This window comes from Cellulomonas sp. (genome assembly GCF_017744555.1).
Classification (GTDB): Bacteria; Actinomycetota; Actinomycetes; order Actinomycetales; family Cellulomonadaceae; genus Cellulomonas.
The window spans coordinates 1-56,146 of sequence record NZ_JAGIBD010000004.1 but is presented as its reverse complement, the minus strand read 5'-3'; the positions used below and the strand labels follow the sequence as shown (position 1 = coordinate 56,146).

At 73.2% G+C, this 56,146-nt stretch carries 56 protein-coding genes (1 of these 56 cut by a window edge); 33 read left to right on the top strand and 23 right to left on the bottom strand.

All coding sequences use genetic code 11. The features are described 5' to 3' along the window. The 7 genes from J7523_RS04485 to J7523_RS04455 form a co-directional block, all read right to left on the bottom strand. Positions 1-1,594 carry the 5' portion of a TraM recognition domain-containing protein gene (locus J7523_RS04485; RefSeq protein ID WP_291882757.1) on the bottom strand. The gene continues 155 nt to the left of window position 1, outside the view, so 1,594 of the gene's 1,749 nt are visible here — the first part of the coding sequence; it begins with the start codon at positions 1,592-1,594; the stop codon falls past the left edge of the window. Next, positions 1,591-3,060 (bottom strand): ATP/GTP-binding protein, encoded by a 1,470-nt coding sequence (locus J7523_RS04480; RefSeq protein ID WP_291882954.1) that lies wholly within the window; start codon positions 3,058-3,060, stop codon positions 1,591-1,593. The genes J7523_RS04485 and J7523_RS04480 overlap by 4 nt, the downstream gene beginning before the upstream one ends. Positions 3,061-3,170: 110 nt before the next feature. Continuing rightward, positions 3,171-4,652: an SCO6880 family protein gene (locus J7523_RS04475; RefSeq protein ID WP_291882952.1), complete on the bottom strand. Its 1,482-nt coding sequence runs from the start codon at positions 4,650-4,652 to the stop codon at positions 3,171-3,173. Between the two features lie 16 nt (positions 4,653-4,668). Then, entirely contained in the window at positions 4,669-6,267 is a 1,599-nt protein-coding gene (locus tag J7523_RS04470) for a hypothetical protein (protein WP_291882754.1), read from the bottom strand. After that, entirely contained in the window at positions 6,267-7,022 is a 756-nt protein-coding gene (locus tag J7523_RS04465; RefSeq protein WP_291882751.1) for a hypothetical protein, read from the bottom strand. Before J7523_RS04465 ends, J7523_RS04470 begins: the two co-directional genes overlap by 1 nt. A gap of 4 nt (positions 7,023-7,026) precedes the next feature. After that, positions 7,027-7,320 carry a hypothetical protein gene (locus J7523_RS04460; protein WP_291882748.1) on the bottom strand — a complete coding sequence of 98 codons (294 nt, stop codon included), beginning with the start codon at positions 7,318-7,320 and terminating at the stop codon, positions 7,027-7,029. 10 nt (positions 7,321-7,330) lie between these two features. Then, the gene (locus J7523_RS04455) at positions 7,331-7,948 is read right to left on the bottom strand and encodes a DUF6668 family protein (protein ID WP_291882746.1); all 618 of its coding nucleotides are present in this window, start codon (positions 7,946-7,948) and stop codon (positions 7,331-7,333) included. A gap of 125 nt (positions 7,949-8,073) precedes the next feature. Here J7523_RS04455 and J7523_RS04450 point away from each other — a divergent pair, with 125 nt between their 5' ends. Genes J7523_RS04450 through J7523_RS04440 form a run of 3 tightly spaced genes read left to right on the top strand, consistent with a single transcriptional unit; the run spans position 8,074 to position 10,680 of the window. Continuing rightward, complete coding sequence (locus tag J7523_RS04450; RefSeq protein ID WP_291882743.1) at positions 8,074-8,733, top strand: hypothetical protein; 660 nt, start codon at positions 8,074-8,076, stop codon at positions 8,731-8,733. A 4-nt stretch (positions 8,734-8,737) separates the two neighbouring features. Continuing rightward, the gene (locus J7523_RS04445) at positions 8,738-9,784 is read left to right on the top strand and encodes a M23 family metallopeptidase (RefSeq protein WP_291882740.1); all 1,047 of its coding nucleotides are present in this window, start codon (positions 8,738-8,740) and stop codon (positions 9,782-9,784) included. A 23-nt stretch (positions 9,785-9,807) separates the two neighbouring features. Beyond that, positions 9,808-10,680 (top strand): FHA domain-containing protein, encoded by an 873-nt coding sequence (locus J7523_RS04440; RefSeq protein WP_291882737.1) that lies wholly within the window; start codon positions 9,808-9,810, stop codon positions 10,678-10,680. A 6-nt stretch (positions 10,681-10,686) separates the two neighbouring features. Here J7523_RS04440 and J7523_RS04435 read toward each other — a convergent pair whose 3' ends face one another. Together J7523_RS04435 and J7523_RS04430 are read right to left on the bottom strand one after the other, a co-directional pair. Further along, positions 10,687-11,727: a heparan-alpha-glucosaminide N-acetyltransferase domain-containing protein gene (locus tag J7523_RS04435; RefSeq protein WP_291882733.1), complete on the bottom strand. Its 1,041-nt coding sequence runs from the start codon at positions 11,725-11,727 to the stop codon at positions 10,687-10,689. Positions 11,728-11,792: 65 nt separating this feature from the next. Beyond that, the gene (locus J7523_RS04430; protein WP_291882730.1) at positions 11,793-12,683 is read right to left on the bottom strand and encodes a 3-methyladenine DNA glycosylase; all 891 of its coding nucleotides are present in this window, start codon (positions 12,681-12,683) and stop codon (positions 11,793-11,795) included. Between the two features lie 68 nt (positions 12,684-12,751). On the opposite strand from J7523_RS04430, the gene J7523_RS04425 reads away from it, so the two are divergent. The 5 genes from J7523_RS04425 to J7523_RS04405 all read left to right on the top strand — a co-directional run bounded on the left by J7523_RS04425 (position 12,752) and on the right by J7523_RS04405 (position 16,822). Then, positions 12,752-13,138 carry a DUF1304 domain-containing protein gene (locus J7523_RS04425; RefSeq protein ID WP_291882727.1) on the top strand — a complete coding sequence of 129 codons (387 nt, stop codon included), beginning with the start codon at positions 12,752-12,754 and terminating at the stop codon, positions 13,136-13,138. Positions 13,139-13,211: 73 nt separating this feature from the next. Beyond that, complete coding sequence (locus J7523_RS04420) at positions 13,212-14,033, top strand: methyltransferase domain-containing protein (protein WP_291882725.1); 822 nt, start codon at positions 13,212-13,214, stop codon at positions 14,031-14,033. A 128-nt stretch (positions 14,034-14,161) separates the two neighbouring features. Then, complete coding sequence (locus J7523_RS04415) at positions 14,162-15,391, top strand: methyl-accepting chemotaxis protein (RefSeq protein ID WP_363266473.1); 1,230 nt, start codon at positions 14,162-14,164, stop codon at positions 15,389-15,391. Between the two features lie 36 nt (positions 15,392-15,427). Further along, positions 15,428-16,027 (top strand): hypothetical protein, encoded by a 600-nt coding sequence (locus J7523_RS04410; protein WP_291882723.1) that lies wholly within the window; start codon positions 15,428-15,430, stop codon positions 16,025-16,027. 9 nt (positions 16,028-16,036) lie between these two features. Continuing rightward, on the top strand, positions 16,037-16,822 hold the full coding sequence (locus J7523_RS04405) for a fumarylacetoacetate hydrolase family protein (protein WP_291882720.1): 786 nt from the start codon (positions 16,037-16,039) through the stop codon (positions 16,820-16,822). A 3-nt stretch (positions 16,823-16,825) separates the two neighbouring features. On the opposite strand, the gene J7523_RS04400 is transcribed toward J7523_RS04405, so the two are convergent. Then, positions 16,826-17,020, bottom strand: a complete 195-nt coding sequence (locus J7523_RS04400) for a hypothetical protein (protein ID WP_291882717.1) — start codon at positions 17,018-17,020, stop codon at positions 16,826-16,828. Positions 17,021-17,137: 117 nt separating this feature from the next. Between J7523_RS04400 and gltX the strand changes: the two genes are divergently transcribed. Next, positions 17,138-18,646, top strand: coding sequence for a glutamate--tRNA ligase (gltX, locus tag J7523_RS04395; RefSeq protein WP_291882714.1), 1,509 nt, complete (start codon positions 17,138-17,140; stop codon positions 18,644-18,646). After that, the gene (locus J7523_RS04390; protein WP_291882712.1) at positions 18,643-19,383 is read left to right on the top strand and encodes an HAD family hydrolase; all 741 of its coding nucleotides are present in this window, start codon (positions 18,643-18,645) and stop codon (positions 19,381-19,383) included. The genes gltX and J7523_RS04390 overlap by 4 nt, the downstream gene beginning before the upstream one ends. A gap of 28 nt (positions 19,384-19,411) precedes the next feature. On the opposite strand, the gene J7523_RS04385 is transcribed toward J7523_RS04390, so the two are convergent. The 5 genes from J7523_RS04385 to J7523_RS04365 are packed head-to-tail and all read right to left on the bottom strand — an operon-like array spanning position 19,412 to position 24,006. Further along, positions 19,412-20,152, bottom strand: coding sequence for a class I SAM-dependent methyltransferase (locus tag J7523_RS04385; protein WP_291882709.1), 741 nt, complete (start codon positions 20,150-20,152; stop codon positions 19,412-19,414). A gap of 44 nt (positions 20,153-20,196) precedes the next feature. After that, positions 20,197-21,000: a histidinol-phosphatase gene (gene hisN, locus J7523_RS04380; RefSeq protein ID WP_291882706.1), complete on the bottom strand. Its 804-nt coding sequence runs from the start codon at positions 20,998-21,000 to the stop codon at positions 20,197-20,199. Positions 21,001-21,049: 49 nt separating this feature from the next. Continuing rightward, positions 21,050-22,123, bottom strand: a complete 1,074-nt coding sequence (rsgA, locus tag J7523_RS04375) for a ribosome small subunit-dependent GTPase A (protein WP_291882704.1) — start codon at positions 22,121-22,123, stop codon at positions 21,050-21,052. Then, positions 22,123-23,436, bottom strand: coding sequence for a 3-phosphoshikimate 1-carboxyvinyltransferase (gene aroA, locus J7523_RS04370; RefSeq protein WP_291882702.1), 1,314 nt, complete (start codon positions 23,434-23,436; stop codon positions 22,123-22,125). Before aroA ends, rsgA begins: the two co-directional genes overlap by 1 nt. Before the next feature lie 60 nt (positions 23,437-23,496). Continuing rightward, complete coding sequence (locus tag J7523_RS04365; protein ID WP_291882700.1) at positions 23,497-24,006, bottom strand: DoxX family protein; 510 nt, start codon at positions 24,004-24,006, stop codon at positions 23,497-23,499. 138 nt (positions 24,007-24,144) lie between these two features. Between J7523_RS04365 and J7523_RS04360 the strand changes: the two genes are divergently transcribed. The 5 genes from J7523_RS04360 to J7523_RS04340 all read left to right on the top strand — a co-directional run bounded on the left by J7523_RS04360 (position 24,145) and on the right by J7523_RS04340 (position 28,150). Continuing rightward, positions 24,145-24,912 carry a sigma-70 family RNA polymerase sigma factor gene (locus tag J7523_RS04360; RefSeq protein WP_291882698.1) on the top strand — a complete coding sequence of 256 codons (768 nt, stop codon included), beginning with the start codon at positions 24,145-24,147 and terminating at the stop codon, positions 24,910-24,912. After that, complete coding sequence (gene rsrA, locus J7523_RS04355) at positions 24,909-25,193, top strand: mycothiol system anti-sigma-R factor (RefSeq protein ID WP_291882695.1); 285 nt, start codon at positions 24,909-24,911, stop codon at positions 25,191-25,193. Before J7523_RS04360 ends, rsrA begins: the two co-directional genes overlap by 4 nt. Positions 25,194-25,475: 282 nt before the next feature. Continuing rightward, positions 25,476-26,579: a type IV pilus twitching motility protein PilT gene (locus J7523_RS04350; RefSeq protein WP_291882693.1), complete on the top strand. Its 1,104-nt coding sequence runs from the start codon at positions 25,476-25,478 to the stop codon at positions 26,577-26,579. 144 nt (positions 26,580-26,723) lie between these two features. After that, complete coding sequence (locus tag J7523_RS04345; RefSeq protein WP_291882691.1) at positions 26,724-27,539, top strand: DUF4097 family beta strand repeat-containing protein; 816 nt, start codon at positions 26,724-26,726, stop codon at positions 27,537-27,539. Between the two features lie 2 nt (positions 27,540-27,541). Further along, on the top strand, positions 27,542-28,150 hold the full coding sequence (locus J7523_RS04340) for a PadR family transcriptional regulator (RefSeq protein WP_291882949.1): 609 nt from the start codon (positions 27,542-27,544) through the stop codon (positions 28,148-28,150). Between the two features lie 130 nt (positions 28,151-28,280). On the opposite strand, the gene J7523_RS04335 is transcribed toward J7523_RS04340, so the two are convergent. Both J7523_RS04335 and J7523_RS04330 read right to left on the bottom strand, forming a co-directional pair. Continuing rightward, positions 28,281-28,880 (bottom strand): GDSL-type esterase/lipase family protein, encoded by a 600-nt coding sequence (locus tag J7523_RS04335; protein WP_291882689.1) that lies wholly within the window; start codon positions 28,878-28,880, stop codon positions 28,281-28,283. A gap of 153 nt (positions 28,881-29,033) precedes the next feature. Further along, on the bottom strand, positions 29,034-29,204 hold the full coding sequence (locus J7523_RS04330; RefSeq protein WP_291882688.1) for a hypothetical protein: 171 nt from the start codon (positions 29,202-29,204) through the stop codon (positions 29,034-29,036). Between the two features lie 93 nt (positions 29,205-29,297). Between J7523_RS04330 and J7523_RS04325 the strand changes: the two genes are divergently transcribed. Next, the gene (locus tag J7523_RS04325) at positions 29,298-30,257 is read left to right on the top strand and encodes a helix-turn-helix domain-containing protein (protein WP_291882686.1); all 960 of its coding nucleotides are present in this window, start codon (positions 29,298-29,300) and stop codon (positions 30,255-30,257) included. Between the two features lie 52 nt (positions 30,258-30,309). Here the strand turns inward: J7523_RS04325 and J7523_RS04320 are convergent, their stop codons facing one another. The 5 genes from J7523_RS04320 to J7523_RS04300 form a co-directional block, all read right to left on the bottom strand. Further along, the gene (locus J7523_RS04320) at positions 30,310-34,071 is read right to left on the bottom strand and encodes a multifunctional oxoglutarate decarboxylase/oxoglutarate dehydrogenase thiamine pyrophosphate-binding subunit/dihydrolipoyllysine-residue succinyltransferase subunit (RefSeq protein WP_291882684.1); all 3,762 of its coding nucleotides are present in this window, start codon (positions 34,069-34,071) and stop codon (positions 30,310-30,312) included. A gap of 284 nt (positions 34,072-34,355) precedes the next feature. Further along, positions 34,356-35,171, bottom strand: a complete 816-nt coding sequence (locus J7523_RS04315; RefSeq protein ID WP_291882682.1) for an ABC transporter permease — start codon at positions 35,169-35,171, stop codon at positions 34,356-34,358. Beyond that, on the bottom strand, positions 35,171-36,130 hold the full coding sequence (locus J7523_RS04310; protein ID WP_291882681.1) for an ABC transporter ATP-binding protein: 960 nt from the start codon (positions 36,128-36,130) through the stop codon (positions 35,171-35,173). The genes J7523_RS04315 and J7523_RS04310 overlap by 1 nt, the downstream gene beginning before the upstream one ends. 26 nt (positions 36,131-36,156) lie before the next feature. Then, entirely contained in the window at positions 36,157-37,260 is a 1,104-nt protein-coding gene (locus J7523_RS04305; protein ID WP_291882679.1) for a HAMP domain-containing sensor histidine kinase, read from the bottom strand. Then, positions 37,257-38,009: a response regulator transcription factor gene (locus tag J7523_RS04300; protein WP_291882677.1), complete on the bottom strand. Its 753-nt coding sequence runs from the start codon at positions 38,007-38,009 to the stop codon at positions 37,257-37,259. Before J7523_RS04300 ends, J7523_RS04305 begins: the two co-directional genes overlap by 4 nt. A gap of 247 nt (positions 38,010-38,256) precedes the next feature. Between J7523_RS04300 and J7523_RS04295 the strand changes: the two genes are divergently transcribed. The 3 genes from J7523_RS04295 (at position 38,257) to J7523_RS04285 (ending at position 42,359) form a co-directional block, all read left to right on the top strand. Further along, complete coding sequence (locus tag J7523_RS04295; RefSeq protein ID WP_291882675.1) at positions 38,257-39,561, top strand: hemolysin family protein; 1,305 nt, start codon at positions 38,257-38,259, stop codon at positions 39,559-39,561. Then, entirely contained in the window at positions 39,558-40,601 is a 1,044-nt protein-coding gene (locus J7523_RS04290) for a hemolysin family protein (RefSeq protein WP_291882673.1), read from the top strand. Before J7523_RS04295 ends, J7523_RS04290 begins: the two co-directional genes overlap by 4 nt. 366 nt (positions 40,602-40,967) lie before the next feature. Continuing rightward, complete coding sequence (locus J7523_RS04285; protein ID WP_291882672.1) at positions 40,968-42,359, top strand: D-alanyl-D-alanine carboxypeptidase family protein; 1,392 nt, start codon at positions 40,968-40,970, stop codon at positions 42,357-42,359. A gap of 70 nt (positions 42,360-42,429) precedes the next feature. Here J7523_RS04285 and J7523_RS04280 read toward each other — a convergent pair whose 3' ends face one another. After that, positions 42,430-43,365, bottom strand: a complete 936-nt coding sequence (locus J7523_RS04280) for an aldose 1-epimerase family protein (protein ID WP_291882670.1) — start codon at positions 43,363-43,365, stop codon at positions 42,430-42,432. A 158-nt stretch (positions 43,366-43,523) separates the two neighbouring features. Here J7523_RS04280 and J7523_RS04275 point away from each other — a divergent pair, with 158 nt between their 5' ends. The 14 genes from J7523_RS04275 to ftsX all read left to right on the top strand — a co-directional run. After that, positions 43,524-44,750: an ATPase, T2SS/T4P/T4SS family gene (locus tag J7523_RS04275; protein ID WP_291882669.1), complete on the top strand. Its 1,227-nt coding sequence runs from the start codon at positions 43,524-43,526 to the stop codon at positions 44,748-44,750. Between the two features lie 7 nt (positions 44,751-44,757). Beyond that, positions 44,758-45,618, top strand: coding sequence for a type II secretion system F family protein (locus J7523_RS04270; RefSeq protein WP_291882667.1), 861 nt, complete (start codon positions 44,758-44,760; stop codon positions 45,616-45,618). Beyond that, positions 45,615-46,547, top strand: coding sequence for a type II secretion system F family protein (locus J7523_RS04265; protein ID WP_291882666.1), 933 nt, complete (start codon positions 45,615-45,617; stop codon positions 46,545-46,547). Before J7523_RS04270 ends, J7523_RS04265 begins: the two co-directional genes overlap by 4 nt. Before the next feature lie 74 nt (positions 46,548-46,621). Further along, entirely contained in the window at positions 46,622-46,885 is a 264-nt protein-coding gene (locus J7523_RS04260; RefSeq protein ID WP_291882969.1) for a hypothetical protein, read from the top strand. After that, the gene (locus tag J7523_RS04255; protein WP_291882946.1) at positions 46,882-47,259 is read left to right on the top strand and encodes a TadE family protein; all 378 of its coding nucleotides are present in this window, start codon (positions 46,882-46,884) and stop codon (positions 47,257-47,259) included. Before J7523_RS04260 ends, J7523_RS04255 begins: the two co-directional genes overlap by 4 nt. Positions 47,260-47,288: 29 nt before the next feature. Then, positions 47,289-47,738, top strand: coding sequence for a pilus assembly protein (locus J7523_RS04250; RefSeq protein WP_291882664.1), 450 nt, complete (start codon positions 47,289-47,291; stop codon positions 47,736-47,738). After that, positions 47,735-48,214, top strand: coding sequence for a pilus assembly protein TadG-related protein (locus tag J7523_RS04245; RefSeq protein ID WP_291882662.1), 480 nt, complete (start codon positions 47,735-47,737; stop codon positions 48,212-48,214). Before J7523_RS04250 ends, J7523_RS04245 begins: the two co-directional genes overlap by 4 nt. Before the next feature lie 71 nt (positions 48,215-48,285). Next, entirely contained in the window at positions 48,286-49,401 is a 1,116-nt protein-coding gene (gene prfB, locus J7523_RS04240) for a peptide chain release factor 2 (RefSeq protein WP_291882661.1), read from the top strand. 438 nt (positions 49,402-49,839) lie between these two features. Further along, positions 49,840-50,958 carry a substrate-binding domain-containing protein gene (locus tag J7523_RS04235; RefSeq protein ID WP_291882659.1) on the top strand — a complete coding sequence of 373 codons (1,119 nt, stop codon included), beginning with the start codon at positions 49,840-49,842 and terminating at the stop codon, positions 50,956-50,958. A 282-nt stretch (positions 50,959-51,240) separates the two neighbouring features. Then, a complete protein-coding gene (locus J7523_RS04230; RefSeq protein ID WP_291882657.1) occupies positions 51,241-52,092 on the top strand; it encodes an ATP-binding cassette domain-containing protein in 852 nt (283 codons plus the stop codon). Then, complete coding sequence (locus J7523_RS04225) at positions 52,089-53,372, top strand: ABC transporter permease (protein WP_291882655.1); 1,284 nt, start codon at positions 52,089-52,091, stop codon at positions 53,370-53,372. The genes J7523_RS04230 and J7523_RS04225 overlap by 4 nt, the downstream gene beginning before the upstream one ends. 57 nt (positions 53,373-53,429) lie before the next feature. Then, entirely contained in the window at positions 53,430-54,692 is a 1,263-nt protein-coding gene (locus J7523_RS04220) for an ROK family transcriptional regulator (RefSeq protein WP_291882652.1), read from the top strand. Between the two features lie 144 nt (positions 54,693-54,836). Further along, positions 54,837-55,526, top strand: a complete 690-nt coding sequence (gene ftsE, locus J7523_RS04215; RefSeq protein ID WP_203757260.1) for a cell division ATP-binding protein FtsE — start codon at positions 54,837-54,839, stop codon at positions 55,524-55,526. Further along, positions 55,526-56,146, top strand: a 621-nt coding sequence (gene ftsX / locus J7523_RS04210) for a permease-like cell division protein FtsX (RefSeq protein ID WP_291882651.1), incomplete at its 3' end; no start/stop codon positions are given. The genes ftsE and ftsX, both read left to right, overlap by 1 nt.

The following is a 56,146-nucleotide window of genomic DNA, read 5'->3' as shown; positions in this document are numbered from 1 at the left end:
CCTTGGGCATCGCCGCGAGATCGGCGACGTCGAGGATCCGGTCGCGCTGGAGCTGCTGCGAGACGGTCCGCTGGCCCTTGGTGGTCGAGACGGACGACGCGCGCCGGTCGTAGTCGCCGACGAGCTTCGAGAGGTCCTCGAGGAACGCCGCGTCGCTGACGCCGCCGCCGTAGACCTTGACGTTGGCGGCCGACCACAGCTTCTTCATGCCGTGCTCGCCCCACACCTCCACGCCCTGCGACCACGACTGGAGGATCGTCATGAGCACGATCCCGCGCGAGCCGTAGTGGCTGTACAGGTTGGGCAGCTCGCGCCAGCGGCACACGTTCGCGGCCTCGTCGAGCACGCCGACCAGCGGGACGGAGAGCCGGCCGCCGGGGGAGCGTGCGGCGAGGTCCTCGGCCGCCTCGACGATCGCCACGGTGAGCGCCGTGACGAGCGGTCCCGCGGTGCCGCGGCCCTCCTTGGAGAGCGAGTACAGCGTGCCGCTGGCCTGGACCAGCTCGAGCGGGTCGAGCCTCGGACGCCGGTCGGACGGTCCGTCGGGGGAGATCCAGCGCGCGACCGCCCGGCTCGTGAGGCACGACGCCATCTGCTGGGCCGTGCCGTAGATGCCGCCGCGCTGCTTGTCGGGCGCGGTGATGACGCCCGCGACCTGGTCGGCGGTGAGCCGGTAGCCGTGGTCCCGCAGGATGTCGACGGGGGTCTCGTCCGTCGGGCGGGTCAGCCACGAGTAGGCGTCGGTGATCGCGCGGCCGTCGAGCGCCGCCGCGAGCAGCAGCCCCGCGAGCAGGTCCTGACCGGCAGGGTCGAAGAACGCGTCCGTGCGGGCGCCCGGGTCGCGCGAGCCCGCGGCGAAGTGCTCGGCGAGGCGGGCGGCGCGGACCTCGTCCGTCACGTAGCTCAGCGGGTCCCACCACCACGTCGGCTCCTCGAGGGCGATGCCCTGCGGGTCGAAGACCCACACCGGGCCGCGCTCGGTGCGCAGGTCGCGCGTCGCGTCCACGACGTCGCGCTTGTTCGACGTCACGAGCACTCCGCCCGGTGCGTCGAGGATCGCCGGGACCGCGCGGCTCGTCGTCTTGCCCGTGCGCGGGCCCCAGATGTCGACGTGCATGTCCTCCCACGAGCCGTACAGGGGCTCGTTGTTGCCGACCGCGCGCCCGACGAGCACGCCGGGGGAGCCGTCGACCCCCAGGCGCGTCGCGGTCGCGCCGGCGTTGCGCCGGCTCAGGGCCTCGACGTCCTTGCCGCGCCCGAGGAACCCGGCCGCGCGGTCCACGCGGCTGCGCGAACCCCGGACCGACCGCACGGACGCCCGTCCGACGAACGCCAGCAGCGCCACGACGACGACCAGCCCGACGAGCACCCAGGTCCCGGAGGACGGCCACGCGACGGTGCCCTTGAGCAGCCCGAAGAACACCTCGAACGGGCCGGTGGGGACGCCGGCCGAGGCCCCGTCGAGCGCGTGACCGACGCGCACGGCGACCCACGCACCGCCGACCACGACGACGGCGACGGCGACCGCGACGCACACGAGCAGCGTCTCGCCGGACAGGCCGCCCGGGTCGCGCCGGCGGTTGTTCGGGCTCACAGGGCGCCTTCCTGCGCGGGGACCGGCTGGGCGGCGGCCGAGCCGATGCGGGAGCGGTCGTGCCAGAGCTTGTTGGTGTCGTTGATCGACGCCTCGGCGGCCGTGAGCTGTACCGACACCGGGATGCCGGGGCGGCCGCCGACCTTGACGAGGAACTTGCCGCGCCCGGGCGGCTCCGCCTCACGACCCGTCGCGGGGTCCCAGGCGGGCGGGTCCTGCCACCCGACGAGCAGCTCCTGCTCGGCCCGCGAGAACGGCACCGCCGCGGTGAGCTGCGGCATCTCCGCGGACGGAAGACCGCCGCAGATCACCATGCCGGAGCGCTCGACGAAACCGCGCGCCTTCATCCGGTCCTCCTCGGTCGGCAGCGCGAGGAGGTCGCTCATGGTGTGCGAGATCATCGCCATGCCCACGCCGCGCTGCCGGTTGAGCCGCGTGAGCGCGTCGACGCGGTCGACCATGCCGCGGCCGGCCCGCAGGGCGCGCCACAGCTCGTCGAGGATCACGAAGTAGTGCCGTCGCGGCTCGAGCCCCGCGTCGGCCAGGGCGTTCGCGACGTTGACCGTGCCGAACCCCGCCGACCAGCACGCGAGCAGCGTCGCGGCCTGCAGGTCCATCTCGGAGTCGTCGATCGCGGACACGTCGTAGACCACGGGCGCGTCGCGCTTCATCGGGTTGGTCGTCGGCCGGGAGAACGTCTCGCCGAGCCGGCCGCCGCCGACGAGGCCGATGAGCGACGCCTCGAGGTTCTCGGTGATGGCCCGGTAGCGGGTGTCGTCGCCCCGGTCGAGCGCGACGGCGCGGACCTCGTCTGGCCCCTCCTGGACGACGCGCAGCAGGTCGCCGAGCACCGGGACGCCCGGATGCCGCTCATCGAGGACCTTGAGCGCCCGGTCGAGGATCGTCTCCTCGCGGTCCGTGGGCGGGGCGGACCGCATGATCGTGAGCAGCGCCGCGACCATCGTGTGCCGTCGTCCGTGCGCGTCCGCCAGGACCTGCTGGCGTGCGGTGCCGGACAGCCGCGCCGCCGCCGCCGTGGCCTCCCCGGGGTCGAGCACGTTGAGGTAGCCGCGTCCGCGGCCGAGCGTGATGACCTGGCCGCCGAGCGCCTCGATGAGGTCGACGTAGTCGGGCTTGAGGTCGCCGAGCACGAGCGGCATGACGCCGTACCCAGCCAGCCCGAGCGCCATCCGGCGGATGAGCGTCGACTTGCCGAGGCCCGGCTTGCCGAGCACGAACGCCGACGGGTTGCTGATGAGCTTCGCGCGCTGGAACCAGCTGATCGGGTCGCAGCACAACGTCGCGCCGGTGTGGATGTGGCGGCCGATGGGCACGCCGACCATCGGGGTGCCGGCGCCGATCGAGAACGGCCACAGGCCGCAGACCTGCACCGTCGTCCCGCGCCACTCGTCCGCGGCCTGCACGTACGACGACGTCCCGCGGCCCCGGCCCAGCCAGCCGCGCATCGGCGGACGCTGGGGACGGATCTCCTCGGGGGCGGCCGGCGCCTTCGTGGACTTCCTACGGCGCAGGTCCGGCCCGGTCGTGTCCTTGGTGGTCGCGGCCCGACGTCCGCTCACAGCTTGTCCCGCAGCTCGGCCGGCACCTTGATGTGCTTGGACAGCACGAGCCCGAGGGGGAGGGCCGCCGCGAAGGCCGAGTCCTGCGACCCGTACACCGGGCGGAGCCGGAGCCGGGCGGTGGCGGACAGGCTGTCGATCGCCGCGCGGGCGTCGGCCTCCTGCCGGCGGTCCATCACGGTCGCCGTCACGAGCAGGCCGAAGTTCACGAGCCCCGCGCCGGACGCCTCCTCCGCGGCCGTCGCGGCGGCGGCGCGCACCGCGAGCACGTCCCGCGCAGCGGGCTTGGTCGTCGACGTCTGCCGGAACTCCGCGGCGCGCAGGTCCGTCTCGACGAGCGCGGCGGCACGGGCGGCGTCGATGGGCCGGTACAGGAGCGTGACGCGCTTGCGGGCGATCTCGCGGTGCGGCGCCAGGAATCGCGCGAGCACGCCTGACTGGACGGTGCCGCGCGGTGCCGCGGTCATCGACCAGGTGACGCTGTACGCCGAGTCGTGCCGGTAGCCGTCCCACGCCGCCTCGTGCGCGGTGGGGCCGACGTCGGGCCACGAGAGCTCCGGGATCTCGCCCGCGGCGTGCGCCTCGTCGATGAGGCTTGCCGACGCCGGGTCGTACGCGATGCGGACCGTCTCGCACAGCTCCTGCGCGCTCAACGGGTGCGCGGCGCCCGCGCCCGTCGCCTGGAGCGTCTGGGTCATGGCGGGCAGCCGGGAGGCGAGCTCGCGGCCCATCTCCTCGACCGTCCTGCGCTTGCCGCCGACCCGGGCCGCGGCGGTGAACGTGACGGAGACGAACGCCTTCACGGTCGACGAGCCCAGCGGGTACCGCGCCACCGCCTCCTCCAGCATCGCGCGCGCGAACGGCGGTGCGTTCGGGTCAAGGTTCATCTCGACCTCGCGCCGCAGGCGCGTGCCCGAGTCGGGGGCGGTCTCGATCGTGACCGAGGCGGCCTCCAGGCCTGGCTCGTCACCCAGGTTGGCGAGCCAGTGGCCCCACCCGGCGACCCAGACGTCGATCTGCTCCTGGTCGACGAGCGACGCCCCGTCGGGCTCGGTGCCGAACACGACCGAGTAGCTGCCCGTCGCGGGTGTGTAGAGCAGGGCGAACGGCCGGCCGTACGAGTCGGTGTGCTCGCTCAGCCGCGTCGGCGCGGCCAGGCCCGGGAGCTGGTAGGTGCCCCACAGCGCACGGCCGAGCGGGCCCGAGCGGTACAGGTGCGTGCCCCGGGACCGCGACTGCCACCACGCGGCGCGGGCACCCGTGCGGCTGATGAGGTTCTTGCCGTGCTTGTCCTTGGTCAGCACCGCGAGCATGACGCCGCCGAGCACCGCCGCGGTGACGAACCCCTTGAGCGGGCCGCCGACCATCACGACCATGACGACCACGACGAGCCCGCCGAGCAGCATCGCCGTGCCGACCGAGCCGAGGCCCATGAGGCCGGGCGACGTCGGCTGGCGCCAGTTGCCGTAGGTCCGCATCTCCCGCGCGGTCGGGTCACTGACTGCCACTGGGGCCTCCCTCTCCTGTCGCGTGCTCGCCAATGCTGCGCGCGGCCGCTGCCCCCGCCTGTCCTGCCTTCTTCGCGACGTCCAGCGCAGCGCCTGCCGCGATGCCGACCGGTCCGGCTGCCGCACCAGCTGCGGCGGCACCGCCGCCGGCGGCGGCACCCGCGCCAGCACCCGCCCCGGCGCCCGCGCCCGCACCGCCGGCGGTCGCTGCCTGCGCACCTCCGCCCGACCCCGTGCCCCCCGCCATGCCCCCCGCCTGGGGTGAACCGTTCTGCGCGCCTGCGGTCGGGGTGTTCATGGCGGCCTGGCCGGTCGGGGTCCCGGTCGACCCGGACGGTGACCCGCCACCCGACCCGCCCCCGTCGCCCCCGGCGGACCGCCCGAGGTTCTGGGCGCCGGTCGGCAGCGACGCCAACCCCTCGGCGGCCATCGCGCCGCCACCCGCGCCGCTCGCGAGCGACCCGACCATCGGCGTCACGAACCGCATGAGCGCGGGCATCGCGAACAGGGCGAGCACCATGAGGATCAGGCCCATGAGGACGGCGAGCAGGCCCGTGCCGTCATCCGTGAACGCAGGGGTCCCGACGAGCTGGAACGCCGCGGCGTACACGATCGCCGCCGCCGGCTTGTAGAGGATGAAGGCGACGAGCCACGAGACGCACTTCTGGAACCAGGTCTTGCCCATCTCGGTGTTCGTGGCCGAGGCGGCCAGGGGCAGGATGCCCGTGAGGATGACGAGCATCCCGCCGCGCGCCACCATCAGGACGATCTGGACGGCGGTCGCGAGGATCGCGACGAGCCCCAGGATGATGACGAGCATCGATCCCAGCCCGCCCGACGACGCCGTCAGCGGGAGGATCAACGAGATGTTCTCGCCGAAGCACGAGGCGGTCGCACCGTCTCCGCAGTCGACTGAGCGGTTGATGATCCAGATCGAGAACGAGTCGGCCGCCGCGACGAGCAGACCGACGATGGTCACCCCGGCGCCCGCGACGACCACGAGAGTGAGCAGGCTGCGCAGGACGTCCTTGCCCGGCGACGCCCGCTGCTCCCACGCCATGCGCGCGCCGCCGATCATGATCGACAGGACCGCCCCTGCGCCCACGTACCACCACAGCGAGGACTGCAGGAATCCGACGGTCCCGGCGGCGTTCCGCGGTCCCGACGGCAGCAGGCCCGCGACCAGCGCGCTCGAGCCTGCGATCAGCACGACGCCGCCGAGGATCAGGCCCAGCTTGCCGATCGCCGCGATGCCTTCGCCGGCCCGCAGACGCGTCGCGATGACGGCGCCGAGCGCGAACAGGGCGAGGATGGCGGCGGTCAGGGCGATCCACTTGACGTAGCCCAGCGTCCGCGCGAAGTCGTCGGAGCCCGGCGGCGCTCCGGCCGCGGCGGTCGTCCCTCCCGAGGTGGTGAGGTTGACCGTGCCGATGTGCACCCACGCGGTCCCGAGCGCGGCCACCGTCTTGCCGAACGCCTCCATGACCGCGCCGGCGACGTTCGCGATCGCGTCGCCGACCGCGCCCTCGACGAGGCTCTCGCCCCAGCAGGCGGGCGTGTACCCGAGGACCCCGTCGCAGTTCATTACGGAGCCCAGGCGACGTAGCCCGCGAGGTCCGGGATCTTCGCGACGTTGAGCGAGCTGTCGGCGTCGGGGACGCTGACCTTCCAGTCCCCGTCCGCCCACACCATCGGGTAGACGGTCGACATGTAGCCGAGCTGGCCGGAGATGGAGTACCGCACGGCGAGGTCGACGGTCGCGCGCTCGCCGTCGTACGACAGGAGCCTGAAGCCGGCGATGTCCATGCGGGTACCGTTCGAGCCGGTCACGTTCGAGCCGGTGTCCTCAGCCAGCACGGCGTCCCGCCCGGGCCCGACCAGGAAGTACTCGGCCCACGGCCGGAGCGACGACTGGTCCGACGTCTGGGCGAGCGCGTTCGCCGCCGAGAACAGGGCGCCTTCGGGCGTCCGCGCAAAGCAGTAACGCACGCCGGCGTCCGACGTCTTGGCAGGCCCGAACTCGTCGGACGTCGGGTAGCCCGTGGTGCCCTGGTAGGCCCAGACCGCTTCCGGCGGCATCGACAGGCTGCCGTCGATCTCCTTGCCCCGCAGGCCGCACACGCTGTCCGCGTCGTCGTCGCCCGCCTCGTCGTCCTCCGGTGCGGCACTCGGCGCCACGGCGGTTCCCGAGGGAGCCACCGCGGCAGCGGTGTCGTCGTCTCCGAGGAACACCCGCCCGACGAGGACGCCGCCCACCACGAGGATCAGCGCGACGACGACCGCCGCCGCGACGAACCCCGGCCGGGAGAACGGGCTCTGCTCGGTGGAGTCGCTGCTCATCCGCTCAGGCCGACATCAGGAAGCCGACCAGGCTCCCCGCTGCCGAGATCACGATGACGCCGCCGAGCGCCATGCCGATCTTGCCGACGTGCTCGCCGCCCTCACCGCGGCGCGACTGCACGGCCATGAGCGCACCGGCGCCGATGAGGCCGAGGACGCACACGGCCAGGGCGATCCACTTGGCCCAGCCCATGATCGCGGTGAAGCCCTCGGTGCCGGGGGGCTGGACGGCGTCGGGGTCCGGGATCGCGGTGACGATGCGGGCAGCCGTGGCGGTCACGGTGGACAACAGGGCCATCGGGGTCCTCTCAGATGATGGTGCCGGTGGCACCGGGGTCGGCAAGCGATCGCAGGTCGCGGGCGAGGCGGGTGACCTCTCGCGGTGCGGAGTCGAGGGTCGGCGTCTCGCCGAGCCGCCACGACTCCGTCCACGGCACGGACCAGACGCGGGGGAAGCCGCCGCCGACGAGCTGGGCGAGCTCGCGCAGCGGCTTGGGGAGGCGGCCCGGCGCGTCGGCGACGAGGACGAGCCCGAGCAGGTCGAGGGGCTGGATGCGGCCGGACGCCCAGTGGGCGGCGGCCGCCTGGGCCGCGCGGAGGCCGCGGACGTGGGTCCGTGCGACGACGACGGCGCGGGGAGCGCTCCCGGCGGTCGGCACGACGGGCCAGGCGTGACCGGTGCCGCGCCAGCCGGGCACGAGCGAGCTGAGCGTCGTCTCACCGGCGCCACCGTGCGCGCCGACCCACCACACCGATGCGGGCGCTGCGAACCGCAGGAGCGGCAGCTGGTCGTCCGGATCGGGGAGCGGGACGCCCTGCTGGGGGCCGATCGGTCCCGTCGTCGGGACGACGACCCTGGTCACCGCCCTGGTCGCGGTGTCCGGTGCGCTGGCGCGGGAGACCCACGGGTTCGCGGTCTCGCTCATGTGCGGGACCTCCCCCAGGGTGTTCGATTCGGGCGGCACGCAACATAGCGGGCACCCGGTGGACAAGGCAACAAACCGGAACAAGCCACGTGAACCGCCCGATTGGTGCACTACCGTGGCCTGCCGTGCCCACTGGACGACGAGCGACGAACGACCTGACGTCCGCGAGAGACGCGGTCGACGAGCCGCCGTCCGGGCGCTCGAGCGGCCCTCGCAGCGTCGTCGTGCGGGCGACCCGCAGCGCCCTGCTGATCGGAGCCGGTGCGGTCCTTGCGCTGGTCACAGCCGCGTGCGGCTCCGGCTCCGGAGCCCCCGACACGGCCACGCCGACCGCCTCCGCGACCTCGTCCGCCTCTGCCGCGGTGATCCCCGACGGGGAGTTCACCGCCGCGCCGGACGGCGTCGTCAACGAGGACACGGGCGAGGTCGTCGGCGACCATGTGGTGCCCGAGTGGGACGCGCAGTCCCGGGAGGCGGTCACCCGGACGGCGGAGAAGGCGATGACGGCGTTCGCCCGACCGGGTATGGCTGCCGACCAGTGGTGGGACGAGCTCGAACCGCTGCTGAGCAGCGCGGCGCAGCTCGACTACTCGTACACGGACCCCGCGAACGTGCCGGCCAGCGCGGTCACCGGCCCCGGCACGCTCGTCGACGACTCGAGCGCGTACCTGGGCTACGTGGAGGTGCCGACGGACGCCGGGACGTACACCGTCGTCCTGTCCCGGCTCGACGGTGCCGCGCCCTGGCTCGTCGAGCGCCTGGCGCCGCCCGACGGGCAGGGCTGACCCGGTGCAGGGCCGTCCGTCGTGGCCGATCGTGCTGGTCGCTGCGGCTCCGTTGCTGCTGCTGGTCGTGGTGCTGAGCATCATGCTCGTCGGCAGCAGCGCGGACGCGGGGTGCGGCCCGGGCGGCGCGGGCGTGACGATCGACCCGTCGTCCGTGCCGGCCGGCTCGGTCTCCGGGTACAGCGGTGAGCAGCTCGTCAACGCGGCGTACGTGCTCAAGGCGGGCAAGGACCTCGGCCTGGACGTGCGGGACCAGACCATCGGCGTCATGACGGCGATGGGGGAGTCGAGCCTGCGCGTCATCGACTACGGCGACACCGCCGGCCCGGACTCGCGCGGGCTGTTCCAGCAGCGGGCGAACGGCGCGTGGGGCAGCTACGAGGACCGGATGGACCCGTACATCAGCTCGACGAACTTCTTCAAGGCGATGATGAAGATCCCGAACCGGGAGTCGCTCGAGCCGACGATCGTCGCGCACCGCACGCAGCGCAACGCGGACCCGTACCACTACACGAAGTTCTGGCAGCCCGCGGTCGACGTCGTCGAGTCGCTCAGCGGCGTGGACACCGGCCTCGGGTCGGGAGCCGGGACGGGGGCGTGCGGGGACCTGGTGCCCGGCGCGGTCAACGACCACGGCTGGGCGTCGCCGGGTGCCGGCCCCATCAACTCAGGTTTCGGCATGCGGCTCGACCCCGTGAGCGGTGCGTACACGCGCCTGCACGCGGGCGTCGACCTGCAGGCGGGCGGCTGCGACGGTCCGATCTGGGCCGCGCACGCGGGCAAGGTGACCTTCGCGGGGTTCTTCTCGGACGGCACGGGCGCGATCGTCGTCGACCACGGGGCCGACGTCGCGACCCGCTACCTGCACATGTACTCGTCGGGCATCCTGGTCCGCGTCGGTGACGAGGTGGCCGCCGGGCAGCAGATCGCCCGCGTCGGCAGCAGCGGGCACTCGACGGGCTGCCACCTGCACTTCGAGGTCCAGCTGCACGGCAAGAGCGTGGACCCCCAGCCGTTCATGTCGGCCGCGGGCATCACGCTGGGCAGCTGAGCCGACGACGAGAGGAGCGTGACGTGACGACCGAGACAGTGCCCCGCTGGCCGCGCATCGTGGCCGTCGTGAACCGCGACGCGACGGGTCGGCTGTCGGTCAACGGCACCGAGCGCGAGTGTGCGGCGGAGTCCGTCGACGCGCTTCGGGCGGGCGTGATCGCACGCTGCGTCGCGGTCGCGGTGACGATGGGCCGACCCGTGCAGCTCCTCGTCTCCGAGGACGGCGTGGAGTGGGCGCTCGCCGTCCGGCCCAACGGGGTCGTGCAGCCGCTCAACGACGACGGGACCGTCGACCCGCCCGGGGACGTGGTCGTCGCCGAGTCGCGCTGTCGGGCGTGCCGCCACCTGCAGCCCGTCACCGCCGCGGTGTGCTCGGCGTGCGGGGTCGACGAGCCCCTCGCGGTCGAGGTCGCCGCGGCTGAACCTGCTCCGTCCGGTGCCGAGCCGCAGGGGCCGCCGCCGGCGGAGCACCCGTCGGCACCGTCCGACGCGGCGCGCTCGTCCGTCGTGGACCCGCTCGGCAGGCGCGGCGAGCACCGGCCGACCGCGCCCGCGCCGACGACCCCGACAGCGCCCGCGCTGCGTCTCACCTTCCCGCCCCAGACGCCGATCGTCGTCGGCCGCGCGGCCGTGATCGGCCGCAAGCCCGACGCGGTCGGGGGCCGTCAGGCGGTGTCGGTCGAGAGCCCCCGGCGGATGCTGTCCCGCACCCACCTGCTGGTCGACCTCGACGACCAGGGCCGCATCCTCGTGACGGACCACCACTCGGGCAACGGCACGTACACGCAGGGCGAGGTGCCGCTGCAGCTCGCCGCGGGTCAGCCGTACGTCGTGGCGGCGGGCACCACGCTGCTGCTCGGCGACGTCCTCTGCACGCTCGACGTCACCGGGTAGCCGTCGTCACCCGACCCGCGTCGGCTCCTCCTTCTGCTCGTCCCGGGCCCCGACGTCGGCCGCGGCGGTCGAGACGCGGTGCAGCAGCCACTCGAACGGCCCGCGCCCCACGGTCGACGCCCAGAGCCAGCACAGCGCGACGGTCGTGCCGAGGAACGCGAGCCAGCCGGCGACGGTCGGCTGCCGGACGACGACGTCGCCGAGGACGGCGATCGCCAGGACGTGCACGGTGTACGCGGTCAGGGCGAGGGACCCGACGGCGGCGAGCGGTGCGAGCGCGCGCGGCCACCGGTCCCCGGCGGCCAGCGCACCGGCGAGGACGAGCAGTGCGACACCGGTGTTGCCGACGACCTCGAACGTCGTCGACGAGTGCGGTGCGGACGTCGCCAGGCGCTCGGGCCAGCCGAGCACCGCGCGGGCGACCCACGACCCGCCGTGGCCGAGCACCACGAGGCTGATCCCCGCGAGCGCGCCCGCCGCCCGCAGGTGCGGGGAGCGCAGGTCGCTGCGACCGACGGCCATGCCGACCAGCAGGTACGCCGTCCACACGAGCGCGGGGTAGTAGTGCCCGACGGCGAGGTCGACCACCTGGTTGAGCGGGCCACGCAGCAGGAGTGCGGCCAGCGCCTGGACGAGCGGCGGGCCGAGGAGCGCGAACGTCGCGGCGCCGAGGAGCAGCGCCGGCCGGGACCAGCGCAGCGCGATGCACCCGAACGTGAACATGAGGCCGTAGGTGGGAAGGATCACGGCGACCGGGGTCCCCAGGAGGACCAGCAGCTCGCCGAGACCGAGCAGCAGCAGCGCCCGGACGAGGACGCGCACGCGGGCCTGGACGAGCCGGGTGCCGGTCGCGACGTCGCGCCCGCCGGACAGCAGGGCGAGGGACACCCCGGCCAGCACGACGAAGAGGGACGCGGGCCGGCCGTCGGCGAGCTGCGCGAACCCTCCGGGTGGGAAGGGGACGTGGTCGTCGGGCCCCACGTGCGCCGTCATCATGCCGAGGACGGCGAGACCCCGGGCGACATCGACCCCCACGATGCGGCGCATGCCCGGATGCTATCCGCGGGCGTCATGACCGGTCGGCCACCACCGGCCCGCCGTCGGGCCAGCTGTCAGTGTGTGATCCCCACCGCGGCGCAGGCGTCGAGCAGCCTGGTCCGCAGCACGTCGGACCGGTCCGCGAAGTCCCTCTGCCGGCGCACGTACTCGGCCTTGCCCTGGGGCGTCTCGATCGCGACGGGCTCGAGCCCGTACGACGAGACGTCGTACGGGCTCGCCTGCATGTCGAGCGTGCGGATCTCCCGCGCGAGCTCGAAGGCGTCGAGCAGCACGTCGCCCGGCACGGCCGGGCCGAGCTTGGTCGCCCACTTGTAGACGTCCATCGCGGCGTGCAGGCACCCGGGCTGCTCGAGCGCGACCTGTTGCTCGCGGGTCGGCTGCAGCGCGTTGAGCGGGGTCGCCGCGGGTGTGAAGAAGCGGAACGCGTCGAAGTGCGAGCAGCGGATGCGGTGGGTCTCGACGACGTGGTCAGTCCCGGCGTCGCCGAGCCGCAGCGGCAAGGGGTGGCGGTGCTCGTCCTGCCGGTACACCATCGCCCACTCGTGCAGCCCGAAGCAGCCGGTGAACGCCGGGCGCGACGCGGTCGCGGACAGCAGAGCGACGACGAACCGGACGGTGTCGCCGCGGTCGGCGAGGAACGTCGCGACGTCGAGCGTCACGGCACCGTCGTCGTCCGTGCGGTACCAGCGCCACGCACCCTGCGGCGCGGGTCCGTCGCCGTCCGGCAGAAGCGTGACGCTCGCGCCGGGGTGCCAGCGCCGCAGGGCCGCGGGCTTGGTCGGGTAGTACTCGAAGAGGAAGTCCTCGACGGCGTGCTTCCGGCCGGCCGCGCGGCGCGCCCGATGGTCGGCGGTGAGACGGTCGGCCCGCTCGGCGTGCGCGGCGGCGAGGGGCACCCAGGCGCGGGCGTCGAGCGCGCGCGTGCCCAGGGCCGTCGAGGTCATGCCACCAGGGTAGGTCGGCCCCGCGGGCGGTCGTTGCCCGCGAGGTCCGCTGCCGGGAGACTGGCCGCGTGCTCGCCGCCGCCCTCGTCCTGGCCGCCCTCGCCGCGGCCCTCCACGTCGTGATCTTCGTGCTCGAGGCGGTGCTGTTCACGCGCCCCGACGTGCACGCCCGGTTCGGGACCAGGCCCGAGGACGTGGCTGCCGTCCGGCCGTGGGCGCTGAACCAGGGGTTCTACAACCTGTTCCTGGCCGTCGGTGCCACGGTCGGCGTGGTGCTGGCGGCGACCGGGGAGGAGCAGGTGGGGCTCGCGCTCGTGCTGCTCGCCTGCGGGTCGATGCTCGCGGCTGCCGGCGTGCTGGTCGCGACGGACCGTCGGATGGCGCGTGCGGCCGTGACCCAGGGCCTCGTGCCGTTGCTCGCCGTCGGCCTCTCGGTGGCCGCGCTCGCCGGCTAGGCGAGATCTCACGTATCGAAACAATCCGTTCCGTCCGTTGAAATCGAACCGTTTGAAATGGTTACAGTTCGTTGTGAACACGCCGGCGAACCCCGATGTCTACACGCACGGGCACCACGAGTCCGTGCTGCGCTCCCACCGGTGGCGCACCGCCGAGAACTCCGCCGGATACCTCCTGCCCGCCCTGGTTCCCGGCACACGGCTGCTCGACGTGGGCTGCGGTCCGGGCTCCGTGACGATCGACCTGGCCGCGCGGCTCGAGCCCGGTGAGGCCATCGGCGTCGACACGTCCGAGGCGGTCGTCGAGATCGCGCGCGAGGCCGCGAAGGAGGCCGGCTCGTCCAACGTGACGTTCGAGGTCGCCGACGCGTACGCGCTGCCGTTCGAGGACGACACGTTCGACGTGGTGCACGCCCACCAGGTGCTCCAGCACCTCACCGACCCGATCACGGCCCTGCGCGAGATGCGCCGCGTGACCCGGCCCGGCGGCCTCGTCGCCGTCCGCGACGCCGACTACTCCGGCATGACGTGGTACCCGCCGTCGCCCGGGCTCGACGAGTGGCTCGCGCTGTACCACGAGGTCACGCAGGCCAACCGCGCCGAGGCCAACGCCGGCCGGAAGCTGCTCTCGTGGGTGCGCGAGGCGGGCTTCGACCCGTCCGGGATCGTGCCGAGCGCAGGCGTGTGGTGCTACGCGACCCCCGAGGACCGCACGTGGTGGGCCGGGCTGTGGGCGGACCGCTCGGTGGCGTCCAACTTCGCCGCGCAGGCCATCGACCACGGTCTGGCCGACGAGGTCGGGCTCGAGCTCCTCGCCGACGCGTGGCGCGAGTGGGGCGAGCAGCCCGACGGCTGGTTCGCGGTGCTGCACGGCGAGGTGCTCGCCCGCGTCTGACCGGGTGCCCGCGCGGTGGTGTGACGTATCACCGTCGCCGAGCGGTCATCACCGGCCGGGTGCTGCCGATGGGACTCGCAACGAGGTGCATCCCGTCGCGCCTCCTCGCACCTGATCGGAAGCACCTCATGCGTGGTTGGCGCGGACTGTCCATCGGCAAGCGGATGTACGCGGTGTTCGGCGTGCTCACCGCCCTGACCTGCGCGGCGATCGGGCTCGGGGCCTGGACGGCCTTCGCCCAGCACGCGTACACGACCCGCATCGGGCGTCTCGCCGAGAGCGGCGGCGCGGGCGCTGCGGCCCTCGTGGCGGAGGCCGAGACCGTGCAGCGGCAGCAGCTCGGCGCGATGCTCGCGCTCGCCGTCGTCGCGATCGGGTTCGCGGTGTTCGCGGCCGGCAAGGTCACGCGCGACGTGAGCCGGCCCGCCGGCCGGATCCGCGACGTCGCCCTCGCGGTCGCGCGCGGCGACCTGTCGCAGCGCACGGGCCTCGACGGCGGCGGTGAGATCTCGCGTGCGGGCGCCGCGCTCGACGAGGCGATCGGGTCGATGTCGCAGCTCGTCGAGACGGTCACCCGCACCGCCTCGCAGACCACGGGCACCGCCGACACCGTGCGGGACGCGTCGCGTGCCGGTGCTCTCGCGGCCGGTGAGACGTCGGAGGCGGCCGAGGCCGTCGCCGCGTCCGCCCAGGAGGTGTCCCGCACCGTGCGGACCGTGGCCGCGGGCGCCGAGCAGATGGGCGCGTCGATCCGGGAGATCGCGCAGAACGCCTCCGAGGCCGCCAAGGTCGCCGCGCACGCCACAGAGGTGGCCGTCGCGACGAACGACCAGGTCGCGAAGCTCGGTCTGTCGTCGCAGGAGATCGGCAACGTCGTCAAGGTCATCACGTCGATCGCGGAGCAGACGAACCTGCTCGCGCTCAACGCGACCATCGAGGCGGCCCGCGCGGGTGAGGCCGGCAAGGGCTTCGCGGTCGTCGCCGGCGAGGTCAAGGAGCTCGCGTCCGAGACCGCCCGCGCCACCGAGGACATCGCGCAGCGCGTCGAGGCCATCCAGGAGGACACGACGGCCGCGGTCGCCGCGATCGCCGAGATCTCCCAGATCATCGAGCGGATCAACGACTACCAGCTGACCATCGCGTCGGCCGTCGAGGAGCAGACCGCGACGACCAACGAGATGTCGCGCGGTGCCGTCGACGCGGCCGGCCGGGCCGGGGACATCGCGGCGAGCATCACGTCCGTCGCCACGAGCGCCTCGACGAGCGCGCAGGCCCTCTCCGAGGTCGACGCGAGCATGGACGGCGTCGTCGCGCTCTCGCAGGAGATGGTGGGCACGATCGCGGCGTTCCGCGTCTAGCGCTCGACGGCGCGCCGCGGGTGCCACACTGCCGACGTGGTCACCGCCGCCGAGCTCGCGCGCCACGCCTACCTGCACGTCAGCGCGGCGCAGGACGTCGACGCGGGTCTGACCGCTGCGGAGGTCGCGCGCGTCGAACGGCACGGCGGTTTCCGCTTCGCCGCCGTGCACCGTGCGTTCCTGCGGCTCGGCGTCCCCGTCGGCCCGGGCTGGCCGCGCTGGCGTGCCTGGGACGGCCTCGAGCCGCTGCTCCGGATGCCCGTCGACGGTGTCGTGCGGGACGTCCACGAGCACGGGTTCTGGCTTCCCGGGTGGGGAGCCAGGCCGCGCGCCGCCGACGAGCGCGAGGCCGTGGCCCGGCGACGGCTCGCCGACGTGCCGCGACTCGTGCCCGTGCACGGCGTGCGATACCTGCCTGCGTCGCCGACGGGCGTCCACGCGCCGGTGCTGTCCGTGTGGCGAGGCGACGTCGTCGTGCTCGCCGACGACCTGCTCGCGTTCGTCGAGGCGGAGCTCGCGCCGGGCGGCGGACCGGACCGGTGGCCGCCGCGCGGACGGTCGGTGCACGTGCCGTTCTGGTCTGACCTGGCCGAGGGCCCGGACTCGCCGATGTGGATGCCCCGACGGACGCCCTAGGCTTCGAGCGTGCGCATCGCGAGATTCACCACCGGAGGAGACCCCCGCTACGCCCTCGTCGAGGGTGAGCCCGGCAGCGAGGAGCTCGTCGTCATCACGGGCGACCCGCTCTACACGCCGGTGCAGCCGACGGGCGAGAGCATCCCGCTCGACGACGACGCCGTGCGGCTGCTCGCGCCGGTGATCCCGCGCTCGAAGATCGTCGGCGTCGGCCGCAACTACGCCGACCACGCCAAGGAGATGGGCAACGAGCTCCCGACGGCGCCGCTGCTGTTCCTCAAGCCCAACACCTCGGTGATCGGGCCGGACGACCCGATCGTGCTGCCGGACTGGACCGAGCACGTCGAGCACGAGGCCGAGCTCGCCGTCGTCATCGGCAAGGTCACGAAGGACGTCAGTCCCGAGCGCGCGCTCGACCACGTGTTCGGCTTCACCGTCGCCAACGACGTCACCGCGCGCGACATCCAGCGCGCCGACCTGCAGTGGACCCGCGCCAAGGGGTTCGACGGCTCGTGCCCCATCGGCCCGTGGATCGTGCCCGGGCTCGACGTGGACGACCTCGCGGTGAGCGCGCGCGTCAACGGCGAGACGAAGCAGGACGGCCGGACGTCGCAGATGGTGTTCGACACCGCCTACCTGGTGTCGTACGTGTCCGAGGTGTTCACGCTGCTCCCGGGCGACGTCATCCTCACCGGCACGCCTGCCGGGGTCAGCCCGATCGTGGACCGCGACGTCGTGGAGGTCGAGGTCGAGTCGATCGGGATCCTGCGGAACCCGGTGCTGCGCCGCAGCTAGCAGTCAGGCCCGGCTCGTCGCGAGCACGGGAACCGACGCGCGGAGCAGCCGGAGGTCCGGCGGGTCCCACGGGTCGATCGCGTCGTCGTCCGGCACGGCCGGCGCGGGCAGGGCAGCGAGGTCGGAGGGCAGGAGGACCTCGCGGAGCCACGGCGTCACGTGCGCCGTCGCGCGGGTCGTGCCCGGGTGGCTGGACATGGTGCAAGGCCTCTCGTCGTCGAGCGGGGCGCCTGTGCGCCCGTGTGGAGAAGGACACCCTCGGGCCTCCGGTGATACGTCGACGGGGTCCTGCGTCGACGCAACTACCCTGGTCCCGTGACCACCCCCGCTCCTGCCGGCTCCGCCGTGCGCGTCCGCTTCTGCCCGTCGCCCACCGGGACGCCGCACGTCGGCCTCATCCGCACGGCGCTGTTCAACTGGGCGTACGCCCGCCACACGGGCGGCACGTTCGTGTTCCGCATCGAGGACACCGACGCGGCGCGCGACTCGGAGGAGAGCTACCTGCAGCTGCTCGACGCGCTGCGCTGGCTCGGCCTGGACTGGGACGAGGGTGTCGAGGTCGGCGGCCCGCACGAGCCGTACCGGCAGTCGCAGCGCTACGACCTGTACGCGGACGTGGCGCGCCGGCTCGTCGAGGGGGGGTACGCGTACGAGTCGTACTCGACGCCCGAGGAGATCGAGGCGCGTCACCGTGCCGCCGGTCGCGACCCGAAGCTCGGGTACGACGGCTTCGACCGTGACCTCACGGACGAGCAGGTCGCGGCGTTCCGCGCCGAGGGCCGTGAGCCGGTGCTGCGCCTGCGGATGCCGGACGACGACCTCACGTTCACGGACCTGGTCCGCGGGGACATCACGTTCAAGGCCGGCTCGGTGCCGGACTACGTGATCGTCCGGGCGAACGGGCACCCGCTGTACACGCTGGTCAACCCGGTGGACGACGCGTTCATGGGCATCACGCACGTGCTGCGCGGCGAGGACCTGCTGTCGTCGACGCCGCGGCAGATCGCGCTGTACCGCGCACTGCTCGACCTCGGCGTCGCGAGCGTCGTCCCGCAGTTCGGCCACATGCCGTACGTCATGGGGGAGGGCAACAGGAAGCTGTCGAAGCGCGACCCCGAATCGAACCTGTTCCTGCACCGCGACCGCGGCTTCACCCCCGAGGGCCTGCTCAACTACCTCGCGCTGCTGGGCTGGGGCATCTCGCCCGACCACGACGTGTTCACGCTGCCGGAGATGGTCGCGGCGTTCGACATCGCCGACGTCAACCCGAACCCGGCGCGCTTCGACCTCAAGAAGGCCGAGGCGATCAACTCGGCGCACGTACGCCTGCTCGAGCCCGACGACTTCCGCGACCGGCTCGTCCCGTACCTGCACCGCGGCGGCCTCGTGCCGACCGACTCGTACGCGGACCTCGAGGCGTCGCACCGGGCGCTCCTCGACGCGGGCGCCCCACTCATCCAGGAGCGCATCACGCTCCTCGGCGAGGCCGTCCCGATGCTCGGCTTCCTGTTCGTCGCGGACGACGCGCTCGTGATCGAGGACGACGCTCGCGGCGCGCTGCGCGACGACTCCGCCTCCGCGCTCGACGCCGCGACGGCCGCGCTGTCGGCGCTCCCGGACGACGGCTTCACGACGGCCGCGACGCAGGAGGCGCTGCAGGCCGCGCTCGTCGACGGGCTCGGACTCAAGCCGCGGTTCGCGTTCACCCCGCTCCGCGTCGCCCTGAGCGGCCGCCGGGTCTCGCCGCCGCTGTTCGAGTCCATGGAGATCCTCGGCAAGGCCTCGACGCTGGCGCGTCTCGCGGCGCTGCGCGCGACCCTGTGACGCGCGAGCCGCTCGTCGACGGTGTCCTGTTCGACATCGACGACACGCTCGTCGACACGCGCGGCGCGTTCGCGTCGGCCCTGGGCGTCGTCGCCCGACGTTTCCTGCCGGCGTTGCCCGCGGAGCGCGACGCCGAGCTGGTCGCCGTGTGGCGCGCCGACGTCAACGGTCACTACGCGGCGTACACGCGCGGCGAGGTCGGGTACACCGAGCAACGGATGGCGCGGGCCAACGAGCTGCACGCGCAGTTCGGCGGCCCGGCGCTGGACGGCGACGGCTACGCGCGCTGGAACGCCGTGTTCGAGGAGGGCTTCTCGTCGGCCTGGCGGGCGCACGAGGACGTGGTCGCGGTCGTCGACAGGCTGCTCGAGGCGGGCGTCGCCGTCGGGGCGTTGTCGAACGCGTCGGTCGCGTACCAGACCTCGAAGCTCGAGCGCGTCGGGCTCGTCGGGCGCGTGCCGATGCTCGTCGGCGTCGACACCCTCGGCTACGGCAAGCCCCACCCCGACGTCTTCGCGGAGGCGTGCCGCCGGCTCGGCACCGACCCGGCGCGGACCGCGTACGTCGGAGACGAGCTGGACGTCGACGCACAGGCCGCCCGGGCCGCCGGGCTGCTCGGCGTGTGGCTGGACCGGCCCGGCACCCGGCGGCACCCGATCACGGACGAGCAGATCGCGGCGGCCCACGTCACGGTGCTGCACGCCCTCGACGAGCTGCCGGCTGCGCTGGGGCTCTGACTCCGCCGGTCCACCGGCCGGGTCCGGGTCAGACCAGCCGGGCCCGCCAGCACTCGGTGCGGTACGGCAGGTCGACCTGGTCCCGGCCCCGCAGGTCGGGGTGGGTCGCGGCGAGCTCGTCGATCGCGTCGAGCAGCGCCTCGCGCTCGTCGTCCGGCAGCAGGAGCAGGTGGCTGCGGCTCGCGGCGAGGGTGCGCAGGTCGGCCGGTCGCATGGGTGCCACCCACCGGAACGTCGCGTGCTCGGGTGCCGTGAACGCCTCGCCGAGGGCGGGCTCCTCGTAGCGCGTGGTGAGCGTGTCGCCCCGGTGCACGATCTCGGTCCACCGGCCCACCCAGTCGATCTCGTCGTCCCGGATGTTCCACAGGACCGCCACCTGGCCGTGCGGCCGCAGCACGCGCGCGATCTCCGCCGACGCCGTCGGTGGGTCGAACCAGTGCCACGCCTGCGCGACGGTCACCGCGTCCACCGAGCCGTCGGGCAGGCCGGTCGCCTCCGCGGTACCCGTCCGGGCGTCTGCGCCGGGAAGGCTGCGGACGAGCTCGGCGCGCATGGCCTGCGACGGCTCGACGGCCACGACGTGCAGGCCCAGCGCGACGAGCTCGGCGGTGAGCTTGCCGGTGCCGGCCGCGAGGTCGAGCACGTCGTGCGCGTCGTCCGGCACGATCCACCGGACGACCTCGGTCGGGTAACCGGGCCGCGCGGCGTGGTATTCGCCGGCGCCGCGTTCGAACGATGCGGCCCGGTCCTCGCGGTGCGCCTCGGTCATGCCGTCGATCGTGCCAGCCGACGCGCGCGGCGCGACTTGTCGGGTCAGTCGCCCGGCATCGGGTCCAGCAGCTCGAGCGCCGCCTCGTGCAGCAGCCCGTTCGACACCAGAGCCGAGCCGCCGAAAGGCCCCGGCACGCCTCGGACCGACGTGAACCGCCCGCCGGCCTCGGTCACGATCGGCACGAGCGCCGCCATGTCGTGCAGCGCGAGCTCGGGCTCGGCGGACACGTCGACCGCCCCCTCGGCGACGAGCACGTGCGACCAGAAGTCCCCGTACGCCCGGGACCGCCACACCGACCGCTCGAGGGCGAGGAACTCGTCGAACCGCCCGTGCTGCGACCAGCCGGACAGGCTCGAGTACGAGAGCGACGCGTCCGACAGCCGGTCGACGGCGGACACGTGCAGACGCGACGCCGCCGCGAGCGACTTGCCCGTCCACGCGCCCGACCCCTGCGCGGCCCACCAGCGTCGACCGAGCGCAGGGGCGCTGACGACGCCGACGACGACCTCGTCGCCGTCGAGCAGCGCGATGAGCGTGGCCCACACCGGCACGCCCCGAACGAAGTTCTTGGTGCCGTCGATCGGGTCGACGACCCAGCGGCGCGGGCCGTGACCGGTGTCGGGCATCTCTTCGCCCTGCACGGCGTCGCGCGGGCGGGCGCGCGACAGCTGCCCGCGGATGAGCTCCTCGGCGGCCTTGTCCGCGTCCGAGACGGGCGTGAGGTCCGGCTTGGTCTCGACGCGCAGGTCCTGGGCCTTGAACCGGGACATCGTCAGGCCGTCCACCTGGTCGGCCATCACGTGCGCGAGGCGCAGGTCGTCGTCGTACCCGGGGCGCAGGTTCATGCCGCTCACCGTAGCGGCTGGGGCCCCGCGGGAACGCAGGTCACGCCGCTCATGGACGCGACGGCTCGCGCGGGTCGTCGGCCGTGCCGAGCCGGCTCGCGAGCAGCCGGCGGAACGACTCGACGCGGGCCGACCGGGCGGCGCGCGTGACGTCGTCGGGGGAGTCCGCGACCCAGTCGTCGAGCGCGCAGTCGGGCGAGTCATCGGTGTGCGTGCAGCCGCGCGGGCACTCCTCGGCGACCTCCGCGAGGTCGGCGAACGCGCCCAGCAGGTGCTGCGGGTCGACGTGCGCGAGGCCGAACGAGCGTACGCCCGGCGTGTCGATGACCCACGTCGGCCCGGCGGTGCCCGGCACGCGCAGGGCCACGGCCGACGTGGACGTGTGCCGGCCGCGGCCTGTCACGTCGTTGACCACGCCGACGGCCCGGTACGCGTCGGGGACCAGCGCGTTCACCAGCGTGGACTTGCCCACGCCCGAGTGGCCGACGAGCACCGACGTGCGGCCGTCGAGCGCCGCGCGCACGTCCTGCAGCCCGTGGATCGTGCGCGACTCCTTCGGCCCCTCGGTCCGGGTGACGACGACCCGCACGCCGATCGGGGCGTACATCCCGACGAGGTCCGCGGGGTCGGCCAGGTCGGCCTTCGTGAGCGCCAGCAGCGCGTCCATCCCCGCGTCGTACGCGGCGGCGACGCACCGGTCGATCATCCGCGTCCGCGGCTCGGGGTCGGCGAGCGCCGTCACGATGACGAGCTGGTCGGCGTTCGCCACGATGACGCGTTCGACGGGGTCGGTGTCGTCCGCGGTCCGGCGCAGCACCGTCCGCCGCTCGCCGATGCGGACGATCCGCGACAGCGACCCCTCGTCGCCCGACGTGTCGCCCACGAGGTCGACGCGGTCGCCGGGCACGACGCGCTCGCGGCCGAGCTCGCGGGCCTTCATCGCGGTCGCGCGGCGCTCGTCCGGGCCGTCGGGGTCCACCAGCACCGCGTACCGGCCGCGGTCGACGCCCGTGACCAGTGCCGTCTCGGCGTCGGCGTGCTCGGGTCGCTGCTTGGTGCGCGGTCGCGTCCCGCGTCCGGGACGGATGCGGACGTCCCGTTCGTCGTAGCGCCGCGTCGGCATCAGGCGGGAGCCGTCCCGGCGAGCATGCCGGTCCACATCCCGACGAAGTCGGGCAGCGTCTTGCTGGTCGTCGCGACGTCCTCGACCTCGATCCCGGGCACGCGCAGCCCGACGAGCGCGCCCGCGGTGGCCATCCGGTGGTCCTCGTACGTCTTCCAGGTGCCCGCAGCAAGCGGTCGCGGCGTGATGACGAGACCGTCCGCCGTCTGCTCGGCCTGCCCTCCCACGCGCGTGATCTCGTTCGCGAGCGCCGCGAGCCGGTCGGTCTCGTGCCCGCGCAGGTGCGCGATGCCGCGCAGCCGCGTGGGGGAGCCGGCCAGCGCGGCGAGCGCGGCGATGGTCGGCGCGAGCTCACCGGCGGCGTGCAGGTCGAGGTCGACGCCGCGGACGTCGCCGGTGCCGCTGACGCTCAGCACGTCGCCGTCGAGGCTCGCCGTGCCGCCCATCTTCTCGAGGATGCCGGGCACCAGTCCGCCCGGCTGGGTCGTGGACGTCGGCCAGCCCGCGACCCGCACGGTGCCGCCCGCGACCAGCGCGGCGCACAGGAACGGCGCCGCGTTCGACAGGTCGGGCTCGACGCGGACGTCGCCCGCCGCGATCCGGCCGGGGGAGACGTGCCAGATGGCCGGGCGCGAGTCGTCGACCTCGACCCCGGCGGCGCGGAGCACCGCCACGGTCATCTCGATGTGGGGGAGGCTCGGCAGCGTCCGGCCGGTGTGCCGGATCGTGAGCCCGTGCGTGAACCGCGCGGCGGCGAGCAGCAGCCCCGAGACGAACTGGCTGGACCCCGACGCGTCCACGTCGACCTGGCCGCCGAGCAGGCCGCCGCGACCGTGCACCGTGAACGGCAGGTGACCGGGCTCGCCGTGCTCGTCGACCCGCACGCCGAGCTGGCGCAGCGCCGCGAGCACCGGACCCATCGGCCGCACGAGCGCGGTGGCGTCGCCGTCGAACCGCACCGGACCGTCGGCGAGCGCCGCGACGGCGGGCAGGAACCGCATGACGGTGCCCGCGAGCCCGCAGTGGATGGTCGTGCTGCCCGAGAGCGTCCCGGGTGTGACGACCCAGTCGGCGCCGTCGTCCTCGACGCGCACCCCGAGCGCGCCCAGCGCCTCCGCCATGAGCCGCGTGTCGCGCGACCGCAGCGCCCCGCGCAGCCGTCCGGGACCGTCGGCCAGCGCCGCCAGTACGAGATAGCGGTTGGTGAGCGACTTCGACCCCGGCACGTCGACGAGGGCGTCGAGCGGCCCGTGGGCCTGCGGGGCCGGCCACAGGGCGGCGGCCGGCGGCGTCGCGGCGTCGAGGAGCGTCATGGCGCCCAGGTTAGTGCCCTGCCTTCGAGCGCCTCGGGGGCGTCCACGCCGGTCGGCCGGTCAGTCGTCGCCGGATGCGGCCCGCTCCTCGAGCGCGTGCTGCACCCGCCAGGTGATCCCCGGACGGCCCTCCCGGTCCGCGGCGACGATCACGGCGCCCGCGGCGAACGACAGCGCCCGGACCAGCCGGTCACGGCGTTGCTGCCGCAGCACGCGGTCGCCCGCGTCGGCGCGCTTGTCGGGCAGGTTGACGACGACGAGCGGCGCCGTGAGCGCAGCGAGCAGCAAGGCCGCCGTGCGTGGCGCCTTGCCGAGCGCGAGCAGCAGGCCGGCGCCGGCGAGGGCGGCACCGTGGAGCTGGACGGCGGTCGTGAGCTGGCGGTCGGTGAGCTCCCGACGCAGCAGACCGCCCGGGACGACGTCGATCGCCGCCTCCGGCAGGCGGGCGCGCCACGCGGACAGCGCGGCGGCGGCGTCGGCGGCGTGGGGTGCGGGGTGCCGGACGACGCCCAGGCCCTCCGAGACGAACCAGGAGGCGAACAGCGAGCGGGCGACTCGACGCAGCAGCACGGGCTTCTCCTCGTCCGGCGCGCGGGGCGCGCCTGTCGTCCGGCGCGCGGTGCACGCCCTGCGGGTCACGCTAGTGCCGTGGTGGGGCCGCCGCACCGTCGCGGGAATGGTCGTCGTCCGGTCGTGGTTGTGCTCCCCATGAGCTGCGCCGCCCTGACGCGACCCGAGACCCGGCCCGAGCCGCGGACCGACCCGAGGCTCCCCACGATCGACTCGCTGTTCGGCCCGTGGACGCCCCCCTCAGGTGACCCTCAGAAAGACGGACTAGGCTCGCGTGCGATGAGCGAGGACATCAACCGCGCCCCCGAGTCCGAGGACGACGCGGCGCGCACCGAGCGGTTCGAGGCCGAGGCGCTGGTCTACCTGGACCAGCTGTACGGCGCTGCCCTGCGCATGACGCGCAACCCCGCGGACGCCGAGGACCTGGTCCAGGAGACGTTCGCGAAGGCGTTCGCCGCGTTCCACCAGTACCGGCCCGGGACGAACCTCAAGGCCTGGCTCTACCGGATCCTCACCAACACGTACATCAACTCGTACCGCAAGAAGCAGCGGGAGCCGCAGCAGTCCCGGTCCGAGGAGATCGAGGACTGGCAGCTCGCGCGGGCCGAGTCGCACACGTCGAGCGGGCTGCGGTCCGCCGAGGCGGAGGCGCTCGACCACCTGCCCGACTCCGACGTCAAGGACGCCCTGCAGCGGATCCCCGAGGAGTTCCGGATCGCTGTGTACCTGGCCGACGTGGAGGGCTTCGCCTACAAGGAGATCGCCGAGATCATGGGCACGCCGATCGGGACGGTGATGTCCCGGCTTCACCGTGGCCGCGCGCAGCTGCGCGAGATGCTCACGGACTACGCGCGTGGTCGTGGCCTGGTCGCCTCGGCGCCGACCGCACCGGAGGGTGCTCGATGAGCGAGTGGGAGGAGCCGGCCGCGCACGCCGGCGGCTGCGGGAACAACTGCACCGACGCGCTGGACCGCCTGTGGGAGTACCTCGACTCCGAGCTCCCCGAGCTCGACGCCCAGACGGTGCGCACGCACCTCGCCGAGTGCCGGGGCTGCCTCGAGGAGTACGACGTGGACGTCGTCGTGAAGCACCTCGTGAAGCGTGGCTGCCAGGAGGTCGCGCCCGAGGCGCTGCGGGTGCGGATCCACGAGCAGCTCACGGTCATGCGGGTGACGGCCACGGACTGACGCCGTCCGACGCCAGACATGCCGAAGGCCCGGTGCGGAGGCACCGGGCCTTCGTGCGCTCCGGTGCTCGAGGCACCGGGCTCCATGCTCTGCGGGTGACCGCCGGACGACTCAGGCGTTCGGACGGTTGCCGTGGTTCGCGGAGTTGCCCTTGCGGGAACGACGCTTGCGGCCGCGCTTGCTCATCGATGTCTCCTCGGGTTCTGGCGCCCGTGCTGCACGCCGGACTCGTCCCATGGTCCCACATCAGAGGAGCCCTCAAGTCCGCGGCCCGATCGTCCGATGTCCACTGACGTGACGAAGCCTGCGACGCAGTCCGTGATCCCGTTCCTGCACGCCCTCGCGAGCACGGGTGGCTCCGACCTGCACTGCAAGGTGGGGTCGGCCCCGCGGGTGCGCGTCGACGGCCGCCTGCGCAAGCTGCAGGTCCCGGACCTCAAGCCGGCGGACACCGAGCGGATGCTCGAGGAGGTCCTGCCCGACGACCTGGTCGAGGCGTTCCGCGAGTCGCGCGAGGCGGACTTCGCGTACTCGCTGTCGGGTGTCGGCCGGTTCCGCGTCAACGCCTACCAGGCGCGTGGCACGTACGGGCTCGTGTTCCGGCGGGTCGCCGTCGGTGCCGAGTCGCTGGGCGACCTGGGCATGCCCGAGGTGGTCGGCGAGCTCGCGCTCGAGCCGCGCGGCCTCGTGCTGGTGACGGGCCCGACGGGCTCCGGCAAGACGACGACGCTCGCGTCGATGGTCGACCTCATCAACACGTACCGCGAGGTCAACATCGTCACGATCGAGGACCCGATCGAGATCCTGCACCAGGACAAGAAGGCGATCGTGTCGCAGCGCGAGGTGCGGCAGGACACGGCCGACTTCACGGTCGCGCTGCGCGCCGCGATGCGCCAGGACCCCGACGTGATCCTCGTCGGCGAGATGCGTGACGTCGAGACGGTCCGGGCTGCGCTGTCGGCCGCGGAGACGGGCCACCTGGTGCTGTCGACGCTCCACACGATCGACGCGCCCGAGACGATCAACCGCATCATCGACTTCTTCCCGCCGCACGAGCAGAAGCAGGTGCGCGTGGCCTTGTCGCAGGCGTTGCGCGGGATCATCTCGCAGCGGCTCGTGCGCAAGGCGGACGGCAACGGGCGACAGCCGGCGGTCGAGGTCATGGTGAACACGGGCCGCACGGCCGAGGCGATCCTCGACCCGCAGGAGGCCCCGCCGCTGCTCGACCTCATCCGCGAGGGCGACTTCTACAAGATGCAGACGTTCGACCAGCACCTGTTCCGGCTGGTCCGCGACGACGTCATCACGTACGAGGAGGCCATGAGCGCCTCGTCGAACCCGCACGACCTCACCGTCGAGCTGCGCCAGGCCGGCCTGGCGATGTGATCTGCCGAGAGCGGGCCGTCCCCGGCGCGGGGGCGGCCCGCTCTCGCGTTCCCGGAAACGCGACATGTCGCGAGTCTTGCGCGGGGCCGCCGACACGATATAACGTGTCTTGCGGACGAGATATATCGCGAACAGGAGCGTGAGATGGCAACCGAGACCTGGGTCGTCGCCGGCCCGCAGATCATCGAGGTCGAGCAGATCGACTCCCTGAGGGTGCAGCTCGTCGGCGGTCGCGTCGACGTGGTCGCGCACGACGAGGACGGCGTGCGGATCGAGGTGCACGGCGTCGACGGCCGGCCGCTCGAGATCGGCCTCCAGAACGGTGAGCTGAGGGTGGGGTACTCCTTCACCCTGGGCGGGTGGGAAGGCTTCGTCGAGAGGTTCCTCAACTTCCGCGACAAGGACCGCGCCGACGTGCACATCGCCGTCCCCCGGCACGTCGCCGCCAAGCTGGGCACGGTGAGCGCCGAGGGCCTCCTCGCGGGCATCGCGGAGGACTCGTCGGTCTCGACCGTGACCGGCTCGCTCGTGGTCGACGGCACGCGGGGACGGCTCGCCGCCAAGACGGTGTCCGGCGAGGTCGTCGTCCGCGACCACGCCGGCGACCTGCGCCTCAACTCGGTGTCCGGCGAGCTCGCCGCGTCCGGCCGGCTCAGCCTGGTGCAGGCGAACACGGTCTCGGGCGCGCTCACGCTCGACGTCACGGCCGGCACGTCGTCCGTCACCGCGTCGACGGTCTCCGGCGACGTCACCGTCCGCCTCCCGCAGGGGCACGGCGTGCAGGTCAAGGCGCAGTCCGTGTCCGGCCGCATCGTCATCGACGGCGAGGACTACAAGGGCTCCGCGCCGGGGCAGCGCAAGGTGGACCTGCGCACCGGCGACGGGGAGTGCTTCGTGCAGGCGAGCACCGTGTCCGGTCACGTGACCGTGCTGCGCGGCGCGGGGACGGGAGTCGGCTGATGATGGCGCCGGTGTTCGCGCACGGTCAGCTGCGGCTGTACCTGCTGTCGCTGCTCGAGTCCGGGCCGAAGCACGGCTACGAGCTCATCACGGCCCTCTCGGACCGCTTCGGCGGGACCTACCGGCCCAGTCCGGGCACGGTGTACCCCCGGCTCGCCCGGCTGGAGGAGGAAGGCCTCGTCCGGCGGGTCGACGAGGACCGCAAGAGCACCTACTTCCTCACCGACGCCGGCCGGGCCGAGCTCGCCGCGCGCAGCGACGACCTCGCCCACCTCGAGGAGGGCATCGCCGAGACGGTCCGTGAACGGGCCGAGGAGGTGCGGGCCGACGTGCGCGGATCGATGCGCGGCCTGCGCGCCGACCTCGCCGCCGCCGCCCAGCAGGCCCGCGCCTCCGCGGTCCCGCACGCGGCGACGCCGGCCGACGACCCGCGGCTCGCGTCGCACGTCCGGACCGCGGACGCCGAGGCGATGATCCAGCGGTTCCGCGACGAGATCCGGGCCGACCTGCGGCGGGCCGACGCGCGCGGTGCCGTCGAGCAGCTCACGGTCGACACCCTGCGCACGGTCCTCGACACCGCCCTCACGGCGGTCCGCGCGACCCTGCGCTGAGGGTGGCGATGCTGCTCTGGCGGTGGCGTCGACTGCTCCTGACGGGCGGCCCTCCGGGCTCGCCCGTCCGGCGGTCGACGCCGCCGCCGCCGGGGCCGACCGAGCCGCTCCCGCCGCCCGGTGGGAGCGGTCAGGCGCCGTCCTCGGGCAGCCCGAGCCAGGAGTGCCAGCCGGTGTGCAACACGAGCCAGGCCATGAGCCCGTACCCGGCCTGACCGGGCAGCACGCCGTTGCCGGCGGCCAGGTCGCCGAGCCACTGGTCGTGCGCCGCGAGCGGGCTGTACGTGTCGACGAACGGCACACGGCGGCGGTTCGCGACGTCGGCGAAAGCGGCGGACAGGTCGGCCAGCTTGTCCGCGTCGGCCGTGCTCCCCGGGGGCGGCCCGACGACGAACGCGGGGATCCGTCGCTGCTCGGCGACGTCGAGGATGTTCGCGAGGTTGAGGCGGCTGCGCGCGAGCGACAGCCCTGCGGCCACGTCGGCGCGGCCGAGCGCCACGACGAGCCGGTTGTCCGCCTCGGGGGACAGGCGGCGCGCCACCTCGTCCTCCCAGCGGGCGCCGAGCTCGGTGCTGGTCTCGCCGGGGACGGCGAGCGTGAGCACCGTCAGGGGGTCGGGTGTCGGGGTGCGGGCCGACACCCGACCCACCCAGCCCAGACCCTTCGGGTCGCCGACGCCGGCAGCCAGCTCGTCGCCGACCACCGCGAGCCGCAGCGGCAGCTCACCCACGTGCACCACTCCTCGCCGTCCGCGCCTGCGCGAGCCCGGTGGGGCTCGCGGACAAGTGTCGCAGTGCGGGGCGCGAGGAGTCGGTTCATCTCCGGGCCTGTCACGCTTTCGAGGTCCCGCAGGTGCGCGGGACGGGACGAACCGGGCGGGACGTCAGGGGATGCGGTACGGGTGGCTCGGCAGGTCGGTCGCGAGGTCCGACCAGTCGTTGCGTGAGCGCGGGCCACCGCGCTGGCCGAGGCCGTCACGGCGGACGGCGACGACGAGACGGGCGACCCACCAGGCCGCGAGGACAAGGCCGAGAACGATCCAGAACGTCGTCATGGCAGAAAGTCTTCTCCTGAGGAGAATCTGCCACGAGTGGCAGAACTGACGACGACCGTTGATCTTCTGCCAAAGCCGCCGGATACTGACGGCATGCTCCGCTCCGTGACCGCCATCGCCCTGCCGAACACCGCGCCGTTCGAGCTCGGGGTCCTGTGCGAGGTGTTCGGCATCGACCGCTCCGACACCGGTGGCCCGTCGTTCGACTTCACGGTGTGCGGCGTCGAGCCGGGCGTCGTCAGCACCAAGACGGGGTTCTCGCTGGTCGTCGAGCACGGCCTCGAGGCCACCGAGGGCGTCGACCTCGTCGCGATGCCCGCGTACGGCGACACCGGACCCGTGCCGGAGGCCGTCCTCGACGTGCTGCGTGCCGCGCACGCCCGCGGCGCGTGGGTGCTGAGCATCTGCTCGGGGTCGTTCGCGCTCGGCCAGGCCGGCCTGCTCGACGGCCGCCGGTGCACGACGCACTGGATGTACACCGACGAGATGCAGCGCCGGTTCCCGGCCGCCGTGGTCGACCCCGCCGTCCTGTACGTCGAGGACGACCGCATCATCACGAGCGCGGGCACCGCCGCCGGCATCGACGCCTGCCTGCACCTCGTGCGCCGTGAGCTCGGCGCCGCCGCCGCGTCCGCCGTGGCCCGTCGCATGGTGGTGCCGCCGCACCGCGACGGCGGCCAGGCCCAGTACGTCGACACGCCGCTGCCGTGCGACGCGGACACGCTCGCGCCCCTGCTCGGCTGGATGGTCGAGCACCTCGACGAGGACCTGTCCGTCCCGGACCTCGCCGCCCGCGCGCTCGTCTCCGAGCGGACGTTCGCCCGCCGGTTCCGTGCCGAGACCGGGACCACCCCGGCCGCCTGGATCACGCGGCAGCGGCTCGTGCGCGCGCAGGAGCTGCTCGAGCAGACCGACGCCGGGATCGAGGAGGTCGCCCGGCTCTGCGGCTTCGGGACCGCCGCCGTGCTGCGTCACCACTTCGCACGCACGCTCGGCACGAGCCCGCAGGCGTACCGGCGCACGTTCGCGCCGGTGGGAGCCCCGGTCGGCTGAACGAGCGAGGCCCGCGACCCTGCACGGGTCGCGGGCCTCGGTCCAGCTGCTGTCAGCGGGCGAAGGCCTGCGCGACGAGCTCGGCCTGCTGGGCCTGGTGCTTCTTCGCCGACCCGGCCGCCGGCGACGCGGACTCGGGCCGCGACACGACCCGGAGCGTCCGGCCGAGCACCTGGGGGAGGTGCATCGACAGGAACGTCCACGGGCCCTGGTTGCGGGGCTCGTCCTGCACCCACACGAGCTCGGCGCCGTCGAACGGAGCGAGCGCGTGACGCAGGCCGTCCTCGTCGAGCGGGTACAGCTGCTCGAGCCGGACGATCGCCGTGTGCTCGTCGCCCGAGCGCACGCGCTCCGCGAGCAGGTCCCAGTAGACCTTGCCCGAGCACAGCAGCACGCGCGTGACCTGACCGGCCTTCGCGGCCGCGAGGTCGTCGCCGATGACCGGACGGAACGTGCCCGTCGTGAAGTCCTCGACCGCCGACGCGCCGGCCTTGAGGCGCAGCATCGACTTCGGCGTGAACACCACGAGCGGCTTGCGCGGGCGGTTGTAGGCCTGGCGGCGCAGCAGGTGGAAGTGCGACGCGGGCGTCGACGGCTGCGCGATGACCATGTTCTCCTCGGCAGCCATCTGCAGGAACCGCTCGATGCGGGCCGACGAGTGGTCGGGCCCCTGGCCCTCGTACCCGTGCGGCAGCAGCATGACGACCGACGAGCGCTGGCCCCACTTCTGCTCGGCCGACGAGATGAACTCGTCGATGACCGTCTGGGCGCCGTTGACGAAGTCGCCGAACTGCGCCTCCCACAGCACGAGCGCGTCGGGCCGCTCGACGGAGTAGCCGTACTCGAAGCCGAGGCACGCGTACTCCGACAGCGACGAGTCGTAGACCCAGAACTTCGCCTGGTCCGCCGACAGGTACAGCAGCGGCGTCCACTCGGCGCCCGTCTCGCGGTCGTGCATGACGGCGTGCCGCTGCACGAACGTGCCCCGGCGCGAGTCCTGCCCCGCGAGCCGCACCGGCGTGCCCTCGAGGAGCAGCGAGCCGAACGCGAGCACCTCGCCGTAGCCCCAGTCGATGCCGCCCTCGCGCGACATCTGCTCGCGCTTGGTGAGCATCTGCTGCAGCTTCGGGTGGACCGTGAAGCCCTCGGGCGGCCGGACGTGCGCGCGGCCGATCCGCTCGAGCGTCGACGCGTCGACCGCGGTCTTCCAGCCGACCATCACGCCGGCGTCCTCGAGCTGGGACTCCGGGCGCTCCAGGCCCGCGACGGCCTCCGCCTCGGCCGGGGGCGGCGTCCAGCCGTCCTCGCGCGTCTCGGTGAAGACCCGCTCGAGCTGCTGCTGGTAGTCCTGCAGCGCCTGCTCGGCCTCGGTGATCGTGATGTCGCCGCGCGCGACGAGCGTCTCGGTGTAGAGCTTGCGCACCGAGCGCTTGGCCTCGATGAGGTTGTACATGAGCGGCTGCGTCATCGACGGGTCGTCGCCCTCGTTGTGGCCGCGGCGGCGGTAGCACAGCATGTCGATGACGACGTCGCGGTCGAACTGCTCGCGGTACTCGAACGCGAGCTCCGCGACCCGGACGCACGCCTCGGGGTCGTCGCCGTTCACGTGGAAGACGGGGACCTGCAGGCCCTTGACCACGTCGGTCGCGTACTGCGACGAGCGCGACGACGACGGGCCCGTCGTGAAGCCGACCTGGTTGTTGATGATGACGTGCACGGTGCCGCCGGTGCGGTACCCGCGCAGCTGCGCCAGGTTGAGCGTCTCGAACACGACGCCCTGGCCCGCGAAGGCCGCGTCGCCGTGGATGAGGATCGGCAGCACCGAGAAGCCGTCGCCGCCGAGGTCGATGCGGTCCTGCTTGGCGCGCACGACACCCTCGAGCACCGGGTCGACCGCCTCGAGGTGCGACGGGTTCGCCGCGAGGTACACCGACGTGGTCGCGCCCGACTCGGACGTGAACGTGCCCTCGGTGCCGAGGTGGTACTTCACGTCGCCCGAGCCCTGCACGGACTTCGGGTCCTGGTTGCCCTCGAACTCGCTGAAGATCTGCGCGTACGACTTGCCGGCGATGTTCGCGAGCACGTTGAGGCGCCCGCGGTGGGCCATGCCGATGCCGACCTCGTCGAGGCCCGCGTCCGCGGCCTTCGACAGGATCGCGTCGAGGATCGCGATGACGGACTCGCCGCCCTCGAGCGAGAACCGCTTCTGGCCGACGTACTTGGTCTGCAGGAACGTCTCGAACGCCTCGGCCGCGTTGAGGCGGCGCAGGATGCGCAGCTGGTCCTCGCGCGGCGTGCGGGCGTAGCCCGACTCGAGGCGCTCCTGGAGCCAGCGGCGCTGACGCGGGTCCTGCAGGTGCATGTACTCGATGCCGATCGTGCGGCAGTACGAGTCGCGCAGCAGGCCCAGCACGTCGCGGAGCTTGGCGCGGGGCTTGCCCGTGAACCCGCCCGTCGGGAACGTCCGGTCCAGGTCCCACAGCGTCAGGCCGTGGTTCTGGATGTCGAGGTCGGGGTGCTTGCGCTGGCGGTAGGCGAGCGGGTCGGTGTCCGCCATGAGGTGGCCACGCGAGCGGTACGAGTGGATGAGCTCGCCGATGCGTGCCGGCTTGATGGCCTCGGCGTCAGGGTCGGTCGACGAGTCGCGCACCCACCGCACGGGCTCGTACGGGACGCGCAGCGCGGCGAACACCCGGTCGTAGAAGCCGTCCTCGCCGAGCAGCTTGACCGACAGGATCCGCAGGAAGTCGCCCGACTGGGCGCCCTGGATGATGCGGTGGTCGTAGGTGCTCGTGAGCGTGAGGACCTTCGAGACGCCCATCTGGTTGAGGCGGTCCTCGGACGTGCCCGCGAACTCGGCCGGGTAGTCCATCGCGCCGACGCCGATGATCGTGCCCTGGCCCTGCATGAGGCGCGGGACCGAGTGGACCGTCCCGATGGTGCCGGGGTTGGTCAGCGAGATCGTGGTGCCCGCGAAGTCGTCGACGCCGAGCTTGTTGCCGCGCGCCCGGCGCACGACGTCCTCGTACGCGTTCCAGAACTGCGCGAAGTCGAGCGTGTCCGCCTTCTTGATCGACGGCACGAGCAGCTGCCGGGTGCCGTCCGGCTTCGCCAGGTCGATCGCGATGCCGAGGTTGACGTGCGCGGGCTGGTTCACGCCCGGCTTGCCGTCGACGAGCGTGTATGACGCGTTCATCGCGGGCATCTCGGCGAGGGCCTCGACGAGCGCGAAGCCGATGAGGTGCGTGAAGGAGATCTTGCCGCCGCGACCGCGCGACAGGTGGTTGTTCACCACGATGCGGTTGTCGACCATGAGCTTGGCCGGGATCGCGCGGACCGACGTCGCCGTCGGGACCTCGAGCGACGCCTCCATGTTGGTGACGACACGCGCGGCGGGGCCGCGCAGCTTCTGAACGTCGTCCTCGGCCTCCGGCTCGTCGGCGCGCGCCGGGCGCTGGGCGACCTCGGCGTACGGCGCGGTGGCCGGCTGCGCGGTGGCGATCGGCGACGTGATGGCCGGCGGCTCGACGAACGTCGTCTGCTGCGCGGTCGTCGCGGCGGGCACGGCGGCCGGGGCCGGGGCCGGGGCGGGCGGCGGGGCGGCGGCCGGAGCCGGGGCGCTCCCGTTCGTGGCGGCCGAGGCGGGGGAGCCGTCCGCGGTGACCTCGTCGGGCTTGTAGCCCTCGAAGAAGTCCCACCACGCCGGGTCGACCGCGTTCCGGTCCTGGAGGTACTGCTGGTACAGCTCGTCCACAAGCCATTCGTTCGCGCCGAAATCGGCACGCGTCGAGTCAGGCTCCGCCTTCTGGGTCACGCTGGGATCGCCCACTTCCGCCTGCGGTTCGTGACCGCGTCGTCGCCGGATCTGTTGATGACAACACTACGACGTGGCGCAGGTCCGGCCCGTTCACAGGACCGTGGGGCGGGGCGTTCGCACGACGGTTTCACCTGGTCGGCACACCAGGGTCAACGGTGGGCAACGGGGGTCCACGCACGACCTCAAGACCGGGTGCGCCGCGCGTCCGCCGAGGTCATGCGTCGACCGCCTCGTTCCGTACTGCGAGAAGGTCCGATCTCACGTGCTGGTACGGGCGGAGATCACGTGACGTCCTGCCGTAGCCGGGTGAACCGGCCGATCACCGCGAACACGACGCCGTAGCCGAGCAGCACGAGCAGGCCCTGCCACCAGGGCAGCAGCTGCCCCAGCCCGGACTCGGAGTAGAAGCTGCCGCCCGAGACGGCCTCGCCGGCCGCGCCGGGCAGGTACGACGCGACCCCCGTGCCCCACGACGTCAGCGACAGCGTGAAGCGCAGCACGGGCTCGACGAACTGCGTGAACGCAAGGACGACGACCACGACTGCCACCTGGTTGGTGAGGACCGTGCCGAGCGCGACACCCACGAACGCCCACAGCGCGAGCGCGACGGCGGACAGCCCGAGCGTGCGCCACGTCGAGGCCGAGTCGAGGAACGTCGGGTGGCCGAGCAGCCCGAGCACGGTCGCGCCGGCGCCGGCCGCGGCCGCGGTCCCGGCGACGCCGAACACGAGCCCGAGCGCGGTGCCCGACACGAGCTTCGCGCCGAGCACGACGGTGCGTCGCGGCTCGGCCAGGAACGTCGGGGTGATCGTCTGGTGGCGCAGCTCGGCGGGATACGTCAGGGCGCCGACGACGAGGGGGAACACGTACCCGAACGTCACCGCGATCGTGTACACGGACCGCGTCACGCCCTCGGGGGTCAGCACGAGGTCGTCGGTGCCGCCCTGCGCGGTGCTCGACATCCCGCCGCCCTCGGAGACACCCCACGCCAGCAGCGCCGCGAGGAACCCCATGTACGCGACCATCGCGAGCAGCAGGATCCACCACAGGCGAGTCGTGACGAGCTTGCGGTACTCGGTGACGAGCGCCGCGCGCATCAGGCCGCCGCCCCGTCCGTCGCCGCCCCGGCAGCCGGGCCCGCTGCGCCCGACCTGTCCGCGACGAGCTCGAGGAACAGCCCCTCGAGGCCTGCGTCCCGGCCGGTCAGCTCGTGCAGCTCGACGCCGGCGGCGAACGCCGCCGCGCCGACCGTCGCCGTCGTGACGTCGGACAGCTCCGCGACCCCGGGCTCGTCGGGCGCGGTGCGAGCCCAGCCGGCGCGTTGGACGAGCGCCGCGAGCCCGGCGGCGTCGGGCGACGTGACGCGCACGCGGGGACGGGCGAGCCGGGCGAGGTCGGCGAGCGACGACGCGTGCACGAGGCGGCCGCGGGCGATGATGACGACGTCGTCGACCGTCTGCTCGACCTCGGACAGCACGTGGCTCGACACGAGCACCGTGCGTCCCTCGGCGGCGAGCGTGCGCAGCAGCACGCGCAACCAGCGGATGCCCTCGGGGTCGAGCCCGTTGGCAGGCTCGTCGAGCAGGAGCACGGGCGGGTCGCCCAGCAGGGTCGTCGCGAGGCCGAGCCGCTGGCGCATGCCGAGCGAGAACCCCCCGACGCGGCGGTCCGCCACGGCGCCGAGCCCGACGAGCTGCAGCACCTCGGACGCGCGCGAGTCGGGCACGCCGACCTGCGGGGCGTACACGCGCAGGTGGTCGAGCGCGGACCGGCCCGGGTGGAAGCTCGCCGCCTCGAGCGCGGCGCCGACGGTACGGCCGGGGCGGTCGAGCTCGGCGTACGTGCGGCCGCCGATCGTGGCGGTGCCCGACGTGGGCCGGACCAGGCCGAGGAGCATGCGCAGCGTGGTCGTCTTGCCGGCGCCGTTGGGGCCGAGGAAGCCGGTCACGCGGCCGGGGCCGACCTCGAACGACAGGTCGTCGACGGCGCGCACCGTGCCGAACTGCTTCGAGAGGTGGGCCACGCGGATCGTGTGGTCGTCCGGGTCGGGTGGCATGCGGCCAACCTACTGTTCTATTCGAGTTAGAACAATGGGGTTCTCTCGAACCGGCCCGACCCCAGCGGCGCCCCAGCCGGCAGCGTCACGCGCATTGTGCAGCCCGGCTCCACGTCGGCGACCTCGATCCGGCCGCCGTGCAGCTCCACCGCCCACCGCACGATCGCGAGCCCCAGACCGGTGCCGCCCGTCGACCCCTGGCCGGTGATGGCCGGCGTGTTGCCGCGCACGAACCGCTCGAACACGTGCGGCCGTTGCTCGGGCGCGATCCCCGGCCCGTGGTCGACCACGTCGATCCGCACCTCGCCCGCCACGCGCGACGCCTCGAGCCGCACCTCGTCGTCGGGCGGGGAGTGCCGCACCGCGTTGTGCAGCAGGTTCGCCACCACCTGGTGCAGGCGCTCGGGGTCCGCCGGGACAGTGAGGTCCGGCGGCGTCACCACGACCGGGAAGTGCAGCCGCTTGCTCGCGCCCACCAGGGCCGCGCCGTCTGCCGCCTCGTGCAGGAACTCCTCGAGCCGCACGTCGCTGATCTCGAGCGGGACGTCGCCGGCCTCGAGCCGGGACAGGTCGAGCAGGTACGACACCAGCCTGCCCAGCCGCTCGGTCTGCGCGAGCGCGGCCTGCATCGTCGTCGGGTCCGGGTCGGACACGCCGTCGACGATGTTCTCCAGCTGCGCCTGCAGCGCCGTGACCGGTGTGCGGAGCTCGTGCGACACGTTCGCGATGAGCTCGCGCCGGAACGAGTCCGCCTGCTCCAGGTCGTCCGCCATCGTGTTGAACGCGTCCGCGAGCTGCCCGACCTCGTCCGCGCTCGACGCCGTCACGCGACGTGTGTAGTCGCCCGCCGCCATCCAGCGTGCCGCCTGCGTCATCTCCCGCAGCGGCGACGTCATGCCGCGCGCCAGCACCTGCGTCACGACGAGCGACGCCACGATCGCCAGCGGGAGCGTCCGGCTCGGCCCGAGGTGGCGCGACAGGCCCACCCACGTGACGAACGACGCGAGCGTCACGCTCGCGGCGACGAGGATGCCCAGCTTGATCTTGATCGAGCGGAACCGGTCGAGCGGTCGGACGTCCGGCAGGCGCGAACGTCCCGCCTCACCCCGCACGTGCCGCGGTGCGTTCACGCGTCCTCGGGCTCCTGTCCGCCTCCCGCCGGCTCGAACGCGTAGCCGACGCCGTGCACCGTGCGGATGAGGTCCGGGCCGAGCTTGCGGCGCAGCGCCTTCACGTGCGAGTCGACCGTGCGCGTGCCGCTCGCGTCGACCCAGTCCCACACCTCGGCGAGCAGGCGCTCACGTGTGAGGACCGTGCGCGGCGAGCCCGCGAGCGCGAGCAGCAGGTCGAACTCGGTCGGGGTCAGGTGCACCTCGTCGTCGCCGCGCAGGACCCGGCGCTGCGCGCGGTCCACCGTGACGTCGCCGATCACGAGCGGCGGGTCCGGCGTCGCCGCCTGCGCGAGCTCGGCGGCGCGGGCGGCGCGCTCCGTGCGGCGCAGCAGCGCCTTCGTCCGGGCGACGAGCTCGCGCATCGAGAAGGGCTTCGTCATGTAGTCGTCGGCGCCCACGCCGAGGCCGATGAGCATGTCCGTCTCGTCGTCGCGCGCGGTGAGCATCAGCACGGGCACCGGACGGTCGGCCTGGATGCGGCGGCACACCTCCAGACCGTCGATGCCGGGCAGCATCACGTCGAGCACCACGACGTCCGGGTGCAGGCGCGCGGCGGCGGCCACGCCTGTGAGGCCGTCGCCCGCGGCCTCGACGCGCCAACCCTCGGCGGAGAACCGGTGGGCGATGGCCTGAGCGATGGCGGGCTCGTCCTCGACGACGAGCACCGTCGTCGAGCCGCCCGCGCCGCTGCCGGTGCTGTTCATCATGGGGTCAGCGTGGCACAGCGCACCCCGGACGACCTGCGAAGGCGTGCACGACTCGTGGGGGTCCCGTGCAGGCCGGCCGTCGTCCTCACCGCTCGCGCGCGGCCGTCGCCTCGTATGATGTCGCCACGATGAGCAGCTCAAGTAGCTGCCGGCCCCCCGGCCTGGCGTGCGCGCCCCTCCGGGACAGTGCCGGCCCCTCGATGTTCCTGTCCGCTGCACCGCTGCCCACCCCGCCCGGTGGTGACTCATGACCGACTGGTTGTTCGTCGGTCTCGGGGTGCTCCTCACGTTCGGCACCGCGGTGTTCGTCGCGAGCGAGTTCTCCCTCGTCACGCTCGACCCGGGCGTCGTCCAGAAGCAGCTGCGCCCGGGGGACCGCCGCGGCCAGTCGGTGCTCGCGGCCCTGCGGCGGCTGTCGACCGAGCTCTCGGGTGCCCAGGTCGGCATCACGCTCACGACGATCCTGCTCGGCTACACGACGCAGCCCGCCGTCGCGCGGCTCGTCCGGCAGCCGCTCGGCTCGTCGGCGTGGAGCGGTGCGCTCGCCGCGGTGCTGGCCCTCGTGCTGGTCAACGGCTTCTCTATGGTGTTCGGCGAGCTCGTGCCGAAGAACTTCGCGATCGCCCGCCCGCTCGGCACGGCCCGCACGGTCGCGCCGCTGCAGCGCGCGTTCACGACCGCGCTGCACCCGCTCATCAACCTGTTCAACGGGAGCGCCAACGCGCTGCTGCGGTCGGTCGGCGTCGAGCCGCGCGAGGAGCTGTCCGGCGGCCGCTCGCCGCAGGAGCTCGCCGCGCTCGTGCGCCGCTCGGCGCAGGTCGGGACGCTCGACGAGTCGACCGCGACGCTCCTCACCAACTCGATCGACTTCACGGAGCTCACGGCGGTCGACGTGATGACGGACCGGCAGCGGCTCGTCGTCGTCCGTCGCGAGGACACCGCGGCCGACGTCATTGCGCTCGCCCGGCAGAGCGGCCACTCGCGGTTCCCCGTGATCGGCGAGTCCGCCGACGACATCGACGGTCTGGTGCACCTGCGCCGGGCCATCACCGTGCCGTTCGAGCGGCGCGCCGACGTCCCGGCCGCCGCGCTCATGGTCGATGCGCCGCGCGTGCCCGAGACCGTGCACCTGGGCCCGCTGCTCGTCGAGCTACGGGGGCTCGGGCTGCAGATGGCGGTCGTCGTGGACGAATACGGGGGGACCTCCGGCGTGGTGACGCTCGAGGACGTCGTCGAGGAGCTCATCGGCGACGTCGCGGACGAGCACGACCGGCGACGCACCTCCGCCGCCCGGTCGGAGGACGGCTCGTGGCTGCTGCCCGGCGTCCTGCGGCCCGACGAGCTGCAGGAGACGACCGGCCTGCGCGTGCCCGACGACGGTCCGTTCGAGACGCTCGGCGGGCTGCTCATGTACAAGCTCGGGCGGATCCCCGACGAGGGCGACGCGGTCGTCGTCGACGGCGTCCGGGTCGAGGTCGAGCGGATGGCCGGGCGCCGCGTGGAGCGTGTGCGCGTCTCCGAGGAGCTCGACGAGGACGGTGAGGCGCTGTGAACAGCACCCTCGCGCTCGTCGTCGCGGCCCTCCTGCTCGCCGGGAACGCCTTCTTCGTCGGCGCCGAGTTCGCGATCATCTCCGCGCGACGCAGCGCCATCGAGCCCCTCGCGGAGGCGGGGGACCGCCGTGCGAGGACGGTCCTGTGGGCCATGGAGCACGTGTCGCTCATGCTCGCGTGCGCCCAGCTCGGCATCACGATCTGCTCGACGAGCCTCGGCGTCGTCGCCGAGCCCGCGATCGCGCACCTCATCCACGACCCGCTCGCCGCGATCGGCGTGGACGAGGACCTGTCGCACGTGATCGCGTTCGTCCTGGCGCTCGCGCTCGTGGTGTACCTGCACGTGGTGCTCGGCGAGATGGTGCCCAAGAACCTCGCCGTCGCCGGTCCCGACCGTGCCGTGCTGATGTTCGGGCCGCCGCTCGTCTGGATCGCGCGCATGGTGCGGCCCGTGATCGCCGCCCTCAACTGGCTCGCCAACCACGCGCTGCGCCTCGCGGGCGTCGAGCCGAAGGACGAGGTCGCGTCCGCGTTCACCGCGCAGGAGGTGCAGTCGATCGTCGAGCGCTCGCAGGCCGAGGGGCTGCTCGCCGACGAGCAGGGGCTGCTCGCGGGCGCGATCGAGTTCTCGGACCGCACCGCGCAGGACGTCATGATCCCGGTGGGACGCCTCGTCACGGCCGCGAAGGACAGCACACCCGACGACATCGAGCAGCTGGTCGCCCGCACGGGCTTCAGCCGGTTCCCGGTGCTCGACGACGGCGGCCGTCCGACGGGCTACCTCCACGTCAAGGACGTCCTGTACGCCGACGGTCCCGGGCGCCACGTGCCCGTGCCCACCTGGCGGGTGCGCATGCTGGCCGTCGTCCGGCCGGACGACGAGGTCGAGGAGGCGCTGTCGGCGATGCAGCGCTCGGGGTCGCACCTCGCCCGCGTCGACGCCGGCGGCACGACCGTCGGCGTGGTGTTCCTCGAGGACATCCTGGAGGAGCTCGTCGGCGAGGTCCGGGACGCGATGCAGCGGGGGCAGGCGACCTGATCGGTGCGTCACCCCGGCGTGTCGCCGGGAAGTGCGCGGGCGTGTCGCCCTGTTCTGTCCCGCGCGGGCGCTGGACGCCTGTCCAGGGGCTTGGAAGCGTGACCGCAAGCCGTTATGGTTTCGTGACCGCGGTCGACGAGGCACCCGCTACGACGGGCTGCCGCGCACGACCGCGGAGGTTCGCCCGAGGGTCGCGGACGTACGAGGACAGGAGGTGTCGTGGGGTCTGATCGAGCAGAGTCGAGCACGGCTCTCCCGACTCGCCGCAGCCTCCGCGAGGCCGAGCGGCAGGCCCGCGCGACGCAGGGTCCCGGCGCGCCCACCCCGCGCCCGGCGACCCCCGCTGCGTCCCGACGGTCGGTCGCCGTGCCGCCCGCGCAGGTCGGCCGTCCGCTGCAGGGCGGACCGGGTCTGCCCCCCGTCACCGAGCGCCCGCGGGACGTCACCGCGCTGCGGCCGACCGTGGACCACTCGCCCGTCGCGGACCGGATGCCGCGGATCACCAGCGTCCGCGCGACGCCCGGCCCGAACGCCCACTCGCGGGACACCGGTCGGGGAGCGGGCGTGCCCGGCAGCGTCGACCAGGCCGGCTCGTCCGTGCCCGGCGGCCACCCCGTTCCCGGCGCGCCGGCGCCCGCGGTGCGCCCGGCACCCACGACTCCCACCTGGGCGACCACGCGGGCAGGTTCGTCCCTGTCGCGGGCGTCCGCTCCCGCCTCGCCGTCGTCTCGTCCGTCGGAGCCGACCTCGGCCCTCTCGCGCCTTGCGGAGCCGACCGCGCCGCTCTCCCCGTCGTCGGAGCCCACCCCGGCCCGGTCGCAGTCGGCGGAGCCGGCGCAGGTCGTCTCGCGCTCGTCCCACGTGGCGACCGTCGAGATGCCCTCCTCGGAGACGTCGTCCGCCCCGGTGCTCCCGACGGCCTCGCCGGAGCGTGACGCCGCGGTGCTGGCGGCCGCCGAGACCGTGCGCGTCGGCTCCACCCGGCACCGCCCCGGCCGGGCGGTCCAGCACGACGCAGCGCCCGTCCGGCGGGCGGGCCGCCCCTCGCGGCTCGTCGTGCGGCTCGGCGTGCTCGGAGCCCTCGCCGGCGGCACGGTCATCATCCCCGCCGTGAGCCAGGGCGCGTTCGCCGGTCCGGGCGGGTCGAGCTACGACGCGCTCGCCGACTCCACGCTCCCGTCGACGGTCTCGGCCCTCACCGGGTCGGCGCTGTCGGTCTTGCCGCCCGCATCGCTCACGGCGTCCGACGACGCGCTCGTCGACCGTGGCGTGGCGAGCGCCAGCCGCGACGACGCGAGGTCGATCCTCGCCGGCTGCGACGGGTCGACCCGCGCCGCCGGTCAGAACGGCCTGCTCAAGACGGCCGACCTGTGCACGCTGTGGGACGGCCACACGCAGCTGCGCGCCGACGCGGCCGTCTCGCTCGCCGAGTTCAACCAGGCCTTTACCGCCCGGTTCGGCGTCGACCTGTGCCTGAGCTCGGGGTACCGGACGCTCGCGCAGCAGCGCGCCGTCAAGGCGCAGAAGGGCGGTCTCGCCGCCGCACCCGGCAAGAGCAACCACGGGTGGGGCCTCGCGGTCGACCTGTGCCAGGACCAGACGTCCGGCGCGAAGTGGACGTGGCTCAACGAGAACGGCCCCACGTACGGGTGGCAGAACCCCGCGTGGGCGCAGCCGGGCGGCAGCGGCCCCCACGAGCGGTGGCACTGGGAGTACGTCAAGGGCGTCAAGGCCGACGGCGAGTACTACGACGGCTGACCCGACCGCCTGACGGTCGTCGCGCCCGGCCCGCTCGGCCGGTCGTGCGCCGAGCGGGACGGGCACCAGGTCACAGGAGCGTCAGGCCCCAGCGCACCTCGTGCGTCTCGCCCGCGCCGAGCCGGACGAGCCGGTCACCCGTACGGAACGCGTCGGCGATGCACGTCATCGGCTCGGCGGCCACGCCGCCCCGGTCGATCCCGGGGATCCCGTCGCCGGTGCACACCTGCCAGGTGTCGAGCGTGGCGTCCGCCCACAGCGCGGCGGTGCGCCCGTCGGTGCCGGTGAGGCGGATCCACGACAGACCCTGCTCGTCGCGGAGCATGCCCAGCCACGCGTCGTCGAGCTCGATGCCGCGCAGGAGCGTGGCGGTGCGCAGGTCGTACTTGCCGGCGACCGGCTCGTCGCCGACGGGGAGCAGGCGGTCGTCGACCGTGACCCGGTGGGTCGCGTCGACCTGCAGGGTGCACTCGTCGACGGTCGCGTCGCCCGGGGAGAGCCAGGGGTGGAACCCGATGCCGTACGGTGCCGCGCTCGTGCCGAGGTTCGTCGCGGCGACGTCCACCGTGAGCCCGGCGTCGCCGAGCGTGTAGGTGACGCGCAGACGCAACGGCCACGGGTAGCCGGGCGTCGGCACGACGACGTGCTCGAGCGTGACGTGGTCGGAGTCGGACGAGACCTCGATGAACGCGGTGTACGCGACCAGCCCGTGCAGGGCGGTGCGGCGGGCGTGCTCGGTGACCGGCACCTCGTGGTCAACGCCGTCGAACGTGTACTCGCCGTCGCGGAGCCGGTTCGGCCACGGCGCGAGGACCGCGCCCGAGAAGGCCGGCGCGATGACCGCCTCGTCGAACGGCAGGACGACGTCGCGGCCGTCGACCGTGTACTCACGCACGCTCGCGCCGACCGCCGCGATCACCGCGCGATGCGCGCCTCGCTCGAGGACGTGCTGGGTGCCCGAGGGCAGGACGTGCAGGGCGGGGGTGCTGGTGGCGCTCGTGTTCACGCTCACACGGTAGTGCCCCGCCGAGGGCGGCCCGCGGGACTTCGTGCGGGGGTGTCGTCGCCTCGTCTGGACTGTGGACAACGCGCCGCGAGGACTCACCCGGTGCTCTACCTTCACCCGGGACAGGAACCGGACGAATCGGGCGGGGGGTGTGTGCCGTGGACGGCGTGGCGATCCTCGAGAGCGAGGTCCGCGAGCTCATCCGGCGCACAGGACTCGACCCCGCCCGCGACCGCGCCGGCGTGGTCGCGCTCGTCAATGACGCCATGGCCGACTACGACGAGCGGTCCGTGGTCGGCGCCGTCCCACCCCTCGCGGACCCCGCGGCCGCCCACAAGGCGGTAGTGGACGCAGTGGCCGGGCTCGGCCCGTTGCAGCGCTACCTCGACGACCCGGAGGTCGAGGAGATCTGGATCAACGCGCCCAGCCAGGTGTTCGTGGCGAGGCGCGGCGAGGCCGAGCTCACGACCACCATGCTCACCGACGGTCAGGTGCGGGACCTCGTCGAGCAGATGCTCAAGGTCTCCGGCCGACGGCTCGACCTGTCGAGCCCGTTCGTCGACGCGTCCCTGCCCGGCGGGGAGCGCCTGCACGCCGTGATCCCCGACGTCACGCGGCGCCACTGGAGCGTCAACATCCGCAAGTACGTCGTGCGGGCCACGTCGCTCGACGACCTCGTCGCGCTCGGGTCGCTGCCGCCGCACGCCGCGGCGTTCCTGCACGCGGCCGTCCGGGCCGGGCTCAACGTGCTCGTGTCGGGGTCGACGCAGGCGGGCAAGACGACGATGCTCAACGCCCTGTGCGGTGCGATCCCCCCGCGGGAGCGCGTCATCTCGTGCGAGGAGGTCTTCGAGCTGCGGCTCAGCGCGCGGGACTGGGTCGCGATGCAGTGCCGGCAGCCGAGCCTCGAGGGCACGGGCGAGATCCCGCTGCGGCGGCTGGTCAAGGAGGCGCTGCGCATGCGCCCGAGCCGGCTGCTCGTCGGCGAGGTGCGCGAGGCGGAGGCGCTCGACCTGCTGATCGCGCTCAACGCGGGCGTGCCGGCCATGTGCACCATCCACGCCAACTCCGCGCGGGAGGCGCTCACGAAGCTGTGCACGCTCCCGCTGCTGGCCGGCGAGAACGTGTCCGACCGGTTCGTGGTGCCGACTGTCGCGTCCGCGGTCGACCTCGTGGTGCACCTCGGCGTGGAGGTCGACGGTCGGCGGCAGGTGCGCGAGATCGTCGCGGTGCCCGGGCGAGTCGAGCAGGGGGTCGTGGAGACGGCCGACGTGTTCACCACCCGAGCAGGGCACCTCGTGCGTGCCGAGGGCTTCCCGCCGCACCCCGAGCGGTTCGCTCGCACCGGTACCGACCTCGCCGCGCTGCTGCGCGGGCGGGGCTGAGGTCGTCGTGGGCGTCGTCGTCGGTCTGCTCCTCGGTGCGGGCGTCGCGTGCGTGTGGTGGTCGTGGTGGGCGCCGGTCGAGCGACCGTCGGGGGGCCGCCCCGGATGGAGCGCCCGGACCCGCGACACGCTCGTCCAGGCAGGGATGGAGGGAGTCACGCCCGGCGGGCTCACCCTGACCAGCGTGGGGTTCGGCCTCGTCGCCCTGCTCGTCGGGCTCGTGCTCACCCGGGTCCCGTCGATCGCGCTCTGCTTCGGCGTGTTCGCAGGGCTCGCGCCGTCGGCCCTCGTGCGCGGCCGGGCGCGACGGCGGCGTGCCCGCCTGCGTCAGCTGTGGCCGGAGGTCGTCGACCACCTCGCGTCGGGCATCCGCGCGGGGCTGTCCCTTCCTGAGGCGGTCGCGCAGATCGCCGAGCGCGGGCCCGTCGAGCTGCGCGGGCCGTTCCTCGCGTTCGCTGAGGACTACCGCGCGACGGGCCGTTTCGGCGAGTGCCTCGACTCGCTGAAGCTGCGCCTCGCGGACCCCGTGGCCGACCGCATCGTCGAGTCCCTGCGGCTCACGCGCGACGTGGGCGGCACCGACCTCGGGCGGCTGCTGCGGACGCTGTCGACCTTCCTGCGCGACGACCTGCGGACGCGAGGGGAGCTCGAGGCCCGGCAGAGCTGGACCGTCTACGCCGCCCGGCTCGCGGTGGCCGCGCCGTGGATCGTGCTGGCCCTGCTGTCCACGAGGCCCGAGGCAGCGCGTGCCTACGACACCACGGCGGGCCTCGCGGTGCTCCTCGCGGGCGGCGCGTGCACGGTCGTCGCCTACCTCCTGATGCTCCGCATCGCGCGGCTGCCGGAAGACCCGCGGGTGCTGCGATGAGTCCGACGGTGCAGGGGGCGCTCGTCGGGCTTCTCGGCGGGCTCGGGATCCTGCTGGTCGTCGCCCGGCTGCGTGCCCGACGCATCGGCCTCGACCAGCGGCTCGCGCCGTACCTGCGGCCGCGGAGCAGCGCGTCACGGCTGCTGCGCACCCCGGCCGCCCACACCGCGCTGCCGACCGTCGAGCGGCTCATCGCCCCCGTGATGGCGGACGCGGTGCGGTTCGTCGCGCGGTTCGGGTCCACGACGTCCGACCTGCGCCGTCGGCTGTCCCGGGCCGGTCGCGCCGACACCGTCGAGCAGTTCCGCGCCGGCCAGGTCGTCTGGGGCGTCGTGGGGCTCGCCGCCGGTCTGGGGCTCGCGCTCGCGCTCCTGTCGGTGCGCCAGACGTCGCCGGTGGCCCTCGTCGTGCTCGTCGCGCTGTGCGGGATCACCGGCGTGCTGGGGCGCGACTGGCTGCTGACCCGTGAGGTCGCGCACCGCGAGGCCCGCATGCTCGCGGAGCTGCCGACCGTCGCGGAGCTGCTGGCGCTGGCCGTCGGTGCGGGGGAGGGAGCGGTCGGCGCGCTCGAACGGGTCGTTCGCAGCACGCACGGCGAGCTGACCGGCGAGCTCGCTCGAACCCTGGCCGACGCCCGGGCGGGGGCGCCGCTGACCGTCGCCCTCGACGGGCTCGCCGACCGCACCGGGCTCACCGCGCTGGCACGGTTCGCTGAGGGCGTCGCCGTCGCCGTCGAGCGGGGGACGCCGCTCGCGGAGGTGCTGCGGGCGCAGGCTCAGGACGTCCGGGAGGAAGGGCGGCGTGCCCTCATGGAGTCGGGCGGCCGCAAGGAAGTGCTCATGATGGTGCCGGTGGTGTTCCTCATCCTGCCGATCACCGTCGTGTTCGCCGTGTTCCCGAGCCTCGTCGTGCTGAGGGTCGGGCTGTGACAGAGACCGCCCCCCGGATCCGACCGCGTGTGTGGGTGCCGGGTGGCGTCCGGACGACAACCAAGGAGACACCGATGACGAACGCCAGGACGCAGGGACGGAGCGCCGGGCTCGCGGCACGCGCGACCGGGTGGGGCCGTGGGGTCGCCGCGCGGTGCCACGGGCGGTGGTTGGCGCGGTGGCACGAGGACGGCGGTCCGGTCGACCGCGGCGACGTGCCGGGCTGGGTGCTGGTCACCCTGATGACGGCCGGGCTGGTGACCGCGCTCTGGATGATCGCGGGCCCGGCGCTCGGCCGCGTGTTCGAGGACGCGATCGCGGGCGTCACGGGCCCCTGACGAGCAGCGACGAGGGCTCGGCCATCGTCGACTTCGCGCTCGTCGGCGCTCTCGTCACCGTGCTGTTCGTGGCCGTGCTGCAGCTCGCGCTCGTCCAGCACGTGCGCAACACACTCGTCGACTGCGCGGCCGAGGGTGCCCGGTACGCGGCCCTGTCGGGGCACGAGCCGGCCGACGGCGAGGAACGCACGCGGACACTGATCGAGCAGTCCCTCTCGGTGGCCTACGCGCGCGACGTGACCGCGGTCCGGACGACCGTCGGCGGCGTCGACGTCGTCGACGTGCAGGTCACCAGCCCGTTGCCGGTCGTCGGGCTGGTCGGGCCTGGCGGGCGTCTCACGGTGCACGGCCATGCGCTGGAGGAGAACCCGTGACGCGGTGGCGCAGGGCATGGAGCCGGGTCGTGCGTCGCGTGCGGGGCGACGACGCCGAGGCGGGCAACGCGATCCTCGAGTTCCTCGGCGCGACCGTGGTGCTGCTCGTCCCGATCGTCTACCTGGTGCTCGTGCTGGGCCGTGTGCAGGCGGCGACGTTCGCGGCGGAGGGCGCCGCGCGGGAGGCCGCGCGGACGTACGTCACGGCGGACTCGTCGGCCGTCGGGACGCAGCGGGCGGTGACGTCCGTCGGGATCGCGTTGCGGGACCAGTCGTTCGACGACGACCCCGCCGACGCGCTCGAGCTGACCTGCTCGACGACGCCGTGCCTCGTGCCCGGCGGGCGAGTGGCGGCCCGGGTCGAGATCCGGGTGCCGCTGCCGTTCGTGCCTGCGTTCGTCCGTGGCGCGATCCCGCTCGAGGTCCCGGTGAGCGCGGAACGTGTCGCGGCTGTCGACGAGTTCCGGAGCTCGCGATGACGTGGCGGGGTCGTGGCCGGACGTCGCGGGCGTCGGGCACCGCGAAGGACGACGGCCAGATCATGATCCTGACCATCGGGTTCGTGGCGATCGCTCTGCTGCTGGTCACCGTCGTCGCGTCCGCCACGGCCGTGCACCTGGAGCGCAAGCGGCTGCTGGCGCTCGCGGACCTCGTCGCGCTGGAGTCCGCCGACGCGCTCGCTGAGCAGGGCTACTTCCCGGACGGGAGCGGGCAGGCCGGGCTGCCGCTGTCCGACTCGAGCGTCCGTGCGGCCGTCGACGACTACCTGCGCGACAACCCGGCGGCGGCGCAGGGGCTGCACGACCTGACCGTGCTGTCCGCCACGACGCCGGACGGGCGGTCCGCGGAGGTCCGGCTCGGCGCCACCGCGAGGCCCGTGCTGCTGAGCTGGGTGCTCGCGCCGTGGTCGGACGGCATCGCGCTCGAGGCGGAGTCCGTGGCCCGGGCGTCGTGAACAACCGACCGGACTGAGCGCCCACGGCTCTCGCGCGGACCGGGTGACAAACACCGGTAGCCTGGACGGTTGTGGCGACCACCGACTTCCCCTCCGAGATCCGCAGCCTGCGCTCCACGCTCGAGTCCATCCAGGCGGTGAGCGACCCGACGGCGCTCAAGGCGAAGATCGCCGAGCTGTCGGAGCAGGCGTCGGCGCCGGACCTGTGGGACGACCCGGACGCCGCCCAGAAGGTCACGAGCGCGCTGTCGTCGGCCCAGGCGGAGCTCGACCGCGTGTCGAAGCTCGGCGGCCGGATCGACGACCTGGAGACGCTCGTCGAGCTCGGCACCGAGATGGAGGACGAGGACAGCCTCGCCGAGGCGGAGGCCGACCTCGTCGCGATCCGCCGCGACCTCGGAGAGCTCGAGGTCCGCACGCTGCTGTCGGGCGAGTACGACCAGCGGGAGGCCGTCGTCACGATCCGCGCGGGTGCGGGTGGCGTCGACGCCGCGGACTTCGCCGAGATGCTGCTGCGGATGTACCTGCGGTGGGCGGAGCGGCACGGCTACGCGACGGCGGTGCTGGACACGAGCTACGCGGAGGAGGCGGGCCTGAAGTCCGCGACGTTCGAGGTCAAGGTGCCGTACGCGTTCGGCAACCTGTCCGTCGAGGCCGGCACGCACCGGCTCGTGCGCATCTCGCCGTTCGACAACCAGGGCCGGCGCCAGACGAGCTTCGCCGCCGTCGAGGTGATCCCGCTCATCGAGACCAACGACTCGATCGAGATCCCCGAGTCGGAGATCAAGGTCGACGTGTTCCGCTCGTCCGGCCCCGGCGGGCAGTCGGTCAACACGACGGACTCGGCCGTTCGCATGACGCACCTGCCGACCGGCATCGTCGTGTCGATGCAGAACGAGAAGTCGCAGATCCAGAACCGCGCCGCGGCGCTCCGCGTGCTGCAGTCCCGCCTGCTCCTGGTCCGCAAGGCCGAGGAGGACGCGAAGAAGAAGGCGCTCGCGGGCGACGTCAAGGCGAGCTGGGGCGACCAGATGCGCTCGTACGTGCTGCAGCCGTACCAGATGGTCAAGGACCTGCGGACGGAGCACGAGGTCGGGAACCCGAGCGCGGTGTTCGACGGCGACATCGACGACTTCATCGAGGCCGGCATCCGGTGGCGCAAGTCGCAGGAGCTCGACGCCTCCTGACCTCCTCGTGACGCCCCGCGGGCTCGGCGCGCGGTGACGACCCCGACGCCCCTGACGCACCCGCGTCGGGGGCGTCTGTCGTCGTGACGCACGGGTTGGTGGTGCGGCGGCGGACCTGGTGCCGCCGGTGTTCGCGGCCGGCCACGGCGCTGACGTGCCCGGACGCCCGTCCAGCAGGTCCGACGCGTGCACCGCGACCCCGTCCGGCCGCGCTGGACACCCCGCGACGGTTATGTTGCCTGCTGCAACATGAGACCCGGATGAGCGATGGTGGTGCCTCGTTCGGGTGGCGGAAAGGTCACAGTTTGACCACGGAACATCCGAAACTGCTTGTGACCTGCAGCACTCGCTCATATGTTGTGGCACGCAACATATGTCCGAGCGCCCAGCGCCGGGTGGAGACGAGCGCAATGGGGCGTCGTCACGAGAGGGAGAGCGATGCGACGAAGCATGTTCCTGGGGACGGCGGCCGTGATGGCCACCGGGCTGCTGCTGGCCGGCTGTTCGAGCGGCAACGACAACGCGGGAAGCGACGACACCGCGAGCAGCGGTGGCGGCGACAAGCCGTCGGTGGGCGTGATCCTGCCGGACACGAAGTCCTCGGCTCGCTGGGAGACGGCCGACGCGCCCCTCCTCAAGTCGGCGTTCGAGGCCGCCGGCGTCGACGCCGACATCCAGAACGCACAGGGTGACAAGACGCAGTTTCAGACGATCGCGGACCAGATGCTGACCAACGGCGTCGACGTCCTGGTGATCGTCAACCTCGACTCCGGGTCCGGCAAGGCCGTCCTCCAGAAGGCCAAGGACCAGGGCGTCCCGACGATCGACTACGACCGCCTGACCCTCGGCGGCGGTGCGGACTTCTACGTGTCGTTCGACAACACCGAGGTCGGCCGCCTGCAGGGCGCCGGCCTGCAGAAGTGCCTGGACGAGAAGGGCAAGACCCAGGCGAAGATCGCGTACCTGAACGGTTCCCCGACCGACAACAACGCGACCCTGTTCAACGCGGGCGCCGTCGAGGCGCTCAAGCCGAAGATGGACTCGGGCGACTACACCAAGGTCGCAGACGACGCCGTGCCGGACTGGGACAACAAGCAGGCCCAGACGATCTTCGAGCAGCAGTGGACGACCACGGGCGGTGCGATCGACGGCGTCCTCGCCGCGAACGACGGGCTCGCCAACTCGGTCATCAACGTCCTGAAGAAGAACGGCGTCAACGGCACCATCCCGGTGACGGGTCAGGACGCGACCGACCAGGGCCTGCAGAACATCCTCGCGGGCGACCAGTGCATGACGGTCTACAAGGCCATCAAGAAGGAGGCCGACGCGGCCGCCGGTCTGGCCGTCGCGCTCGCCAAGGGTGAGGACGCCTCCAGCCAGGCGACCGGCACTGTGACCGACACCGAGACGAACAAGGAGGTCAAGGCCGTGCTGCTCAAGCCGGAGGCGATCTACTTCGACAACGTCAAGGACGTCATCGCGGACGGCTTCACCACCAAGGAGAAGGTCTGCACCGCGGAGCTCGCCGCCAAGTGCACCGAGGCCGGCATCTCCTGAGCACGGACCCGTCGGTGGTCGCGCGGCACGTCGCGGCCACCGGCGGGAGCACCCGGCCGGTCCGTCAACCGCGGACCGGCCGGGCGCGTCCCTGAGACGGCACCGCCGGACTGCGGCGGCGACGGACAGGGCGCGCGCAGGCCGCAGGAGCACCGGACGACGGGCCGCGGACAGCACCCCGGGCGAGCCACCGACCGCGACGGCGCGGACGACGACGGCTCGACCCCCAGGCAGCGGTGACCCCCGCGATCAGGGGCACCGCAGGACACGACGAGGTGGACGATGAGAACCCCAGCGCACGGCGCACCCGACCTGGCACCGCCGCCGACCCTCGAGGTCCGCGGCGGGCGGAAGAACTTCGGTGCGGTGCACGCCCTGCGGGGCGTGGACCTGGTCGCACGGGCCGGTGAGGTCACCGCGCTGGTCGGCGACAACGGCGCCGGCAAGTCGACGCTCATCAAGTGCATCGCGGGCATCTACCCGTTCGACGCCGGCGACGTCTTCTTCGAGGGCGAGCCCGCCCACATCTCCGACCCCGCGAAGGCCAGCGAGCTGGGCATCGAGGTCGTCTACCAGGACCTCGCCCTGTGCGACAACCTCGACATCGTCCACAACATGTTCCTCGGCCGGGAGCTCAAGAAGGGCGTCCGGCTCGACGAGGCGACGATGGAGACCCGGGCCGCCGAGGTGCTCGCGGGCCTGTCCGTGCGGACGGTGCGGTCGATCCGGCAGCACGTCGCGAGCCTCTCCGGTGGTCAGCGCCAGACGGTCGCGATCGCGCGTGCGGTGCTGTGGAACAGCCGGGTCGTCATCCTCGACGAGCCGACGGCCGCCCTCGGCGTCGCGCAGACGGAGCAGGTGCTGCAGCTCGTGCGCCGGCTCGCCGACGCCGGGCTCGCGGTCGTGCTCGTGAGCCACAACATGAACGACGTCTTCGAGGTCGCCGACGTCATCAACGTCCTCTACCTCGGGCAGACGGCCGCCCAGGTCCGCGCGTCCGAGAGCTCGCGGGCCGAGGTCATCGAGCTCATCACCAGCGGCTCGTCGTCGAACGTGCCCGCCGTCCCGGTCGCGGCCGCGAACGTCCCGGCCGACGCGCCCACCACCGACGCGAACGGGAGCACCCTCGCATGAGCACCCCGACCCTCTCCCCGGCGGACAAGCCGACGTCGCTGTCGCACCTCGCCGGCAACGTCGAGCAGCCGACCTTCTCCGAGGCCGTGCAGGGCTACATCAGCAAGGTGCGCGGCGGTGACATGGGGTCGCTGCCCGCGATCTCCGCGCTCGTCGTGCTCAGCCTCGTGTTCTTCGCGCTGCGGCCCGAGAAGTTCATCACCAACGTCAACGTCGCGAACCTGTTCCAGCAAGGCGCCGTCGTCATGCTCCTCGCGATGGGCCTCGTGTTCGTCCTGCTGCTGGGTGAGATCGACCTGTCGGCCGGCTTCACGTCCGGCGTCTGCGGGACGGTGCTCGCGCTGACGCTCACGAAGTTCGGCTGGCCCTGGTACGTGTCCGTGCTCGCGGCGCTCGTCACCGGAACGGTGATCGGCATCATGCTCGGTCTGATGGTCGCGAAGGTCGGCATCCCGTCGTTCGTCGCGACCCTGGCGGCCTTCCTCGCCTTCCAGGGCGTCGTGCTGCTGATGATCGGCAACGGCGGCAACATCTCGGTCACCGACAAGGTGATCCTCGCGCTCGAGAACAACAACGTGCCGCCGGTGCTCGGCTGGGTCCTCGCGGTGGTCGGCGTCGGCGCCTACGCGTTCAGCGGCCTGTGGAACTGGAGCCAGCGGCGCAAGCGTGGGCTGCTCGCGCAGCCGATCCAGCTCGTGGTCCTCAAGATCGTGGCGCTCGCCGTCGTCGTGTTCGTGGCCGTCTACGAGCTCAACATGGAGCGGGGGCCGCGCCCGGACCTCAAGTCGATCAAGGGCGTCCCGATCGTCGTCCCGATCATCATCCTCATCGCGCTGCTGCTCGGCTTCGTGCTCACCCGGACCGCGTTCGGGCGGCACATCTACGCGGTCGGCGGCAACGCCGAGGCGACGCGCCGAGCCGGCATCCGGGTCTCCGGGGTGCGCATCGCGTGCTTCATGATCTGCTCGACGATGGCGGCGACCGCCGGCATCTTCGCGGTGTCCCGTGCCAACTCGGTCGACCCGAACCAGGGTGGGTCCAACGTCCTGCTCTACGCGGTCGGCGCGGCCGTCATCGGTGGGACGTCGCTGTTCGGCGGCAAGGGCCGGATCATCGACGCCATCATCGGTGGCATGGTGATCGCGATCATCGACAACGGCATGGGCCTGCTCGGATACTCGGCCGGCATCAAGTACGTGGTGACCGGCCTCGTGCTCGCAGGTGCTGCGGCTGTCGACGCGCTCTCGCGCCGGCGGGCACGGGCGACAGGACGGGGCTAGCGCACGGAGCTGGCGGGCTGAAGGGGGCAGGCGGTGCGGCTCGGTGCGGGTCCTGTCGTGCGGCGTGCGGATGCGTCCGCGCAGGACGAGGTGCGTCGGCAGAACCTGTCCGCGGTGCTGCGGCAGCTGCACTTCCACGGCCCGGCGTCGCGGTCGGACCTCGTCGCCACCACCGGTTTCAACAGGTCGACCGTCGGGTCGCTCACGTCGGAGCTCGTCAAGACGGGCCTCGTGCGGGAGCGGCCCGGCGTCGTCCGGGGCAAGGGCCGGCCGTCGAACGTCGTCGAGCCGGTGAGCACGAGCGTGCACGTGCTGGCGTTCGACGTCACGCAGTCCGGGGTCGGCGCGGCCCGCGTCGGGCTCGGCGGCTACATGCTCCAGGTGCGGCGGCGGCTGCATCAGACCACGCCGATGGACGTGCCGGGCGTCGTCGACCTCATCGCGACCCTCGCCCGCGAGATGGACAGCCGCGCGGCTCCGGGCTCGGTGTGCCTCGGGATCGTCGTGTCGATCCCCGGCAGCGTGCGCCAGCCGGACGGACTCGTGCGGCGCTCGCCCCCGCTCGGCTGGCACGAGGTCCCGATCGCCGATCTGCTGCGCGTCGCGACGGACCACCGGTTCCCGATCGCGGTCGGCAACGACGGCGACCTCGGGGCGGTCGCGGAGTACCTGCGCGGCTCGGCGCGCGGCCAGCAGGACGTGCTCTACGTGCGCGGCGAGGCCGGTGTCGGCGGCGGTGTCGTCGTCGACGGCGAGCTGCTCAAGGGTGCCGGCGGGTACGCGGGCGAGGTCGGGCACATCGTCGTCAAGCCCGGCGGCCGCGTCTGCTCGTGCGGTGCGCGTGGCTGCTGGGAGGCGGAGATCGGCGACGCGGCGATCATCCGGTCGGTGGGTCGTGACCCGCGCGAGGCGGAGATCGACGACGTGCTGTCCGATGTCGCGGTCGGCAACCGGCGGGCCGTCGCGGGCGTGCGCAAGACGGGGGAGTGGGTCGGCATCGGCCTCGCGAGCCTCGTCAACCTCTTCAACCCGCGGGTCGTGGTGCTCGGCGGCACGCTCGGTGCGCTCTACCCGACGATGGAGCCGACCCTCGCGGAGGCGTTCGCCCGAGCGCTCGGGCCCATGCGGGAGCAGGCCCTGCTGGTGCGCTCGGAGCTCGGGTCCGACGCGCAGCTCATCGGCGCGGCCGAGGTCGCGTTCGCGGACGTGCTCGAGGACCCGCTCGGCACCCTCGAGGCGCGCCGCGGCGACGTCGACGACACCGAGGCCGAGCTCCCGGCGCCGCGCTCGGTCGGGGCCCAGCGCAGCGCGTCCCGCTGAGCCGAATCGGGGCGAAGCGGACGGCCGTCCGTCCTCACAGGCAACCGACGGCGTGTCACGTGAGGGTGGTCACGCGACGTTGCCTAGTCTCGACGAGGCCAGCAGCAGTTCCCCGCCTGTCCCCGAGCACTGGCCACCGATGTCGTGATCCGATTCGAGAACGTCACCAAGGTCTACGCGCGCGGCGCCCGACCGGCGCTGGACCGCGTGTCCCTGGACGTCGAACGGGGCGAGTTCGTCTTCCTCGTCGGGGCCTCCGGATCCGGCAAGTCCACGTTCCTGCGGCTCGTGCTGCGTGAGGAGCGGGCGTCCGCCGGGCGCGTGTTCGTGGCCGGCAAGGAGCTCGGCAACCTGTCGTCGTGGAAGGTCCCGCACCTGCGCCGCCAGATCGGCGCCGTGTTCCAGGACTTCCGGCTGCTGCCCAACAAGACGGTGTTCGAGAACGTCGCGTTCGCGTTGCAGGTCATCGGCAAGCCGCGCCACCACATCCTCACCACCGTGCCCGAGACGCTCGAGATGGTCGGCCTCGCCGGCAAGGAGAAGCGCCGCCCGCACGAGCTGTCGGGCGGTGAGCAGCAGCGCGTCGCCATCGCGCGCGCGTTCGTCAACCGCCCCAGCATCCTGCTGTGCGACGAGCCCACGGGAAACCTCGACCCGACGACCTCCCTGGGGATCATGCGCCTGCTCGACCGCATCAACCGCACCGGCACCACCGTCGTCATGGCGACCCACGACGACGAGATCGTCGACCAGATGCGCAAGCGCGTGATCGAGCTGTCGACCGGCGAGATGGTCCGTGACCAGTCGCGCGGCGTCTACGGGTCGGACCGCTGATGCGCCTCCAGTTCATCCTCTCCGAGATCGGCCAGGGGCTCCGGCGCAACCTGTCGATGACGATCTCCGTCATCCTCGTCACGTTCGTCTCGCTGACGTTCGTCGGGTCCGCGGCGCTGCTGCAGCTGCAGATCGGCAAGATGAAGGACGACTGGTACGACAAGGTCGAGGTGTCCGTCTTCCTGTGCCCGCAGAACTCGTCGAAGCCCACGTGCGCGGCCGGTGAGGTGACCGACGAGCAGAAGGCCGACATCCAGGCCGCGCTCGACGCCCCCGAGATCAAGCCATGGGTCGAGAAGGTCTACTTCGAGACCAAGGAGCAGGCGTTCGACGCCTTCCAGAAGCAGTTCAAGGATCAGTTCTGGGCGTCGGCGGCCACCGCGGACGACATGAACTCCTCGTACCGCATCAAGCTCACCGACCCCGAGAAGTACCAGGTCGTCGCCGACGTCGTGTCGGGCCGGCAGGGTGTCGAGGAGGTCCAGGACCAGCGCAAGCTGTTCGACAACCTGTTCCTCGTGCTCGACCGGGCGACGCTGCTCGCCAGCGGCCTGGCGATCGTCATGCTCGTCGCCGCGGTGCTGCTCATCACCACGACCATCCGGCTGTCGGCGCTGAGC

Coding starts and splice junctions, on each gene's coding strand:
- J7523_RS04470 (WP_291882754.1), bottom strand. CDS start 6,267: ATGAACTGCGACGGGGTCCTCGGGTACACGCCCGCCTGCTGGGGCGAG.
- J7523_RS04245 (WP_291882662.1), top strand. CDS start 47,735: ATGACGTGGCGGGGTCGTGGCCGGACGTCGCGGGCGTCGGGCACCGCG.
- J7523_RS04235 (WP_291882659.1), top strand. CDS start 49,840: ATGCGACGAAGCATGTTCCTGGGGACGGCGGCCGTGATGGCCACCGGG.
- J7523_RS04295 (WP_291882675.1), top strand. CDS start 38,257: ATGACCGACTGGTTGTTCGTCGGTCTCGGGGTGCTCCTCACGTTCGGC.
- J7523_RS04265 (WP_291882666.1), top strand. CDS start 45,615: ATGAGTCCGACGGTGCAGGGGGCGCTCGTCGGGCTTCTCGGCGGGCTC.
- J7523_RS04300 (WP_291882677.1), bottom strand. CDS start 38,009: ATGATGAACAGCACCGGCAGCGGCGCGGGCGGCTCGACGACGGTGCTC.
- J7523_RS04225 (WP_291882655.1), top strand. CDS start 52,089: ATGAGCACCCCGACCCTCTCCCCGGCGGACAAGCCGACGTCGCTGTCG.
- rsgA (WP_291882704.1), bottom strand. CDS start 22,123: ATGCCGACGCGGCGCTACGACGAACGGGACGTCCGCATCCGTCCCGGA.
- J7523_RS04350 (WP_291882693.1), top strand. CDS start 25,476: ATGTCCACTGACGTGACGAAGCCTGCGACGCAGTCCGTGATCCCGTTC.
- J7523_RS04385 (WP_291882709.1), bottom strand. CDS start 20,152: ATGACCGAGGCGCACCGCGAGGACCGGGCCGCATCGTTCGAACGCGGC.
- J7523_RS04345 (WP_291882691.1), top strand. CDS start 26,724: ATGGCAACCGAGACCTGGGTCGTCGCCGGCCCGCAGATCATCGAGGTC.
- J7523_RS04435 (WP_291882733.1), bottom strand. CDS start 11,727: ATGCGCCGCATCGTGGGGGTCGATGTCGCCCGGGGTCTCGCCGTCCTC.
- hisN (WP_291882706.1), bottom strand. CDS start 21,000: ATGAACCTGCGCCCCGGGTACGACGACGACCTGCGCCTCGCGCACGTG.
- J7523_RS04310 (WP_291882681.1), bottom strand. CDS start 36,130: ATGCCACCCGACCCGGACGACCACACGATCCGCGTGGCCCACCTCTCG.
- J7523_RS04415 (WP_363266473.1), top strand. CDS start 14,162: ATGCGTGGTTGGCGCGGACTGTCCATCGGCAAGCGGATGTACGCGGTG.
- J7523_RS04475 (WP_291882952.1), bottom strand. CDS start 4,652: ATGCGGACCTACGGCAACTGGCGCCAGCCGACGTCGCCCGGCCTCATG.
- J7523_RS04465 (WP_291882751.1), bottom strand. CDS start 7,022: ATGAGCAGCGACTCCACCGAGCAGAGCCCGTTCTCCCGGCCGGGGTTC.
- J7523_RS04260 (WP_291882969.1), top strand. CDS start 46,622: ATGACGAACGCCAGGACGCAGGGACGGAGCGCCGGGCTCGCGGCACGC.
- rsrA (WP_291882695.1), top strand. CDS start 24,909: ATGAGCGAGTGGGAGGAGCCGGCCGCGCACGCCGGCGGCTGCGGGAAC.
- J7523_RS04360 (WP_291882698.1), top strand. CDS start 24,145: ATGAGCTGCGCCGCCCTGACGCGACCCGAGACCCGGCCCGAGCCGCGG.
- J7523_RS04315 (WP_291882682.1), bottom strand. CDS start 35,171: ATGCGCGCGGCGCTCGTCACCGAGTACCGCAAGCTCGTCACGACTCGC.
- J7523_RS04400 (WP_291882717.1), bottom strand. CDS start 17,020: ATGTCCAGCCACCCGGGCACGACCCGCGCGACGGCGCACGTGACGCCG.
- J7523_RS04480 (WP_291882954.1), bottom strand. CDS start 3,060: ATGCGCGGCTGGCTGGGCCGGGGCCGCGGGACGTCGTCGTACGTGCAG.
- J7523_RS04325 (WP_291882686.1), top strand. CDS start 29,298: ATGCTCCGCTCCGTGACCGCCATCGCCCTGCCGAACACCGCGCCGTTC.
- J7523_RS04340 (WP_291882949.1), top strand. CDS start 27,542: ATGGCGCCGGTGTTCGCGCACGGTCAGCTGCGGCTGTACCTGCTGTCG.
- J7523_RS04455 (WP_291882746.1), bottom strand. CDS start 7,948: ATGAGCGAGACCGCGAACCCGTGGGTCTCCCGCGCCAGCGCACCGGAC.
- aroA (WP_291882702.1), bottom strand. CDS start 23,436: ATGACGCTCCTCGACGCCGCGACGCCGCCGGCCGCCGCCCTGTGGCCG.
- J7523_RS04330 (WP_291882688.1), bottom strand. CDS start 29,204: ATGACGACGTTCTGGATCGTTCTCGGCCTTGTCCTCGCGGCCTGGTGG.
- J7523_RS04230 (WP_291882657.1), top strand. CDS start 51,241: ATGAGAACCCCAGCGCACGGCGCACCCGACCTGGCACCGCCGCCGACC.
- J7523_RS04460 (WP_291882748.1), bottom strand. CDS start 7,320: ATGGCCCTGTTGTCCACCGTGACCGCCACGGCTGCCCGCATCGTCACC.
- J7523_RS04430 (WP_291882730.1), bottom strand. CDS start 12,683: ATGACCTCGACGGCCCTGGGCACGCGCGCGCTCGACGCCCGCGCCTGG.